We start from the raw sequence: 56734 nt of genomic DNA on the forward strand, positions 1-56734 counted from the left end.
GCTGTTCTCGCAGTACGTGGAGACGAAGTACGCCACGCGGCTGCTGGCCGAGGGCTCGGCGGGCGTCGGGTATCTGCTCAAGGAACGGGTGGCGAACGTCGCGGAGTTCACGGACGCGCTCACCCGGGTCGCGGCGGGCGGCACCGCGCTGGACCCGGAGGTGGTGACCCAGCTCGCCGGTGGGGGCCGGGCGACCGAGGAGCTGAGCTCGCTCACGGAGCGGGAGCGGGACGTGCTGGAGCTGATGGCGGAGGGCCGGTCGAACGCGGCGATCGCCGAGTCGCTGCACGTGTCGGCGGGCACGGTGGAGAAGCACGTCGCGGCGGTCTTCGGGAAGCTGGGGCTGCCGGTGTCGGAGGATCACAATCGCCGTGTACTCGCGGTCATCCGCTTCCTGCACCGAGACTTGACGCATGGCTGACGGGACGAAGCGAACGAAGCGCAGCGCGGGCCTGCTTCTCTTCCGGCGCGCGTCGGGCGGGGTCGAGGTGCTGCTCGGGCACATGGGCGGCCCGTTCTGGGCGCGCAAGGACGCGGGCGCGTGGGGCGTGCCGAAGGGCGAGTACGAGCAGGGCGAGACGCCGTGGGACGCGGCGCGGCGCGAGTTCCAGGAGGAGCTGGGACTGCCGCCGCCGGAGGGGACCGCGCTGCCGCTGGGCGAGACGGTGCAGTCCGGCGGAAAGCACGTGACCGTGTGGGCGGTGGAGGCGGATCTGGATCCGGCGGACATGGTGCCGGGGACGTTCACGATGGAGTGGCCCCGGGGTTCCGGTCGCACGCAGGAGTTTCCCGAGCTGGACCGGGTGGCCTGGTTCGGCCTGGACCCGGCGCGGGATCGGATCGTGAAGGCGCAGGCGGTCTTCCTCGACCGGCTCGCGGCTCAGCTTTCCTGAGCCGCGAGCCGACGGCCTACCTTCGTCGGCGCCGAGTCGCCGAGCCGCTGGGTCGCTGAGTCGCTGAGTCGCTGAGTCGCCGGATCCTCAGGCGTCCGCCGCCGTTGCGATGTCGTCGATCAGCGCGCGGACGCGTTGTTCGATCTCGTCGCGGATGGGGCGCACGGCGTCGACGCCCTGGCCTGCCGGGTCCGGGAGTTGCTAGTCCAGGTAGCGCTTGCCGGGGAAGACGGGGCAGGTGTCGCCGCAGCCCATGGTGATGACGACGTCGGAGGCCTGGACCGCGTCCACGGTGAGGACCTTGGGGACCTCGGCGGAGATGTCGATGCCGACCTCGGCGAGTGCTTCGACCACGGCCGCATTGACCGTCTCCGCCGGGGCCGAGCCCGCCGAGCGTACGTGGACGCGGTCGCCCGCAAGATGGGTGAGGAAGGCGGCCGCCATCTGTGAACGTCCGGCGTTGTGGACGCAGACGAACAGCACCGACGGCTGCTGCGGGGTGTCAGACACGGGTCGTCTCTTCCTGCGGTACGGCCGCGGCGGCAGCGGGGGCGGGGAAGTAGCGGCGCGCGTACAACGCGACGTAGACCAGACCGATCAGCACGGGCACCTCGATGAGCGGGCCGACGACGCCGGCGAGTGCCTGTCCGGAGGAGGCGCCGAAGGTCGCGATGGACACGGCGATCGCCAGCTCGAAGTTGTTGCCCGCGGCGGTGAAGGCGAGCGTGGTGGCACGCGGGTAGTCGAGCCCGACCGCCCTGCCCAGCAGCATCGATCCGGCCCACATGAGCGCGAAGTAGACGAGCAGCGGCAGTGCGATGCGGAGCACGTCCACGGGGCGGCTGGTGATGGCGTCGCCCTGGAGCGCGAAGAGGATGACGATGGTGAACAGCAGCCCGTACAGGGCGAACGGGCCGATGCGCGGGATCAGCTTCGCCTCGTACCAGGTGCGGCCCTTGACCTTCTCGCCGATGCGGCGGGTCAGGTATCCGGCCGCGAGCGGAATGCCCAGGAAGATGAGCACGCTGCGGGCGATCTCCCACACCGACACGTCCAGGCTCGTCTGTTCCAGGCCGAGCCAGCCGGGCAGCACCTGGAGGTAGAACCAGCCGAGCGCGGAGAACGCGATCACCTGGAAGACCGAGTTGAGGGCGACGAGCACGGCGGCGGCCTCGCGGTGCCCGCAGGCCAGGTCGTTCCAGATGATGACCATGGCGATGCAGCGCGCGAGCCCGACGATGATCAGGCCCGTGCGGTACTCGGGGAGGTCCGGCAGGAACAGCCAGGCCAGGGCGAACATGAGCGCCGGGCCGACGATCCAGTTCAGCAGCAGTGAGGGCAGCAGCATGCGCCGGTCGCGGGTCACGGTGTCGAGACGGTCGTACCGGACCTTGGCCAGCACCGGGTACATCATCACGAGCAGGCCCAGCGCGATCGGCAGGGACACCCCGCTGACGGTCACCGTGGCCAGCGCGTCCCCGAGGCCCGGGATCAGGCGCCCGAGGCCCAGGCCGACCGCCATCGCGGCGAGGATCCACAGGGCGAGGTAGCGGTCCAGGAACGACAGGCGTCCGGCCACGCCCTGTTCGGGTGCGTCCATGCTCACGAGGCGGCTCCGGCCGTCTCGTCGCTGCCGCGCACCGGCGCGCCGGCCGGGCGGGTCAGGATGCCGGCCAGGCGGTCGGTCATCTCCGGCAGCAGCCAGTAGTAGACCCAGGTGCCGCGCCGCTCGCAGTCGATCAGTCCGGCCTGCCGCAGCAGCTTGAGGTGGTGCGAGATGGTCGGCTGCGACAGGTCGAAGGCAGGCGTCAGATCGCAGACGCAGATGTCCCCGCCGTCCCGCGAAGCGATCATCGACAGCAGCCTCAGACGCACCGGGTCGCCCAGCGCCTTGAAGACTTTCGCCAGGTCAACGGCTTGTTCCTCATCCAACGGGGCGGTCAGCAACCCGGGACAGCACGCGTCGGCCGCGCCGTTCTGCCCCAACACCACAAGTTCTTGCTTCGACATACTTCTATATTGACAGCCGTCGATCCAAGGCGCAATGCTGCATCGACAGGCATCAATACAAGACGTCGATTCAAGCGAGTCGATTCAAGCGAATGGGGAGACCGCCATGTCCCGTGCTCAGCTCGCCCTGCAGGTCAGTGACCTGGAAGCGTCGATCACCTTCTACTCGAAGCTGTTCGGCACCGAACCGGCCAAGCGCCGCGAGGGCTACGCCAACTTCGCCATCACCGAGCCCCCGCTGAAGCTCGTCCTCATCGAGGGCGAGCCCGGGCAGGAGACCCGCCTCGACCACCTCGGCGTCGAGGTCGATTCCACCGACCAGGTCGGTGCGGCCACCGGCCGACTCAAGGACGCGGGCCTCGCGACCTTCGAGGAGAACGACACCTCCTGCTGTTACGCCCTCCAGGACAAGGTGTGGGTCCACGGCCCCGGCCAGGAGCCCTGGGAGGTGTACGTGGTCAAGGCCGACGCCGCCACGCTCGGCAAGAGCGCGCAGGCCGGGGCCGACGGCGGGGACGGCTGCTGCACGAGCCGGGCCGTCACCGCCGACACGGCCGCAGCGGAGTGCGCCTGCGGACAGTGATCCGACGGGCCGACGTCTGACGGACCTCCCCGCGGGTACCCGGCGATCGCCCCGCAGCCCGCGTTGCGCACGCCCGTGGCGCGCGGGAAGGTCGAAGGAACCGCGCAGAGGAGGTCGGCAGCATGCCCATCGCGACGGTCAACCCGGCGAACGGCGAGACCCTCAAGACGTACGAGGCCCTGTCCCCGGAGGAGATCGAACGCAGGCTCGCCCTCGCGGCGAGCGCCTTCGACTCGTACCGGACGACGACGTTCTTCGACCGGGCGAGGCTGCTGCAGCGGGCCGCCGACCTGCTGGAGGCGGACGCGCCGGACATCGCACGCGTGATGACGACCGAGATGGGCAAGCCGGTCGCGGCGGCCCGTGCCGAGGCGTTGAAGTGCGTGAAGACGATGCGCTGGTATGCGGAGCACGCGGCTGATCTGCTCGCGGACGAGCATCCCGCGGAGTCGGACGTGAAGGACTCGGGCGCGGTGCGGGCGCATGTGCGCTATCGGCCGCTCGGCCCGGTGCTCGCGGTGATGCCGTGGAACTTCCCGCTGTGGCAGGTCGTACGGTTCGCGGCGCCCGCCCTCATGGCCGGGAACGTGGGTCTGCTCAAGCACGCGTCGAACGTGCCGCAGACGGCCCTCTACCTGGAGGACCTCTTCCGCCGGGCCGGTTTCCCCGAGGGCTGCTTCCAGACGCTGCTCATCGGGTCGGGCGCGGTCGAGGGCATCCTGCGCGACGAGCGGGTGGAGGCGGCGACACTCACCGGCAGCGAACCGGCCGGACGTTCCGTGGCAGCGATCGCGGGCGACGAGGTGAAGAAGACGGTCCTGGAGCTGGGCGGCAGCGACCCGTATGTGGTGCTGCCGTCGGCGGACGTGGCGAAGGCGGCGAAGACGGCCGTCACGGCGCGCGTGCAGAACAACGGGCAGTCGTGCATCGCGGCCAAGCGGTTCATCGTGCACGAGTCGGTGTTCGAGGAGTTCCGGGACGCGTTCGTGGCCGGCATGCGGGAGCTGCGGGTGGGCGATCCGCTCGACGAGGACACGGACGTCGGACCGCTCTCCAGCGAGCAGGGGCGCAGCGACCTGGAGGAGCTGGTCGACGACGCCGTCGAGAGCGGCGCGAGTGTGCTGTGCGGTGGGCAGCGGCCCAAGGACTTCGCCGACCGCGGCTGGTTCTACGAGCCGACCGTCATCGCCGATGTGACCCCCGAGATGCGCATCCACAAGGAAGAGACGTTCGGACCGGTGGCGACCCTGTACCGGGTCGCGGACCTGGACGAGGCGGTCGCCGTCGCCAATGACACGCCCTTCGGCCTGAGTTCCAATCTGTGGACCCGCGACGAGGACGAGATCGAGCGCTTCGTGCGCGACAGTCAGGCGGGCGGCGTCTTCGTCAACGGCATGACGGCCTCGCACCCGGCCCTCCCCTTCGGCGGCGCGAAGCGTTCCGGCTACGGACGTGAGCTGTCGGACCACGGCATCAAGGAGTTCTGCAACATCACCACGGTGTGGTTCGGGGACTGACAGCAGCCGCGAGACCTTGGCGGTGCGAGGGCCGGTCGATCCGCGCCCCCGCGCACAGCCCGTGCAGCAGGTCGCTCCCGGAGCTGTGACCGACGGCCAACAGGTCGGCGACCGGTGCGGCGAGATCCGCGCCGGTCGCCGCCGCGTGCAGTACCGCCGCCACCTGTGGGATGCAGTGCCCGTCGGCGGCGTGCCGCAGGAGCGCGGCCGAGACCGGGGGCGTACGTGTCCCGGCCTGCTCTGCGGTGACTACGAGAGCGGGCAGCCAGGTGGGTGGCAGTGGGGACAGGCGGGCGGCGAGCAGCAGGCCGCACAGGAAGTCGTCGCCTGACGGGGTGGCTCCGGGGCCGAGCCCCAACAGGCCCTCAGCGGCGCGACGCCCCGCGCTCGGGGTTCCGTGCGCGAGGGCGCGGACGAGGGCGGTCGCGGCGGGGCGGGCCTCGGCCGCCAGTGGGCGCGGCGGACGCAGGCGCGCGAGCCGGTCGAGGGCCGGGCCGCTCGGGAGGTCCTGGACGCGGGGCGGCGCCCAGAACTCCCCGACGGCCAGGCGCAGGTGCCCGACCGCGATGCACCCGCCCCCGACCCGTCCCGCGCCCCCGACCGCCACGCCGTCGAACGGCCGCTCCCCCGCAGCATGCGGCAGAACCACGGCGGTCGGCACGCGCACGGCCTGCGGCACGACCACGGCGAGCGGGGTGCCACCGTCGCCCGGCAGCAGATACAGCGCCTGCCGCGCGACGGCCACGATCCGGGCGGGACGTGGGGGCCCGGCCAGTAGCGCTCGGGCCAAGGTGCTGACGGTGCACGGCAGTTGGGCGGGGCTCATGCCCTGAGGGCAGCAAAATCGTCGGGCGTCTCCGGAACCGCGAACGCCTCCAGCGCCTTCCGGAAACATTCCAGCGGTGCGTGGGCCAGGCCCGCTCCGATCTGTCCGATGCCGGGTTCGCGGTGGGCGATGCCCGTGGTGACGACGGGTTCGATGCCGGTGTCGAGGACGGCGCGCACGTCGATGCCGACCGGGGAGCCGATGCCGCCGAGGGCCGGCAGCCGGTAGGCCTCGTGCCGGGCCAGCGTGATGCGGGCCATGTCGCGGCTGGTGCGCAGCGCCTCCTGCACGGTGCCGCCGACGAAGCCGGTGATGGCGGGCGCGGCTGCGAGGGCGAAGCCGCCGAGGCCGTTGGTCTCGGTGATGGCGCTGTCGCCGATGTCGGGGTTGGCGTCCTCGGGCCCGTATCCGGCGAAGTACAGTCCCCGCACCTCGGCGGCGGGCGCCGTGAACCAGGCGTCGCCGAGGCCGCTGACACGGATGCCGACCTCGACGCCGTTACGGGCGAACGCCGTGACGAGCGTGGAGTGGGCGACACCGTGGGCGGCAGAGGTGGCGAGTTTGGCGGCCGCCATCGAGAAGTTGAGGAACCAGTAGTGGTTCTCGGCGAGGAACTCCAGGACTTCCGGGCCGTGTTGTACGCGGGCGAGCGGCGCGGCGAGTTCCCGCAGCAGCAGCGCGGAGGCGGCGGTGTTGCGGCTGTGGCACTCGTCGCCCATCTGGAGCGCCTGGGCGACGACGGACCGCAGGTCCACGCCGTCGGGCCGGTCGGCGAGGACCGCGCGCAGGGCGGGTGCCAGTACGTCCGCCATCCAGCGGAGCCGGTCCATCACATCGTCACCCAGGGCCCCGTAGCGCAGACAACGTCCCGCGCCCTCGTTGAGGTTGGCGTAGGCGCGGCGCCCGGTGGCCGGGTCCTCGACGACGAGCACGGGCATGGACGGGGAGGTGACGCCGCCCATGGGGCCGACGGCCTCGTGGTGGTGGCACGGCTCGAAGCGCAACACGCCCGAGTCCGCCAGGTGTTGGGCCTGTTCCGGGGTGTCGGCCCAGCCCTCGAGCAGCGCGGCACCGATGACACCCGCGCGCATCGGGCCGCACATGTCGGCCCAGTCGACGGGCGGTCCGGCGTGCAGCAGGACGCGTTCGCCGGTGGCCCGGTCGTCGAGCACCGGCAGGACGTCGCGGGCGGTGCGTACGTCGCGCCACACGGGTCGCACGGCGAGCAGCCGCTCGACGGCCGTGCGGTTCGCGGCCTCGACGGCTTCATGGCCGGTGAGTTCGGCCAGCTTCCAGCCGAGGTCGGGGTCGCCGCCCGCGGGCGGCCGCCAGTCGAGAGTGGTGACGTGGGCGCCTGCGGTGCGGGGCACATCGGCGAAGTCGGCCACGCCGACGGCGGCGATCCGCGGTGCGGCGTCGCCCGCGCCGAGCAGGTCGGGCACGAGGTGAGGGGTCATGTGCGGTCTCCTGAGCGGTGGTTGGGGTGGGCGGGTTCGACGTGTGCGTCGCGCCGGGCGGTGCGTGCCGACGCCTCCATGCGCCACGGATGCGGCATCACGGTCACCGCCCCGTCCTCCCCGTTGACATCAACTCACCGGAGTCCCGGCGGAGTTCACTTCCCCCGGTCACCAACGACACCGCCCACTCGGCCGCATCCGTACTGGTCGGGGCCAGCACGGCGCCCGCCTTCTCCAGGCGCGCCCGCACCGCGTCGACGTCCTGCGGGTCGCCGGCCGTGCCGACGACGAAGGCGATGACGGGCGCCCGCCCCCGCTCCCCCGCCCGCTCCAACTCGGTCGCGAGCGCCGCGGCCGGGTCGGCGCCCGCGCCGTGTCCAAGAACGACGTCCAGGACCACGGCTGCGGTGCCCGGGTCGGACAGTGCGGCGCGCAGATGGGCAGCGCGCACGGTGGGGTCGATCATCGGGTGGGGGCGGCCCGCGGTGTAGGCGTCGTCGCCGAGGTCGAGCACCAAATGGCGCTCTGGCAGGTCGATTTCACGTCCGGGAACGTAGGGGGCGACCGCCGTGACCGCCGTCGGCAGCAGTTGCCGTGCCTCGTACGCGAAGGTTCCGCCCGCGTACAGGGCACGGAGGTAACGGCCGGGTACCGCGTCCACCGCGGGCGGCGCCCAGGGGGGTGCAGGTACGCCACCGAGGGTGCGGACGACCGCGCGGGCCGCGTCGCGAAGTGTGCCGACGACGGTGACGGCGGTTACGGGGCCCGACACACCGGTCCGCTCGGCGCCCGCGAGGTCGCCGAGCTCGGCGGGCCTCTCGGTGCCGAGGAACGCGACCACGACAGGCTTGCCCGCACTCCCCGCACGGGCGATGACGCGTTCGGCCACCTCGGAGGCGGGCGGCTTCGACACCAGCACGATCAACTCGCAGCCGGGGTCGGCGGCGAGCAGGTCGAGCGCGTCGAGCGTGGTGCGCGCGCCGACCTCCGCGCTGAGGTCACGGCCGCCGGTCCCGATCATCTGCCGGACCCCTTCGCCGGCCGCGTCCAACAGGCACGACACCTGCTGAAGTCCCGTTCCGGAGGCGCCGATCAGGCCGATGCGGCCGGAGCGGAGCACATTGGCGAAGCCGAGCGGTACGCCGTCCAGGACGCCGGTTCCGCAGTCGGGTCCCATGGCGAGCAAGCCCCGGCGGTGGGCCTCCTCCTTGATGCGGATCTCCTGCTCGACGGAGACGTTGTCGCTGAAGACGAAGGCGTGCATGCCGCGGCGCAGCGCCTTGAGCGCTTCGGCCGCCGCGTACGGGCCGGGGGTGGAGATCAGGGCGAGCGCGGTCGCCGGGTCCGCCTCGCCGAGGGCGCGCGGCACCCATTCATCGGCCTCGGAGCTCTCCGAGGCGGCAGGCTGTTCGAGCAGCGCGGGCACCTCGGCCAGGGCGTGCTCGATGGCGTCGGCGGTCCCGCGCAGCGCGACGATCATGTCGGCGGGGCGTGCGGCGCGGCCCTCGTCGGTGAGGAGTCGGGCGTCGGCGAGCAGTCGCAGATTGGGTTCGGTCGCCATGACGAGGCTGGCGGCCGTGATGCCGGGCAGTTTGGTGAGGTGCTGGGCCGCGCGCATCAGGGCGACCGAGTCGGCGTAGGCGTCGCACCGCACGGAGTTCGACGTCAGGGTGTCCGGGGCGGGGTGGCCGTCGGTGGCGGGCGGGGTGGGCTCCATGGCATCGACGCTACGGCCGCACCCCGGGCGCGGTCTTCGGCGAGCGGTGCCAGCGCGCGGGTGTGGATCACCGGCAACGGCTGACAGTGACCGGGCCGCCGGGCGCACACCAGCATGATCGGGGACACCCGCGACCGTGCCCCGTCGGACCGCTCACCGACGCCGCCACCAATGCCGACACCGACGGCCACCGTCAGTGAGCGCGCGCGCTGAGCAACCGGTGGGCGTGAACGGCCAGTTCCGTCTGGAGCCGGCGCATCGGATCCTTATCGGGTGCGCCGGTGAGCCGTTCGATCTGCTTGAGGCGGTAGCGCAGCGTGTTGTAGTGCACGTGGAGTTCCTCGGCCGCCTCGACGCCGTTGCGGTCGTGCCGCAGATACACGGTGAGGCTGTGCACGAGACTGCCGTCGTGCCCGGCGTCGTACGTCAGCAGGGGGCCGAGGGCGTCGTCGACCAGCGCCTGGAGTTCACCCGCGGGCAGCTGGTCGAGGAGCCGGTACACCCCGCTCTCCTCGTGGAGCCGGACGAACGAGCGGGCGGGGCCCTCCAGTTCACGGCCCAGGGCGAGCGCGCTGAGCGCCTCGCTGTGGCTGAGGTGCAGTTCGGTGAAGTCGGCGCGGATCGTGCCCGCCGCGACGGCCACGGCGCGCCCCGGGCAGGCGGCGGCGACCGCGCGGCGCAACTCCTCGCAGCGGCTGCGCAGTTCGGAGCCGCCCGGCGCCACCAGCGCGGTGAGGCCACCGGGGGTGCCCCAGGCGGGTGTGTCGGCACCCAGTGCGGTGCGGGCGGCGGAGAGCAGGCGTTCCTCCGTGAGGCGGACGCCCGCACCCTCCGGGGTTGCCGCGGCCTCGACGACCACGGCGGCGTGCGGCCGCTCCAGGTCCCAGCCGAGGGCCGCGGCCCGGCGCGCCGACTCCGCACGGTCGCGCGGGGGGTGGGAGACGAGTTCGGTCAACAGCAGGGTGCGGTACCGGCGTTCGCGCTCGGCCAGTACGCGTTCCTGTACGGCGAGCATCCCGGCCAGGCTGGCCACGTGGTCGGCGGCGGTTCCCCACTCCTCGTCGGGTACGCAGCCGCGCCCCGCCCACAGGACGACCTCGCCGCCGCTGCGATGCCCGACGGTGATCGGCCGGGACACGGACGCGGGAACGCCGTCGGGCACGTCTCCCGCTGCCGCGAGCAGCCCCCCGTCCGGACCACGGATCGCGGCGGCGCAGCCGGTCTCCCCCGCCAGCAGGACGACGAGTTCGCCGTAGGAGCCGCCCCCGAGGACGGCCTGTGAGAGCCGGTCGCGCAGCGCCTGCGAGCGCTCCAGACTGAGCGCCTGCCGGTTGAGTACGGTGCCGATGACCTCGGAGAGGATGTCGTTGAGCATGACGTCGCCGGGCAACTCGACGATGGGGAAGCCCAGTTCGTCGGCGCGGCGCAGCATCGGGTCGGGCAGCCTCGGCAGATAGGGGCCGACCTTCACGCCGAGGGCCGCGAGGCCGCGGGCGGCGAGTTCGGGCACCAGGCCGGTGAGCGCCTCCTCGTCGTCGCGGACGGCGTAGGCGGTGGTGAGCAGGAACTCGCCGCCGCGCATCCAGCGGATGATGTCCGGCACTTCCATGATGTTGGCGACCCTGATGCCGCGGCGCGCGCCCGCCTCCCCGGCCGCCAGGCGGGCGCCCGCGAGCGCGGGCAGCTCCAGCGCCTGGGCCACGGTCAGGCCCACGGCGCCGGCGGGACGGGGTGCCGTCGCAGCGTGCGGAACAAGGGTCACGCCGCTCACTATGGGCGCCCTCGCGGGGGCTGTAAACGCTCGTGACACGAGGTTGTATACGATTCCTCGATACCGCGGCGGTGCCGTCGTCCGCCCCCACCCGGTCGCCCCCGAAGCACTGTCAGCGAGCGTCAACGCCCCCGCGCACACGCTGGCACCGGCTGCCCATGACCGCCGCGCCGGGCGTTCCTATCGTCCTGACATGCCTCCAGGAACCGCGCCCCCACCAGCCGCTTCCCCCGTGCGGCCACCGGCCGTGACGCGCCCCGTCGCCCCTGTCACCGTCCTCGCCATCGGTGGCAACGCACTCCTCAACGGCGGCCCGCGCGCCACCATCGCGGAACAGTTCGCCGCCGCCCGGCAGTTGGCGCGCCCGGTGGCGGAGCTGGTCCGTGCGGGGCACCGCGTGGTCGTCACGCACGGCAACGGTCCACAGGTCGGCTTCATCAAGCGGCGTTCCGACCTCGCGGCCGAGCTCGCCCCCGAACTCCCGCTCCTCGACCTCGACATGTGTGTCGCCGACTCGCAGGGAAGCATCGGCTACATCCTCGTACGAGGCCTGTCGGACGCCCTGCCGGCCGGGTCCCGGCCGGTCGCCCTGCTCACGCACACCGTCGTCGACCCGGCCGACCCGGCGTTCGCCCGGCCCACCAAGCCCATCGGCACCCACTACGAGCGCGCGGAGGCGGAGCGGCTCGCCGCCCGGCACGGGTGGACCGTCGCCGACGACGCGGGGCGCGGCTGGCGCCGCGTCGTCCCCTCACCGGCGCCGCACGCCATCGTCGAACTCGACGCCGTCGCCGCCCTGTTGGACGCCGGACACGTCGTGGTGGCGGGCGGGGGCGGCGGCATCCCCGTCACCCGCGGACCCGACGGGGCACTGTGCGGCGTGGAGGCGGTCGTCGACAAGGACGCGACCTCCGCACTGCTCGCCTCCGCGCTCGGCGCGGACGAGCTGATCGTGACGACCGGAGTCGAGCGGATCGCCCTCGACTGGGGCACCCCGCGCCACCGGGACCTCGACCGCATGGACGCGGCGCAGGCCCACCGGTATCTGGCGGAGGGGCAGTTCCCCGAGGGCAGCATGGGGCCGAAGGTGCGCTCGGCCCTGGACTTCCTCGCGTCCGGCGGCCACCGTGTGCTGATCACGTCACCGGGCGCGTTGAGCGAGGCGCTGCGCGGCGCGACGGGCACGCGCATCGTCCCGACCGCCCGAACTGTCCGGTCGGTCAACAGCGAGGGCAGTGGCAGTGGCAGTGGCAGTGACTTTGGTAATGGCAACACGACCGCTTCGGGGCCGTAACACGACGACATCAAGATCGTCCCTGCCGCCGACCCCCTCCTTGCCCCTCCCCGTCGCCTCCCCGCCCCCTCACGGTCGAAGGACCCCCTATGACGCTGACCTCCGCCGCCCCCTCCCCCGACGCCATGCCCGTCGACGGCCGCCACCACCTCTCCACCACGCCCGACACCGCCCGCTGGGGCGTACTCCCCCGCGCGGACAGCGCCCCGGTACTGAAGGTCGACGACGGTGACACGGTCACGTTCGATCTCGTCTCCCACGAGGGGATCCTGCCCGACCAGGGCCGCGACCCGGTGGAGTTCTTCGGCGGTTACGGAGTACCGGCCCACCAAGTGCCGCGCGACGCCCAGGAGATCGCGGCGTCCGACCTCGGGCGCGAGCCGGAGGGCCCGATCGGCCCGCACATCGTCACGGGCCCCGTCGCGGTGCGCGGCGCACGCCCCGGTGACCTGCTGTGCGTACGCACCCTGAGCCTGCACCGGCGCACGCACTACGGCATCGTCTCCAACCGGCACACCCGCGGCTCCCTGCCCGATGAACTCCCGGACCCTGCCGCCGATTTCACGAGCCCGGACACCAAGCGCGCCGCCGAGGGCACGGTCTCCTCCTTCTGCACGGTCGAACGCGATGGCGACGGCGCCGAGTTCGGCGTGCTGCGCTGCACGCCGACGCTGAGCGCACGCTTCCCGCTCGGCCCGTTCGTCGGGATCATGGGCGTGACGGACGACGGCGCGGACACGCGCAGTTCGGTGCCGCCGGGCCCCTTCGGCGGCAACCTCGACATCAAGCACCTGACCTGCGGCTCGACCCTGTACCTGCCGATACGTACCGACGGCGCGGGCTTCTACGCGGGTGACCCGCACTTCGCGCAGGGCAACGGGGAAGTGGCGCTCACCGCGCTGGAGGCGCCGCTTCGGGCGACGGTGCAGCTGTCCGTGGTGCGCGGCGCGGCGGCACGCCGGGTGACCGGGCTGCTCGCGGAGCCGTTCGCCGAGACACGTACGCACTGGATCGCGCTCGGACTCGACGCCGACCTCGACGAGGCGATGCGCCAGTGCGTGCGCTCCGCACTCGGCTTCCTCACGGCGCGCACCGGCATGGACCGGGCCACCGCGTACGCGTATCTCAGCGCGGCGGCCGACTTCGAGGTCTCACAGGTGGTCGACCAGATCAAGGGCGTCCACTGCCTGATCCGCAAGGCGGACTTCCCCGCCGAGACGTAACCCACCGATCCACCCCAGACGTAACCACCAATCCCCCCAGGTCGCGCCCGCACGCACCGCACCCGCACTTGCCCGTCACGCATCTCTCGACCGAAGGAGAACCACCGTGACCGCTCTGCTGCTGCGCCACGCGCGTGTGGAGGACTCGCCCGACCCGACCGACATCCGCATCCGTGGCGGACGGATCGAGGCCATCGGCCCCGGTCTCGCCGCGCCGGACGACATCGGCGCCGAGGTCCTCGACTGCGCGGGCCGCGTCGTCGTGCCCGGTCTGATCGAGGCCCATCTGCACCCGGACAAGGCACTGCTCGACGGGTTGACCCCGGAGGGCACCGGCTCACTCGCGGACGCCATCAGGATCACTGCGCTACTCAAGGCGGGATTCACGTACGACGAGGTACGCGCGCGTGCCGAGCAGGTGCTCCGGATGTGCGTCCTGAACGGCACCACCGCGATCCGCGCCCATCCCGACGTCGACCCGGTAGCGGGCCTGACCGGGCTCAACGTCCTATTGGAACTGCGCGAGAGGTGGGCGGCCCTGGTCACTCTCCAGGTCGTCGCGTTCCCCCAGGAGGGCATCTTCAAGGCGCCCGGCACGGAGAAGCTGCTCCGTGAGGCGCTCGACTCGGGCGCCGATGTCGTCGGGGGGTGCACCTACAACGAGGCCTCCCTCGCCGACTGTCACCGGCACGTGGAGCTGGTCCTCGATCTCGCCGCCGAGTACGGCGTCCCTGCCGATCTGCACGCGGACTTCGGCGACGACCACGGCGACAGCCGCTTCGCCCTCGCCGAGTTCATCGCCGCCCGCACCGCCGAGCGTGGCCTCCAGGGGCGGGTGACCCTCGGCCACGCCACCTCGCTCGCCGGGCGCCCGCCTGCCGAACGGCGTACGGTCCTCGCCGAACTCGCGGCCGCCGGGGTCGCGGTCGTGCCGCTGCCCGCCACGGATCTCTTCCTGGGCGGTCGCGGCGACGACACGGCGCCGCGCCGGGGCCTGGCCCCCGTGCGTGAACTCTGGGACGCGGACGTCCTCACCGCCTGCGCCACCAACAACATCCGCAACGCGTTCACCCCGTACGGCACCGGCGACGTCCTGGAGACCGCGCTGCTGCTCGCCCGGATCGCGCACCTGTCGGGCCCCGCCGATCTGCGACGGGTGCTGCGCATGGTGACGTACGACGCCGCTCGCGTGATCGGCATTCCGGAAGCGGACTACGGGGTGCGCGAGGGCGCGGTGGCGGACCTCGTCGTCCTGGACACCCGCGATTACGCCACGCTGCTCCTGGACCGGCCCGTGCGCACCGCGGTGGTCAAGTCGGGGCGGGTGGTGGCCCGTTCGGCGGTCTCCGCGGAACTCGACGGTTCTCTCGTCGCGGGCGGGGTGGTCTGACATGGCCGAGGCGACGACAGGGACGAGCACGGCCGCTCCGGTGACACCCGTGCTCCGGGAGCGGATTCCGCACGAGATCGTGGCGTCGGTGCTCGCCGCGACGACCGCCTTCGTGGGCGGGACCGCGCTGCATCTGCCACCTTGGGCGATCTTCATCTCGTGGGCGGGCATGTTCCTGATGGGCGGCCCGAACCTGGCCGGCGCGCGACGGCTGTGGTGCGCGATGCCGGTGGGTTCCACGTACGCACTGCTCATCGTGCTCCTGGAGACTCATGCGGGCACGGCGTTCGGCGAGAGCCAGTTGGCCCGGAACACGTTCGGGGCGCTGTGCATCCTCGTCCTGAACAGCGCTCTGATGTACACGGGCCGGGTCCGGTTCTTCTCGCTCATTCCCGGCATGTTCTTCGGTTTCGCCAGCTACTTCGCGACGTTCTTCGGCGGGTTCGGCTTCGAGGCGGGCAACCCGTGGGCGGCCTGGGTGTGCGTGGTCGCCATGAACGCGCTCGGCCCGGTGTACGCCTGGCTGTCGATGCGGCTGACCTTCCCGGTGGAGATCAAGTCGCCTTCCTGAGCGGCCCTGTTCACCCTGGCGTCACTCCGTGTTCGGGGCGGGGGCCGAGCGTGTGCGCTGTACACCTCGTCCGCGCCCCAGGAGGCCCCATGTCCCCGCTCGTCCCCGGCAAGCGCCGCACCCTCGGCCGTTCCGTCGCCGCGGGTGTGCCGCTCGCCGCCCTCGTGGCGCTCGGTGTGGCGCCGGCCGCGACGGGCGCACCCACCGGGTCTGCGGCGGCCGAGGTCACCGGGAGTGCGAGGCTCGGCGACGTACCCCTGGGCGAGTTCAGCAACGCCCTGCTGCCGGGCACGGTCGACGACGACCGGGGCGTGGACCTCGGCGGCATCGGCTCGGACCTCTACCCGGCGGGCCGCAAGGGCGAGTTCTGGACCGTGACCGACCGCGGCCCGAACGGCCAGATCAAGGTCGACGGCACGAAGCGCCGCACGTTCCCCGTGCCCGGCTTCGACCCGGCGATCGCGAAGATCCGCGTCACCGGCGACCAGGTGAAGGTGCTCGACGCGATCCCGCTCACCACGAAGTCCGGCAAGCCCGTCACCGGGCTGTCGAACCAGGAGGGCCGGGACGAGAAGCCGTACTCGTACGACGCCGAGTCCCCGCTCTCGTACAACCCGAACGGTCTCGACACCGAGGGCATCGTGCGCGCGGCGGACGGCAGTTTCTGGCTCGTCGACGAGTACGGCCCCTCGCTCGTGCACGTCTCCGCGGACGGCCGGGTCCTCGCCCGGCACGTGCCGAAGGGGCTGGACCTGAAGGGCGCCGACTACCCGGTCGTCGAGTCGCTGCCGTCCGTGCTGCTGCACCGCAAGGTCAACCGGGGCTTCGAGGGGCTCGCCCAACTGCCGGGCGGGGACCTGGTCCTGGCCGTGCAGAGCCCGCTGTCGCTGCCGGACGAGGACGCGGGTGACGCCTCGCGGACGACGCGCCTGCTGCGGTTCTCGCCGAAGAGCCAGGCGGTCACGGCGGAGTACGCGTACCGCTTCGACCCGGTGGACGTGGTGGACCCCGGCGAGGACGACCCCTCCGAGCTGAAGATCTCCTCCGTCGTCGCCGTCGGCGGCGACCGGCTGCTCGTCGAGGAGCGCACGGACAAGGCGGCCCGCCTTCAGGAGGTGCGGCTCACGCGCGGCGCCGACATCCTGGGCGGGCGCTGGGACGACGCCGGCACGTCCCCGTCCCTGGAGCAGCTCGACGACCCGGCGGCGAAGGGCGTGCCGGTCCTCGCCAAGCGTCTCGTGGTGGACCTCGACAAGGTCGACGGCATCCCGGACAAGATCGAGGGCATCGCCCTCGCGGGACGCGACACCCTCGCCCTGATCAACGACAACGACTTCGGGATGACCGACGGCGACGGGGCGTTCGACGCGGACGGACGGCTCGTGGACAGCGGCGTCGAGACGAAGGTGACACACGTGAAACTGCCGAAGGGCGCCCTGTAGGAGCACCTCGCGGCCGTCGGCGCGCCCTGTAGAAGCACCCAGCGGCCGTCGAGTCCGCGAATTCAGCCGCCCAGCTCGCTGGGCAACTCGCTCGGCAGCTCACTGGGGATGTCCGAGGGCAGTTCGCTCGGCAGCCCACTGGGGAGCTCGCTCGGCAGGTTGCTGGGCAGCGAGGACGGCAGCTTGCTCGGGATACGGGGCGACGACGAGCGCGTGGCCTGTTCGCTGCTCTCGTCCGGCGACTTCTTGTCCCCGTCGGAGGAGCTGCCGCGGGTCGTCAGAAGAACGACGGCGCCCACGATCACCACGAGGGCGACGAGCGTCGCGATCACCAGGGACTTGCGCCGGTCGGGGCGGCGCGGCCCGTCGGGCGGCGGCGCACCGAAGCCACCGGGCGGCGGCACGTTGTTCGGCGGCGGGGGCGGCTGCGGCGGCATCGGGGGTAAGGACACCCCTCCAGAATTGCCGCATCGGGCCCAACGCGCGAGCCCCTGAGGGAAGTTGACCGACCGGACGACGTACGTCCGGTCGGTCACGGCCCTTCCGTACTTCCGTACGGGGCTTCCGTACGGGCTACGTCAGGCGCGCACGCCCAGCAGGTGGTCCATCGCCAGCTGGTCGAGGTACTCGAACGCCATGCCGCGCTCGGCGGCCGCGTTCACGTCGAACTCCTCGAAGGCGCTCTTGTCGGCGAGCAGCGCGGACAGGCCGTCGGCGGCGGTCGGCTTGGCGAGCTCGTCCAGGCGGGAGGCGGTCAGGGCCGCCTGGACCTCGGGGTCGTCGCGGAAGGCGGCGGCCCGGTCCTTGAGGATCAGGTAGTTGCGCATGCAGCCGGCGGCCGAGGCCCACACGCCGTCGAAGTCCTCGGTCCGCGGCGGCTTGAAGTCGAAGTGCCGCGGGCCCTCGTAGCCGGCCTGCTCCAGCAGGTCGACGAGCCAGAACGCGGCGCGCAGGTCGCCGGCGCCGAAGCGCAGGTCCTGGTCGTACTTGATGCCGGACTGGCCGTTGAGGTCGATGTGGAAGAGCTTGCCCGCCCACAGGGCCTGGGCGATGCCGTGCGGGAAGTTGAGGCCCGCCATCTGCTCGTGGCCGACCTCGGGGTTCACGCCGTACATCTCGGGCCGCTCCAGGCGCTCGATGAACGCGAGGGCGTGGCCGACGGTGGGCAGCAGGATGTCGCCGCGCGGCTCGTTCGGCTTGGGCTCGATGGCGAACTTGAGGTCGTAGTCCTGCTCGATGACGTACTCGCCGAGGAGGTCGAAGGCCTCCTTCATGCGGTCGAGCGCGTCGCGGACGTCCTTGGCGCCACCGGACTCGGAGCCCTCGCGGCCGCCCCACGCGACATAGGTCTTGGCGCCGAGCTCGGCGGCGAGGTCGATGTTGCGGATGACCTTGCGCAGGGCGTAGCGGCGCACGTCGCGGTCGTTGGCGGTGAAGCCGCCGTCCTTGAAGACCGGGTGCGTGAACAGGTTCGTGGTGGCCATCGGGACGACCATGCCGGTGGCGTCGAGGGCCTGCCGGAAGCGCTTGATGTGCGACTCGCGCTCGGCCTCGGAGGCACCGAAGGGGATCAGGTCGTCGTCGTGGAAGGTCACACCGTGGGCGCCGAGTTCGGACAGGCGCTGCACGGACTCGACCGGGTCGAGTGCCGGACGGGTGGCGTCGCCGAACGGGTCGCGGCCCTGCCAGCCGACGGTCCACAGACCGAAGGTGAACTTGTCGTCAGGGGTGGGCTGGTACGTCATCTCGCGGCTCCCTAGCCGTTGCCCGGCGGCCGCGCACATGGAGTGCGGCCGCCTATTTCGTCATGGCACTTTACAAATTAGTATGCGGGAACGCCGCTGGGAAGAGCCGACCGTCCTACAGACACAGATTTCCCGAGATTTCAGGAGAGCCGCATGTCAGCTGCCGATGGACCCCTCGTCGTAGGGGTCGACAGTTCCACGCAGTCCACGAAGGTGTTGGTCGTCGATGTCGCGACCGGCGCGACCGTGGCGCGCGGGCAGGCACCGCACACCGTGACCTCGGGCGCTGGCCGCGAGAGCGACCCCGAGGAGTGGTACCGGGCGTTGCGCGACGCGCTGGCCCAGTGCGGCGACGCGGCCCGGCGCGCCTCGGCGGTGTCGGTCGGCGGGCAGCAGCACGGTCTGGTGACGCTGGACGCGCAGGGGCGTCCGGTGCGACCCGCGCTGCTGTGGAACGACGTGCGCTCCGCGCCGCAGGCCCGCCGCCTCGTGGACGAACTGGGCGGGGCGAAGGCGTGGGCGGAGCGGTTCGGCATCGTGCCGGCGGCTTCCTTCACCGTGTCGAAGTGGGCGTGGCTGGCCGAGCACGAGCCGGAGTCGGCGCGCGCCACGGCCGCGGTCCGGCTGCCGCACGACTACCTCACCGGCCGTCTTACCGGTGACGGCACGACGGACCGGGGCGACGCGTCCGGTACGGGGTGGTGGGCATCGTCGACCGAGGCGTACGACGAGGACGTGCTCGGGCGCGTGGGGCTCGACCCGGCGCTGCTGCCGCGGGTGGTGGCGCCCGGCGAGGTCGCGGGCACGGTACGCGCGGGAACCGATCTGCCCTTCGCGGAGGGCACGTTGGTGGCGCCCGGCACCGGTGACAACGCGGCCGCCGCGCTCGGCCTCGGCCTGCTGCCGGGGACTCCTGTGCTGAGCCTCGGCACATCGGGCACGGTCTACGCCGTGTCGCGGAACCGGCCGGCCGACCCCTCCGGCACCGTCGCCGGTTTCGCGGACGCGCGCGGCGACTGGCTGCCGCTGGCCTGCACGCTGAACTGCACACTCGCGGTGGACCGGATCGCGGCGCTGCTCGGCCTGGACCGGGAGGCCGTCGAGGCGGGCGGCACGGCGACGATCCTGCCGTACCTGGACGGCGAGCGGACCCCCAACCTGCCGGACGCCTCCGGCCTGTTGACGGGTCTGCGGCACGACACGACCGGCGGGCAGCTGCTGCAGGCGGCGTACGACGGGGCGGTGCACGCGCTGCTCGGAGCGCTCGACCGGGTCCTCGACGCGGACGCCGACCCCGCAGCTCCCCTGCTGCTCATCGGCGGCGGGGCGCGCGGGACGGCCTGGCAGGAGACGGTGCGGCGGCTTTCGGGGCGGGCGGTGCAGGTGCCCGAGGCCGGCGAACTGGTGGCGCTGGGAGCGGCGGCGCAGGCCGCGGGCGTGCTGACCGGCGAGGACGCGGGGGCGGTGGCCCGGCGCTGGGACACGGCGCGCGGTCCGCTGCTCGAACCGGTGGAGCGGCGGGACGAGGCGGCGCTGGAGCGGATTTCGGGGGTGCTCGGGGAGGCGGGGGCGCTTCTCGGGAACGAGTGAGGCCCACCCGATGAGCGGGCCCGGGCCCACCTCCGGAAGATCGCACCTCACCGTCCCTGGGAGCATGAGCGCATGACCGCACCACTGCACCGGCCGCGACCGGGCACGTCCGACACCCAGCAGGCCATGCGCCGCCGCAACCTGTCCCGCGCCATGCACGCCGTCGCCGCCGAGGGTCCGCTCTCGCGGGCCGCGGTGGCGCAGCACATCGGCCTGACCCGGGCCGCCGTGTCCACGCTGGTCGACGAGTTGATCCGGGCGGGGCTGCTGGAGGAGCTGGGGCCGCAGCGTCCGGGCGGCGTCGGGCGGCCGGGCTCGGCGCTCGCCGTGAGCGGTCGGGGTCCTGCCGGTCTCGGCGCCGAAGTGGGCGTCGACCATCTCGCGGTGTGCGCGGTGGACCTGCGGGGCGAGGTGCGGGCGCGGGCACGGCGCCGGGTGAGCAATCGGGAGCGCGCACCGAAGCCCGTACTGGACGAACTCGCGGAACTGGTACGGGAGGTGACCGACGAGGCGCAGGCGGCCGGGCTGCGGCCCGCCGGGCTCGCGATCGCCGTGCCGGGCCTGGTCGCACGCGGCACCACGACCGTCGTGCGCGCACCCAACCTCGACTGGCACGACACGGATGTCGCGTCCCTGCTCCCGGTCGATGTGCCGGTCACCGTCGAGAACGAGGCGAACTTCGGCGCCCTCGCCGAACTGTGGCTCGCCGAGGACTCCCCCGCCGACTTCCTCCATGTGTCGGCGGAGATCGGCATCGGCGCGGCGCTCGTCGTGGACGGTCACCTCCTGCGCGGGACACGGGGGTTCGCGGGGGAGCTGGGCCACGTGCCGGTGCGCCCGGAGGGACCCGCGTGTCCGTGCGGCGGGCGTGGGTGTCTCGAGCAGTACGCGGGTGAGGAGGCGGTGCTGCGCGCGGCGGGCATCGAGCCCGGCCCCGACCGGGTGTCGCTGCTCGCCGAGCGGGCCGCCGACGGTGACGTCTCGACGCGCCGGGCGCTGCGCTCGGCGGGCACCGCGCTCGGCATCGCGCTGACCGGCGCGGTCAACCTCGTGGACCCGCGTGCGGTGGTCCTCGGTGGCGCGCTGTCCCGACTCGCACCGTGGCTTCTGCCGTCGCTGGAGCGGGAGTTGACCCGCCGCACGGCGTCCCCGGAGGACGGCGTCATCACCTCCGGCCTGGGTTCGGACGGGCCGCTGCTGGGGGCGGCGCACTCGGTGGTGCGGGCGGTGCTCGACGATCCGATGGGGGCGGTCGCCGCCTGAGGGCGGTGCGGGCCCCACCATTGGCTGCCGCGTTGACGCCACCTGCCCCCACGCACCGTGGCGCCGCTCCCCCACACGCCACTGGTTCGGACCTCTGACATGCGGTTGTTCACATTGCGTGGGTTGTCCACAGATCTTCCGCGCCCCCTTCCGCCCCAACCTGTGGGCCCCGTACCGTAATTCACGCGAGGCGCCGCACTCCCGTCCGTCCGACGGGTGGTGGCGTGCGCACGGGAAAGGGGGATTCCTGTGTCGGGGGATGTCACGGAGAGCGTCGAGCCGCCATCGGGGCGGGGCCAGGTCTACGCGTGTTCCGTCGTGGGCATATCGCTGGTGCTCGGCGTCGTCGGCGTCCCTACGCCCGTCATCCACTGCCCACAGAGCGGAGCGCAGTCCTCATGAGCGATCTCCGGATGCTGACCGTCCGGCCGGGGCCCGGCGAGTACGCCTGGACGTTCGGCGGTGCGCCGCCCGTCGCGCGCATCGCTCCGGGCACGGCGCTCGACCTGTTCACGGAGGACTGCTTCGCCGGCCGGGTCCGCTCCGAGAAGGACCTGGTCTCGGAAGTCTGCAAGTTCCCTTTCCTCAACCCGCAGACCGGCCCGTTCCACATCGAGGGTGCCGAGCCGGGCGACACCGTGGCGGTGCACTTCGTGTCGGTGGAGCCCGCGCGCGACTGGGCGGCGTCCACGACGGTGCCGCTGTTCGGGGCGCTGACGTCGACGCACGCGACCGCGACGCTGCAGCCGCCACTCCCCGAGACCGTCTGGATATGGCAGCTCGACCGGGCGCGCCGCACCGCCCTGTTCGCGGCGCGGGACAGCGATTTCATCGCCGAGCTGCCGATGGACCCGATGCACGGCACGGTCGGTGTCGCGCCCGCGAATCTGGAGGTCCGTTCGGCGCTCGTGCCGGACGCGCACGGCGGGAACATGGACACGCCGGAGATGCGGGCGGGCGTCACCTGCTACCTCGGCGTGAACGTGGAGGGCGCGCTCCTGAGCCTCGGCGACGGGCACGCGCGGCAGGGCGAGGGCGAGACCTGCGGCGTGGCCGTGGAGTGCGCCATGCGGACCGTCGTCATCGTCGAGCTCCTCAAGGGCGTGGCGACGCCGTGGCCGCGCATCGAGTCGGACACGCACATCGTCTCGACGGGTTCGGCCCGCCCGTTGGAGGACGCCTTCCGGATATCCCAGCTCGACCTGGTGCAGTGGCTCGTACGGGACTACGGCTTCAGCGAGTTGGACGCGTACCAGTTCGTGACGCAGACCGTGGAGTCGCCGCTGGCGAACGTCTGCGACACCAACTACACGTGCGTCGCCAAGCTCCGCAAGGAATGGCTGCCTGCACGCGAGACGCACCGCGGGCTGCACACACGGCTCCGCGAAAGCGCGGCGAGCCTGCCGCGCCCCGAACTCTGAGCCCCCGCCCCAACCGATCCCCCACCCCTCCACTCCCCCACTCCCCCACTCACCCCCACAGCACCGCACCCGCCCCACTGAGTTCCGCCCCACCGGTGACCCGAGAGGCAGGATTGACATGGACCGAGCAAAAGAATCATTCCCGAGCCGCCGCCGACTGCTCCAACTCGGCGCGCTCGCCGCGGCGCCCACCGCACTGCTGGCCACGGGCCGGGCCGACGCCCTGCCGCTGGCGACGGTGGACTACCCGAAGGCCCAGTCCGTTCCGGCGAGCAAGTCCAACTACACGGAGTCCGGGCGCCCGTTGTCGTACCCGGTCGAGTTCGTGATCGTCCACGTGACGCAGGAGTCGTACGCGACGACGCTCGACATCTTCAAGAACCCGGCCAAGCAGGTCTCCGCGCACTACGTCGTCCGCTCTTCCGACGGGCACATCGCCCAGATGGTGCGCGAGAAGAACGTCGCCTGGCACGCGGGGAACTGGGACTACAACACGCGCAGCATCGGCATCGAACACGAAGGGTGGGTCGACAAACCGGAGTACTTCACCGCCGCGATGTACCGGGAGTCGGCGGCGCTGACCGCGTCGATCTGCACGCGCTACGGCATCCCGAAGACCCGCGAGCGGATCATCGGCCACGTGGAGGTGCCCGGCGCGGATCACACGGACCCGGGCCCGAACTGGGACTGGGACCGGTACATGCGGCTGGTCGCCGCCTCCTGATCCCGGCGGGCGCGGCCGTCTCCACACCCGTGAGTGGCATGTGCCGAATCGCCCGATCCGTGTTCCGCTTCTTGTCGGCCCGCGTCCCCGGGGTGACGATGGTCGCGCCACCGCACCGTCGCGAAGGATCCCGCCTGGAGGCCGCGTTGACCGAACAGTGGGTCGCCCTGGAGCCGGGCACCGATCCGTCCGAGCGGGTCCGGGCGCTGCGCCGCGCGCACGACCGGTTCACCGCGGCCGGCACCGTGGCCCGCCCTGTGCGCCCCGTCGTCGCCGCGTCCTGGCGCCGCTCGGCGGGCGCGCACGTCAGCCCGGACGCCTCGGCGTCGGTGGAGATGCCGGAGGGCGATCTCGACAGCTACCGGGCGGAGCATCCGCTGGCCCGTGTGATGCCGCTGTTCCGCGAGTTGATGGGCACGTTCGCCGCGGACGGCGAGCATCTGCTCGCGGTGTGCGACGCGCACGGCAGGCTGCTGTGGGTGGAGGGGCACGCGCGTACGCGGCAGGCGGCGGACCGAATGAACTTCGTGCCGGGCGCCCGCTGGTCGGAGTCGGCGATGGGGACGAACGCGCCGGGCACGGCCGTCGCCGTCGACCGCCCGGTACAGGTGTTCGCGGCCGAGCACTTCATCCGCAAGGTGCAGCCGTGGACCTGTGCGGCGGCCCCCGTGCACGACCCGCACACCGGACGACTGCTCGGCGCCATCGACATCACGGGCGGCGACCGCCTCGCGCACCCGCACAGCCTGGCGTTCGTGCAGGCGGTGGCGCGCGCGGCGGAGTCCCAACTCGCCCTCCTGGCACCGCCACCGGCGGCCGAGCCGGCCCTGCGCCTGACGGTGCTCGGCCGCGACGAGGCCCTCCTCCTCACGCCGGACGGCCACAAGCTGCGCCTCAGCCGCCGCCACAGCGAGCTCCTCGTCCTGCTCTCCCGCCACCCGGAGGGCCTGACCGGCGACGAACTCCTCTGCTTCCTGTACGAGGACGAGTCCGTGACCCCGGTGACGCTGCGCGCCGAACTGGCCCGGCTGCGCCGGGTACTGGGCCCCGACGTGCTGCGCTCGCGCCCCTACCGGCTGTCGACGCCGGTCGACTCGGACCTCACCACGGTCGAGCGCCGCCTCGCCTCGGGAGCGGTCACGGCGGCGGCCTCGGCGTACACCGGCCCGCTCCTCCCCTTGTCGCAGGCGCCCGCCGTGGCCCGGATCCGGCACCGCCTCGTCGACGAACTCCGGGCCGCGCTCATCGCCCGCGCCGACCCCGACCTGCTGGCCGACTGGGTGCACGCACCGTGGGGCGAGGACGACCTGGACGTCTGGCGCGCGCTCGCGGCGATCCGCCCGACGCCGCCGGTGCTTGCCCGCCTCGCCGCGCTCGACGACGAACTGCGCTCCCCGGCCCCGTACGCAACGTAACTGCAACGTCCGGACTCCTAGCCTCCCTTGCGAACGCTGCCCAAAGGCGGGCAGCCGCACAGGAGGCCACTCACCATGACCCGCTACGCAGCGCCCGGCACGCAGGGCTCCGTCGTCTCCTACCAGGCCCGCTACGACCACTTCATCGGCGGCGAGTACGCGCCGCCCGCCCGCGGCCAGTACTTCGAGAACCCGAGCCCCGTCAACGGACAGCCGTTCACCGAGATCGCCCGCGGCACGGCCGAGGACGTCGAGCGCGCCCTCGACGCCGCGCACGCCGCCGCGCCCTCCTGGGGTCGCACGGCGCCCGGGGCCCGCGCGGACATCCTCCTCAAGATCGCCGACCGCATGGAGCAGAACCTCGAACTCCTCGCCGTCGCCGAGAGCTGGGAGAACGGCAAACCGATCCGCGAGACCCTCGCGGCCGACATCCCCCTCGCGATCGACCACTTCCGCTACTTCGCGGGCGCGGTCCGCGCGCAGGAGGGCTCCCTCTCCGAGATCGACGACGACACGGTCGCGTACCACTTCCACGAGCCGCTCGGCGTCGTCGCGCAGATCATCCCGTGGAACTTCCCGATCCTAATGGCGACGTGGAAGCTGGCTCCGGCGCTCGCGGCCGGCAACGCGGTGGTCATCAAGCCGGCCGAGCAGACCCCGGCGTCGATCCACGTCTGGCTGGACCTGGTCAAGGACCTGATTCCGCCGGGCGTGGTCAACGTCGTCAACGGCTTCGGCGTGGAGGCGGGCAAGCCCCTGGCCTCGTCGTCCCGCGTGGCGAAGGTCGCGTTCACCGGCGAGACCACGACGGGCCGCCTGATCATGCAGTACGCCTCGGAGAACATCAAGCCGGTCACGCTCGAACTCGGCGGCAAGTCCCCGAACATCTTCTTCGACGACGTCTGGGCGAAGGACGACGACTTCCGCGACAAGGCCCTCGAGGGCTTCACGATGTTCGCCCTGAACCAGGGCGAGGTCTGCACCTGCCCGTCCCGCGCGCTCATCCAGCAGGGCCACTACAGCGAGTTCATCGAGGCGGCCATCGCCCGCACCGAGGCCATCAAGCCCGGCCACCCCCTGGACACCGACACGATGATCGGCGCCCAGGCCTCCAACGACCAGCTCCAGAAGATCCTTTCCTACCTGGACATCGGCCAGCAGGAGGGCGCGAAGGTCCTCACGGGCGGCCAACGCATCGAGTACGACGGCGAGTTGGCGGGAGGCTATTACGTCCAGCCCACCATCTTCGAGGGCCAGAACCGCATGCGGATCTTCCAGGAGGAGATCTTCGGCCCGGTCGTCTCGGTGGCCTCCTTCGCCGACTACGACGACGCCATCAAGATCGCCAACGACACGCTGTACGGCCTCGGGGCCGGGGTGTGGACCCGCGACGTCAACACGGCGTACCGGGCGGGCCGTTCGATCCAGGCGGGCCGCGTCTGGACCAACTGCTACCACGCATACCCGGCACACGCAGCGTTCGGCGGCTACAAGCAGTCCGGCATCGGCCGCGAGAACCACAAGATGATGCTGGACCACTACCAGCAGACGAAGAACCTTCTGGTGAGCTACTCGGCACAGAAGCTCGGGTTCTTCTAGGAGCACGAAAAGGGCGCCTGACCTGGTGTTACTCCGGCCAGGCGCCCACCCTCGAACGTGCACCAGGGTGCGAGCGATATAAGCCCTAACTCCCGATTCCTCCCACCCATATCCCACCTCTGACCAGCTGTTCCGGGGCATTTCCGGGCCAAGCTCGGGTTCCTAGTTGTTGCTGGCCAGGATGCTCATGACGGTTGTGGCCTTCACGTCCCTGGGTCAATCAAGCCGAGAAGGTGCGTCGGTAGGCGGTTGGTGTCAGGCCCGTTTGGGTGGCCAGGCGGTCGCGAAGATTGGCAGCCGTCCCAAGGCCGGATTGGTGTGCGATCTGGCCGATGGCGAGGTCGGTCTGTTCGAGGAGTCGGCGCGCGTGCTCGACGCGAACCGCGGTCAGCCATTGGTTCGGGGTGCAGCCCAGCTCGTTGCGGAAGCGTCGGTGCAGGGTCGCCGGGCTCATCGCGGCCCGCGAGGCGATCTCGGCGACCGTGATTGGCCTAGTCGCTTGCTGCTCGGCCCAGAAGAGCGCCGCGGCAAGAGGGCTCTCCTTCTCCTTGGGGAGAGGGCGTTCGATGAACTGCCGTTGCCCACCGGGACGGTGCCCTGGGAAGACGAGCCTGCGGGCGACGGTCGCCCCGATCTCAGCGCCGTGGTCGCGGCGTACCACGTGGAGCGCGAGGTCGAGGGCGGCAGCGCTGCCGGCCGAGGTGAGGATGTCGCCGTCGTCGACGAACAGGACGGCATCATCGACACGGACGCGCGGGTATCGAGCTCGAAACTCTTCAGTCCACTGCCAGTGCACGGTGACTCGACGCCCGTCCAGTACGCCTGCCTCAGCGAGGGTGAACGCCCCGCTGCACATCCCGATCATTCGTGCTCCGCGTTTGTAGGCCCGCGCGATCGCATCAAGCACGTCAGGGTGATGGGGCGCGGCCGTGTTGGGACGGTTAGGGACGATGACAGTGTTCGCCTGTTCCAGGGCCGACAGGCCGGCGATATCGGTCATCGCGAAGAAGCTCTGTCGCATCGACACCTTCGGCTTCCGTGCGCATAGCTGAAACTCGTAGAGCAGCCCGCCAGCCTCAGGCCGATCGATCCCAAGAACTTCGGTCAGGCACGCCAACTCGAACGGGTTCGAGCCGTCGTCAACCAGTGCGACGATGGAGTGCAGGTGCGAGGAATCTTTCGACATGTGCTATTCCTTGCACTGTTAGGGCGAGGGGTGCAAGTTCGAAGATCGACGCGTGACGAACACGAGCACCAACATCGACACCGTCCTGGCATCGTTCCAGGAGCGCTGGAGTCCACGGATCCTCACCCGAGTCAACGACTACGACGTCCGCCTGGCCAAGGTCGAGGGCACCTTCGTCTGGCACTCCCCAGCCAGCTCGTCGGACTGCACGCATGGGCAGAGCGCTGGGCCGCCGAACTGGAAGCGCCTGCCCCCACGGACTGAAAGCGGCACGACCCCGAACGACAGCCCGGCTAACCGTTCCTGGCCTACTCAGGACCCGACTTGGCCGGCAGTGCACCCGAAGCGAGGACTCATGGAATTCCCCCTTTTAGCAGCGCGTCAGGCAGTCAGCCGGGCGCTCGCGGAAGATCACGCGCACGACGACATCACCACCCGCTGGAGCGTGCCTGCGCAACTGCACGAAGAAGCCGAGATCATCGCCAAACAGAGCGGCGAGGCCTGCGGCCTGCCCGTCGTGTCCGAGGTCTTTCACCAGATAGATCCCGACATCGACGTGAAGGAACTCATCCCCGAGGGCAGCCTCGTCCGCCCGGGCCAGGCCGTGATCCACCTCAGCGGCCGCACACGCAGCCTGCTCACGGGAGAACGCACCGCCCTGAACTTTCTGCAACGTATGTGCGGCATAGCAACCCTCACCCGGCGCCATGTCGACCTGGTCGCCGACCTCGGCGTGCAAGTGCTCGACACCCGCAAGACGGCCCCCGGGCTGCGCGCTCTCGACAAGTACGCGGTCGCGGCAGGAGGGGGCAGCAGCCACCGCCTCGACCTGTCCGCCATGGTCCTGCTCAAGGAGAACCACGTGGCGGCCGCCGGAGGCATCACCGCGGCAATCACCGCGGTGCACACCGCCATGGCGGCCGAGGGCCACGTCACCCTCGTCGATGTCGAGGTCGAGAACGTGGCGCAGGCAGTGGAAGCACTGCACGCGGGAGCGTCCTGGATCATGCTCGACGACATGACGGTCCCGGAGATCGAACAGGTCGTCCAGGCCAGGGAAGAAATCGCCCCCGGCCGCACCGTCGTTCTGGAGGCATCCGGAGGCATCACCCTCGAACTGCTGCGGTCGATAGCGGAGACCGGCGTGGACAAGATCTCCGTCGGAGCTCTGACGCACAGTGCCCCAGCACTCGACCTGAGCATGCTTTTGACCAGGACGACAGACGCATGACCGCCCGGCCACTGCCGCCCTACGGCGACCGATGAGGAGTCAACGCGTGCCCGCCCACCGCCCGTCCCTCACGACGCCCCTGTGTCGCCGGTTCGGCGTCGAGTTACCCCTCGTCCAGGCACCGATTGGTTCCGCGGCCTCCCCTGAACTGGTCGCTGCCGTATCCAACGCAGGCGGCCTGGGCATGCTGGCGCTCACCTGGACGCCTGTGAAGGAGATCGCCCCGACCATCGACCGGGTCCGCGAGCTGACTCAGCGCCCCTTCGGCGCCAACCTGGTGCTCGACTTCCCCGTTGCCGAACGACTGGACGCCTGCCTGGAGCACGGAGTACCGATCATCTCCACCTTCTGGGGCGACCCGGCCACATGCACTGCGACCATTCACGCGGCAGGCGCCGTCCATGTGCACACTGTTGGCTCTGTGGACGAGGCACGGCACGCCGCCGACACGGGGGTCGATGCCGTGGTGGCACAGGGCTGGGAGGCCGGTGGGCACGTGCGGGGTCTCACGGCGACGCTGCCACTGGTGCCGTCCGTCGTCGATGCCATCTCCCCGCTTCCTGTGATCGCTGCAGGGGGCATCGCCGACGGCCGGGGCCTGGCAGCGGCACTGGCGCTCGGAGCGCAGGCCGTATGGATGGGTACACGGTTCCTCGCCGCCACCGAAGCCCGAACACACGACAGGTACCGCCACCGGATCCTTTGCGCCCGAACTGAAGAGGCGCAATACACCCGATGCTTCGACGGCGGCTGGCCGAACGCCCCCCACCGCTCGCTGCGCAACCGCACGCTGGACATCTGGGAACGCGCCGGATCGCCGCCGCCGCCCCGGCCAGGGGAGGACGACATCGTTGTCGTAGACGGCGAAGGAACTCCATATGTGCGCTACCAAGACGCCGTACCGCTGGTGGGCATGAGAGGCGAAGTGGACTCCATGGCCCTGTACGCCGGGCAATCCGTTGGGCTGGTCCACGAGGTCCTGCCGGCGGCAACGATCGCCGCCCGGCTGGTAGTCGAGGCACAGCGTGTGATGCTGCCGGGGTTCTGAGCCGCGGTCGGGTCTGGGCCCAAGCTCGGATCCGACTCCTGAGATCTCGCCTGCAGAGCACAACAGCACCGTCCGGCAGCGAGAGCGAGAGAAGAGGAGGAGAGGCATTCATGCGCGCGATGGCATACGAGCGCTTCGGCGGCCCGGAAGTCCTTGCGGAAACGGAGGTGGCGGATCCGGAGGCAGGGCCGGGGCAGACACTGGTCCACGTGGAAGCCGCAGGAGTCAACTTCGGTGACATCAAACAGATCGCGGGCGCACACGCCGACGGCCCCTACGCCCCCAGCGGCCCTTTCCCGCGGATCCCGGGCATGGAAGTCGTCGGACGCACCACAGCGGGCCGACGAGTCCTCGGCTACGTTTCGCAGGGCGGTTACGCTGCGAAGACGGTTGTGGCCGACCGCGATCTGATCGCCCTGCCCGATGCGGTGAGCGCGGGCGAAGCGCTGGCTGTTCTCGTACAGGGGCTGACGGCATGGCATCTCCTACGATCGGTCGCACGCATCAGGCCCGGTGAGACCGTGGTGGTCCATGCCGCCGCGGGCGGCACGGGCAGTCTCCTCGTTCAGTTGGCCCGGCAATTCGGCGCAGGACGGGTCATCGCCACCGCATCGTCTGAGGACAAGCGCGCCCTTGCCCTTGGACTGGGGGCGGACGCTGCGACCGACGGCGACCCGGAGGGATACCGTGAGCGCGTGCTCGACGCCAATCAGGGACGCCCGGTCGACATCATCCTGGATGCCACCGGCGGCCCCGTCCTCGACTCCGCACTGAATACACTCGGATATCTGGGCCGACTGGTGACCTACGGCACCTCGTCCGGACAACCCGCCGCCGCGATTGCGCCGAGTCGGCTTGCGGTGGACACCATCACTGTTGCGGGCTTCTGGCTCATCCCACTCATCGCCCGGCACGGAGCCACCGGCACAGCGCTGAAGGAACTGCTCGACCTCACAGCACACCATCACTTGCGGCCACTGATCGGCGCACAGTACGACCTGGGGCGAGCCTGCGACGCGCATGAGGACCTGCTCGGCCGCCGCACACAGGGGAAACTGATCTTGCGCCCTTGACGTGCCACTAACCGGCGCGACCTCCGCGGCATGACTACACAGCCCCCGGCCGCCGGCACCTACCCATCAGCGCATGTCGAGTTGGTCGAGGTCGTGGCGTCGTCGATCGGTGAGTTTGTCCGCTCTGCGGTGGGTGTTGGCGAGGAACATGCCCAGCGCGGCCACACCGTCCGCTTACTGCTCGGCCCCAGGCGCGCCGCGGCCACACGGCCGTGGGCGGAGTGGCCACGAGCAGCATCCAAAATCCTTGCGGGCACGTCCTGCTGGAGCAGTTCGCAGGCGAGGACGAGACCGACAGGCTCCGCACCGACGACAACAACGGGTTCTGGCACGAACGTTGCTCATCTTCGCTGAAACCGCAGGAACTTTTCTGAACGTGTTCTGCTCGGGCGGTAGTCGAATTTCGAAGAGGCGGTCACTGGTGTTCCGAGCGAACACCTCGGCACACCCGACGAGTTTGACTGCGTCTCTTTCGGAACATCCTTCGTGCCTCTCTTGCAATATTTCGAATCAGCGGCGATATGCGTAGCTTCATCATGACCGTCCGCGAGGGAGAAAGAAAGAAATGAAAGAGACATCCGCAAGGAAACCGAAAGCAAGAAAAACGAATCCCGTCGTAGGCCTCATCATCGTGGTCGTTGCGTCGCTTCTGCTTCCGGTGACGCTGACCGGTTCGTCGATCGCCATGCCAGGCGTGGCCGCCGACTTCCACAACTCGCTGGCGGCAGGTCAGTGGATCGTCAACGCCTACGACCTCACCTTCGCCAGCTTCATGCTGGCCAGCGGTTCCTTCGCGGACCGGTTCGGCCGCCGACGAATCTTCCTCATCGGCAGCATCGGCTTCGCGCTCTCTTCGTACGCATCCGCAATCTGCGGCAACATCGCACTTCTGGACGTGACACGGGCCGCAGCCGGTCTCGCGGCAGCGATGGTGCTGACCTCCGGCAGCGCTCTCCTCGCCCAGATCTTCGAAGGACCCGCGCGCACCAAGGCGTTCGGCGTCTTCGGCACGGCGATCGGCGTGGGCCTGGCCTTCGGCCCGTTCGTCGCGGGCTCACTGTCCACGGCCTTCGGCTGGCGCGCCATCTTCCTGGTCCCGGCGATCGTCTCCACCCTCGTGGTCGCACTGATCGGCTTCCTGCCCGAGTCCTCCGACCCCAACGCGACCAAGGTCGACTGGAGCGGCTCGCTCACCTTCAGTGGAGCGCTCGCAGCCCTCATCTTCGCGCTGCTGCAAGGGCCGGAATTCGGCTGGACCGCGCCGGTGATCGTCGCGTCCTACCTCTCCTGCGTGGCACTACTGGTGGCGTTCGTGATTGTCGAACAGCGCCAAGAGCGGCCCATGTTCGACCTCAGCCTTTTCAAGCAGCCGACGTTCGTCTCCCTGTGCGTAGCCGTGGTCGCGATCGTGCTCGGCTCCACCCCACTCCTGGTGTACCTGCCCAGCTACCTGACCGCGGTCAACAGCCAGTCCACGATGCACGCGGGCATAGACCTGATGATGCTCACCGTTCCCACGGTCGTCTTCCCCCTGGTCACCGGCTACTTGCTGCGCTGGATCCCCATGCGCCACATGGTCACCGCATCGATCGCGTTCATCGCCGCCGGCATTGCATGGCTGACCATCCTGCACCCCGGCATCAGCAACTGGGCAGCGCTGGGGCCCTATGCGCTGGTGGGCATCGGAGTCGGTGTCTCCTTCGGTGTCATGGACGGCGCCGCCGTCTCCAGCGTCGAGCCGGAGCGAGCGGGCATGGCGGCCGGCATGTTCAACACCATGCGCCTGGCCGGCGAGGCCATCTCCATCGCCGTCGTGGGAAGCCTGCTCGTCACCTTCACCCGCGCGCAGCTGGACGGAAAACTCGACACGTTCCCCGGCCCCTACGGCCACCAACCGGAAGCCCTCGCTAACGCCCTGAACCAGGGCCAGTTGGACAGCCCGGCGAGCACCGTCCCGGAGTCCTCGCGCGCTGCCTTCCGGCAGATCGCCGCCGACGGCTTCACCGACGGACTGCACAACGCACTGTGGGTGATGGCGGCGTTCGTCGCGACCGCCACCGTCCTGGTGGCCGCCGTCAACGCCCGTCACCACGCACGACAGAAACCGGCGGCCACGGCGGCCAAGAAGACAACGCCGGACCTCGCTCCCGCGGACGTCATCGAGGCCGGCACCGTGGAGGACCACCACCTGATCGTGGAAGTCCCAGAAACCGCCTCTACTGTGCAAGGCCCCCGCGCCCACGGCGAGTGAAGCAACGACTGCCCACAGCCTCGCCGGCATGCGACGCACGCGTCCGACTCCCGCAAGGGGAGCTGCCCTGTCCGTCCGCAACCGGCGAGCAAGGGTCTGAGGACCGACTTCCCTCAAATCGCGAGCCGCACAAGCACGGAGCAGGGCCCCGCCCGATGAATCTCAGCTCGTTCTTTAGCCTTCGAGGCTGGCGCGCTCGATGAGGCTTTCGGGTCGCCTGCTCGTCTTCCCGACGTCAGAAGCTGTGTCACCTCCTCGCCGTGAGTAGCTCTGAATGGCCAGGAGGTCTGTAAGAGACCGAAATCCCAGAAGCGTGGTCCGCTCGACCCCAGGGCGGGAGGGTCGAGCGGACCACGTCTGCCAATCAGGCCTGCAGCACACGATCGATCTCGGTGAGCTCGCCCGCCGACAGTGGTCCGAACTCCATCGCCCCGGCGTTCTCCTCCGCCTGGGCAACCGTCCGGAATCCGGGGATCGGTACCGTGCGCGGACTGCGCGCCCACAACCAAGCCAGCGCCCCCTGAGCGAGAGTACGGCCGCGACTCGTGAGGACGGACCGCGCCGCCTCCACACGCGCCAACCACTCCGGATCGACGCCGCCACCCACCGCGAACCCCGGCAGCCAGGCGGGCGGAGCGCTGCGGATGTCCGTGGTCGCGAGCGTGTTGCCCGGCGTGAACTTTCCCGTCAGCAGGCCCATCGCGAGCGGGCTGCGGTTGATGCTCGCGAGGTCGAACTCCTCGCACAGGGCGAGCATTTCGGGCGCATCCTGCAAGACGTTGCAGCGGTGCTGCACGGCCGCGCAGTGGGGGCCCGCGGCGAAGACGGCCGCGCGCTCCGGGTCATCGGTGCTCCATGCGTACGCACGGATCAGCCCCTCCCCTACGAGGCCCTCGCAGGCGTCCCGCAGCAGCGCGGCCCGCTCGGGGTCAGCGTCCGACAGATGCAGCTGGTACAGATCCACGTAATCGGTACCCAGCCGGGCCAGCGACGCGGTCAACGCCTGCCGCACGTACGCCGGTGAGTCGTCGCCGCCCGTGCGGACCCTGCTCTCCTCGTCGAAGAGGTTGCCCCACTTGGTGGCCACGACGACGTCCGCCCGTCGCTTGCCCAGCGCCCGCCCCAGCACGCGCTCGCTGTGCCCGGTCCCGTACGCGTCGGCGGTGTCGAAGAAGGTCACGCCGAGATCCAGCGCACGGCGCACGGCACGCACGGACTCCTCATCATCGACCTCGCCCCAGCCGAGCGGCTCCCCGCCAAGCCCCTGCCAGGGCCCGCGAACGCTAGGAGTTGAAGTGCACGCGAAGGCAACCCCACACACAGCCGACTCGACGGTAGCGTGATCGACATGACGGGTGAGGGCGAGACAGCAGAAGGCGAATCCTTGGTCGGCGGCATGGTGAACGCGGGCGCGGTCTTCCGTCACGGTGCCCTGGTGGAACGCCCGGCGCCGTCGACCGCGCGCGCCCTCCATGCCCATCTCCTCGCGCTCGAAGAGCACGGGTTCGACGCGGCTCCACGTCCGGTCAGTCTCGCTGCGAACGGCCGCGAACAGCTAACCTTCCCCCGGGCAAAGTCGCTCTACCACCGTTTCCGCGCTGGGTGATGACCGAGAGTGCGCTTAGTGGCTGTTGTCGTTCCGAACCTGAGGGCGGTGTTTTGGCTGGTCAGGCATAGGGGTGGTGGTGTTGTGGGAGTGGTGGCCTGTCGTGCTCATCGCCCCTGGGGAGGTCTCGGATGCCGTCGGTCGTGGGGTTGCTGGAACAGCGTGAGCTTGCTGCGCGTCGTCGGGTGGACGAGCTGCGGGAAGACGTCGACCGCGTGCAGGCCGAGTTGGCGGTGGCCGGACGGGACTGGAAGGAGTGGGCCATTGCCCGGTCACGGGTGGGCGAGGTGCTGGACCCGTCCGAAGAGGCCGACGATTCCGAGCAGGCCGAGGTGACTTCGCCGGCGGCGGCGAAGTCGCAGGTGCCGGTCTGGCGCGAGGGCCTGGGCTGGCCGGTGCTGTCGGTGGACTACCAGCGCATCCTGCAGGTCCTCGCGGACCGGTGCCGTCTCCATCAAGGTCCGTTGACCTGCCAGGAGATGGCCGCCTTGTTCAGCCTGGATGCGGCGCCGGCGAAGGTGGAGGCACTGCGCTCGAAAGCGAAGCGTCTGGTGGCACGGGGCTGGCTGGCCGAGCGGCAGCCGGGCCGGTTCACCCTCGCCGCGGGGGTTGCCGGGCCAGACGGCGGGTCATGAGCATCGTCATCGACCAGTAGATCATCGCCTCGGCACTGGTAGTGGAGCGTTCGAAGTCGCGGACCAGGCGGCGGCTTCGCATCAGGTGGGCGAAGAACCGCTCGACGATCCACCGCTTGGGCAGCACCACGAAGCCCCGTAGGTTGTCCATGCGTCCGACGATCGCCAGGACGAAACCGAGCACGGTCAGGCAGTACTCGATCAAGGACTACATAGGCAAGGCCGGAAGCTTCTCTCGCGTGGCCCGCTATCGCACTTGACCAAGGACGACTCACCCGGCACTTCGGATGTGCCAGAATCTCATCTACGGGGTCGAGAACAGCGTCAGATGACTCGTCGTGGGGTGGGCGGCTTTTCCTGGTTGAGGTGAGCGCGAGCGGCAGCCGTGAACTCGTCGATCACCTCGAGCATGAGCAGCCGCGGACGGGGTCCAGGGGGCAGCTCCAGCCCTCTGTTCAGACGTTCGAGGAAGTTGGGCCCCACTGGTTCTCGCCCCGCGTTACGGGCATGGTCCTTCGCTCTTTGTGCAAGTTCGGAGATCTCTCTTGGGCCCTCAAGATCTATGACAGCGGCCGCGGAACGGACCGGCTCGAGAGGGACAGCAGCTCGGATCTGTGATGCTCGCCGGTAAACCCGTTCACGACTGGCATCATCCTCCTCCTCGAACAGGCCCGGTCCGACCTGACGCCAGGCAACGTCCTGGCAGGCCCCGATCTCGGTTTGGTCTGCGTAGTCCCGGATTGCGGAGGGGAACCCAGCGTAGGCATCTCGTTGGTGTTGCCGGCGTACCGCATCGACAGCTCCGCGGTAGGCGCTGCGACCCTGGACGCGACCTGCCGCGTAAGCGGCGCCAGCGGCCAGCAGAGCAACGGGAGTTGGGATGATTGCGGCGAGCACGGCAGCGTCCATGAGGTGCTCCCTTGCCACACCTCACACGCGGATAAACCGATATGGCCAACGGCAGCTCTATCTGAGCATGACGGATAGATGGGCCGTGGCCGTGTCACCGGGCCGGAAGAGGGCGAATGCCTCGCCGACTTCTTACTCCTCGCCGACTGAAGGCCGTCATGGCTTCGGGAGCGAATCTCGGCCCCACCTACCGACGAGCACCGGCCCCACCGCCGTTTCGCGGGAGGCGGTTCCAGCGAGTTCTGGCTCCACCCGGCGACCAGGCCAGCCAGCTCCCAGCGCTCGTATGACAGGTTGCGGGAATCCCCGTCGCGCGGGTTCATGTTTCCCTACGTCCTCCCCTGGGAGCGGGCGATCCCGTCCAGGGGGTGAAAGCCCCAGAGCCGGGCCGAGTTGGGAGGAGCCAGAACATCCCCCCGTATTACCGTGAAACAACCCCAAACCCCCCGCTAGCCTAACGGTCTCGGCAAGGGTAAGACCGCCACCACTCTGCAGCAGGGTTCGGGCAATGACGACCTTGCCCTCCACCACCTCGGAGGAGGGCAACCACCTTGGCCAAGCACTGGCGGCTGGCACCACCACCGCGGGCAAGCCCTACCTCGTCATCGGCGTCCCGAGAACCAGGGCGACATCGTGGACGCAGGCGCCGGCCACCACCTGCGCGGCGACAACGTCGAGGTCCTCAACCTGCCTACACCCCCGAACAAGCCGCAACGACAGGCTAGTTGACGCGATCAGGCGTTACGAAAGATCGAGGTGAAGGCCCGTCGGGTAGCAGCATCGGAGCTCGACGGCTCTGGTGCACGTTCCGATGAAACTGTCAGTGGTACCAGTCATAATCACCGGCGCGCATCGTTCGTCGGTCATCGCTCGCTCGGGATGGCATGCATCGGAAGTGCCGAATGGGAGCGCCTTGATCGACGGCGCCGTCGCCGTCGCGGAGGATGTCCGGAGCGCCAGTACGACGGCGAGTTCCTGTGCGGTGCGAGGGCGGCGCCTCGGACGTGCGGGGCGCCGCCCGTGAACGTCACATCGGGTCGCCCAGCGGCCACCAGGTGCCGGGGGTCCAGTCGTGGTCCGCCCACAACCGGCCGTAGAGCGGGTTCCCGGCATCCGGCACGATCCGGGAAGGCACGTCCAACAGGAGGGTGGCACGGTCGGTGCGGTCGTACGCGGGCCAGTCGGGCAGTTGCCGGGAGGAAGGTGGGTCGCCAAGGCCGAAGGTGGCGAACGCCTCTCGAAATCCCTGTGCCACCGCGGCCGTCGCCGGATCGGCGAACTGGGCGAGGCCGAACGCGTACGCCATGTCCGAGCCGTGGGTGTACCAGTCCTGTTCAGGTGCTCCGGGTGTCGGGGCGTGGAAGCGGTAGTGCCAGACGGGCGCGTGCCGCGCCTGGGCGTCGAGCAGCCGTAGCGTGGGAGCCCCGTAGCGCTCGTCGGACATGAAGGCGCCCAGCCATCGGTCCCGACCGCCGTCCGGGTACTGCGCGGCATACGTGTCGAACGCCTGCTGATCCCGGCCCGGGAACACGTCTCGCAGTACCGCTTCGGCCTGGCCCAGGGCGCTGGGCTCGTTCGCGGTGTACGTGCCGCTCTCGTTGTCGGCGACGCCCGCGACCAGCGGAATTCCTGCCGCCCGACCCGCGGCGAGTGCCTGTGTGGGCCGCAGCGGCAGGACGGGGTCACCCACGGTGGGGCGCCAGATCCAGGTGGCCCGCAGGCCCTCACCGAGTGCGTACTGCGCCTCGGTGATTTCCTTGGTCGGGGCGTCCCGGATTCGTCGGAGGTCTCCTCCGGGCAGGTCGAGCTGCTCAATGAACCGTCGGGCCAAGGCGGTTGTGGCCTGCGGGGAGGCCGTGTGGTCGCCGCCGGAGTGGCTGATGCCCCGCCGGAACAGGCCCTCGGCGGCCGGGGAGGCCATCAGGTTGATGACACTCTTGCCGCCCGCCGAAACTCCCTGGACGGTGACGTTGTCCGGATCGCCGCCGAAGGCCGCTATGTTCTCCCGCACCCAGCGCAGTGCGGCGATCTGGTCCAGCAGAGCACAGTTGGCCGCGTCCGCGAAGCCGGCACCGAGCAGGCCGCCCAGGTTGAGGAACCCGAGAGCACCGAGACGGTAGTTGAGGGTGACCATGACGACACCGTTGCGGACGACGGACGCGCAGTCGCCGACGAACCCGGCCCCGGAGCCGAGATGGAAGCCTCCGCCGTGGATCCAGACCCGCACCGGAAGCGGTTCCTCGGCGTCGGCCGGGGCGGACACGTTGAGGTAGAGGCAGTCCTCGGAGGTGGGCAGGTCGTCGTCGGTGAACGGGGCGCCGAACGGCCCCGGCGGCAGTTCGACCGCCGCCTGTGGGGCTCGTCCGCCCCACTGGGAGGCGTCGCGGACCCCGCTCCACGGCTCCTCGGCGCGCGGCGCGGCCCAGCGCAGCGGTCCGACCGGCGGACGCGCGTAGGGGATGCCGCGCCAGGCGCGGATGTCGTCGTACTCGATGCCGCGGACGGCGCCGGACCTGGTCTGCACGACTGTCGTGACGGTCATGGGCTTCTTTCGGTCGGGAGTTCGCACGGGGGTTCATACGGGGAGTTCGTACGGGAGTGGCCTCAGAGGCGGAGGTCGGCCCCGGTCGGCAGGCAGGTCTGCCTGCTCCACAGGTCCGCGACGACGGTCGACCGGGCGCGGCCCTGGCTGTCGAGCAGCCGGGCGCTGTGCTTGACCGGGCGGAGTGTCACCGCGCGGTCCATCACCGTGAGTTCCGGCGCCCGATGGGCGATCTCCGCCTCCAGATGGCCGAGTTCGTGCAGCGAGGGGAGCCAGGCGACGCAGATCACGTTGCTGGAGCCTGCCACCGCGACCGCGAGGCGGGTCCGCGGAAGGCGGGAGAGGGCCTGACCGGCAGCCGCCAGATGCTGGGGCGAAGTGGCCGCCCACAGCGTCACGGTCACCGGTAGGCCGACCGCGGCTCGGGACACCTCGCAGCGCAGTTGCACGGTCCGGGTGGCGAGCAGGCGGCGCAGCCGCCGGGCGGCCGTGGTGATGCCGACGCCGAGCAGTTTGGAGAGTTCGGTCGCGCTCACCCGCCCGTCCCGGCTGAGTTCCATCATGATGTGGCGGTCCAACTCGTCGCGCAGGCTCGGGGGTTCCGCCGAATGCGCGGTGTCCGCGCCCAACTCCCGCTGGGCCGCCGCATCCAGCGCGCCGAGCCGCCAGCCGGCGCCGTCGGTGAAGCCGTCGGTGAAGATGCTCGTCCGGGTCGCCCGGACGCCCGGCAGCAGCCGCAGCCGACCGGAGATGTAGCCGGCCAGCGCGGCCAGGTCGGGAGCGCTGACGGTGAGCAGCAGGTCCCGGCCGCCCGCCGTCTCCTCGACGGTAAAGGCCTCCGGGTCCTGCGCGATCGCGGCCGCGACCTCCTGTGTCCGGGCGGCGTCGCAGTCGATCTCCACCAGGGCGCCGGCCAGTTGGTCCAGTGCCCCCGACGGATAGCCGGTGACCCAGCCCAGGCCCTCGTCGGCCAGCCGTCGCCAGCGCCGGGTCGCGGTGGCCGCGTCGGTGCCGAGCGCCTTGCCCACCGCCGCCCACGGGGCGCGCGGGCTGACCTGAAGGGCGTTCAAGAGGGCGAGGTCCGTTTCGTCCAGGTCGGCAGAGACCGGCAACTGAGGCTCCTAAATAGCAAGATCCCGCGGAATTGAGGCGATGGAACAGCGGATTGCTAGCTTCTGTCAATCTCGACGACCGAAGTTCGCGATCGGAGTCCGTCATGTCCCGTACCGGGTCCAGTTCCGTCAGCGCTCCTCCATCCGCCCCATCCGCTCCGGGCGCCGCGGGTTCACTCCGGGTGGTGGGCCTCCTCGTCCTCATCGAACTCGTCAGCGGCATCGTGCAGGGAATGATGGGCACCCTCACGCCAGCCATCGGCGCCCACTTCCAGGTCAGTGCCTCCGCGCTGACCTGGGCGAACACCGTCTTCTTCGTCAGCGCGGCGATCTGGGTCCCGCTGCTCAGCCGACTCGGCGACATCCACGGTCACCGCAAACTGCTGCGCGTCGCCCTCTCACTCTTCGCGGTGGGTGCCATCGTGATCGCCGCCGCGCCGAACTTCTCCGTACTGCTCGTCGGCCGCGTGCTGGAGGCGGGACTGCTGGCGCTGCTCCCTCTCGACATGGCGCTGGTACGCGACCGGGTCGAGGCGGGCCGGGCGCGCGCCGGCATCGGTCTCCTGATCGGCGTGCTGACCGGCGGCGTCTCGCTGGGGCTTGTGCTCGGATCAGTGCTGTCCAGCGCGTTGGGTTCGCTGACGGCGGTGCTGTGGGTGCCCGCCGTGGCGACCGTCCTGTGTCTGGTGGTCCCGTTCTTCCTGATCCCGGAGTCCGTGCGGCGGGCCCAGGCGCGCATCGACTGGACGGGCACGGCCGGGCTGTGCCTCTTTCTGGTCACTCTGCTGCTCGGTGTCGGCGAGGGCCCTTCGTGGGGTTGGGGCTCCGCGCTCACCATCGGCATGCTGGTGCTGTCCGCCGTGCTGCTGATCGGCTTCGTCGTGGTCGAGCGGGGCACCGCGGAGCCGGCGGTCGACGTCCGGCGACTCGGCCGACCGCGGATGCTGGTGCTCTTCCTCGCCGCCTGGCTGGTCGGCGGCGCCTCTTTCGGCTCGCAGACGGCGCTGGCCACCTTCCTGTCCGCGCAGCCCGACCGGTTCGGGTACGGACTCGGAATCGGCACCACCTCGCTGGGCTGGTTCATGCTGCCCATGGGCCTGGCCGCGGTGGTCGGCGCCTCGGTGGTCAACCGGGCCGGAACCGTGGTCGGCCACCGCGCCTCGCTGTGCGTCTCGCTCGCGGTCATGGGGCTCGGCTTCGGCGGAATGGCGATGTGGCACGCGAGCCGGGGCGAGTTCATGGCCCTGTCTATCGTGATGGGCTTCGGTAACGGGGCCGCGATCGCCGCGCTTCCGGCGGCCATCCTCGAGCGCTCCACCGAGACCGAGAGCGGCATCAATGCCGGCCTCTACAACACGCTGCGGACGGTGGGCGGTTCGGTCACCGGCGCGATATTCGGCGCGGTGCTCTCCTCGCTCCTCATCCCGCACACCTCCGTTCCCCGGGCCGCCGCGTACACCACCGTCCTGTGGCTCGCCGCCGCGGCCTGCGGACTCGCCGCGCTGCTCACCCTGGCCGCCCGCCGGGTCACCACGGCCGCCGCGGACCAGCCCGCCACCGCCGCCCCCGAGTCACTGACCACCGCCTGAGCCCAGGCCGACCGAAACACCGACACCGTAAAGACGAGCACAGACGAGAAGGACGCACCATGACCACCACCACTCCGCCCCGGACCGCCCCCGACGCCGAACTGGCCGCCCGGCTCAAGGAGTTGGCCTGCGCCGAGATCGACCGGCAGGCCGAGCGGATCGTCGCGGTGAGCGACGACATCATGCGCCACCCCGAGACCGGCTACCGCGAGACCCGCACCGCCGACGTCGTCGCCGAGCAATTCCGCGCCATGGGCCTGGAGCCGGCCACCGGCCTCGCACGGACCGGTGTCAAGGCCCGGATGCACGGTCGCACGTCCGGCCCGACCGCCGCGGTACTCGGCGAACTCGACGGGCTGCTGATACCGGGCCACCCGCACGGCGATCCAGAGACCGACGCGGCCCACGCGTGCGGGCACAACGCACAGATCGCCTCGATGATCGGCGCCGGCCTCGGACTGCAGGCGGTGATGGACCAACTGGACGGAGACGTGGTGCTGTTCGCCGTTCCGGCCGAGGAGTGCGTCGAGGTGCAGTGGCGCCTGGACCTGGTCGACACGGGCGAGATCCACCACACCGCAGGCAAGGCCGAACTGATCCGACGCGGCGAGTTCGAGGACGTCGACATGGCGCTACTGACCCACGCCGCCGCCTCCTCGCCCGCGCTGGGCGTCGGCGGGGACGGCAACGGCTCGCTGGTCAAGCGCGTCCGCTTCACCGGGAAGTCCGCACACGCCGGCAGCACTCCCTGGATGGGGGTCAGCTCCTACAAGGCGGCCACCGTCGCCATCTCGGCGATCGACGCACACCGGGAGTTCTTCAAGGACGAGGACAACGTCCGGGTCCACCACCTGATCACCCGGTCCGGCGACTCCGTGAGCGCGATCCCCGCCCGCACCGAGATGGAGATGCTGATCCGCGCCCGGTCCATCGAGGCGATGCGGGACGCCTCCGAGCGCGTCGACCGGGCGCTGCGCGCCGGCGCCCTGGCGATGGGCGCCGACGTGGAGATCACCACCGCGGTCGCCTTCCTGCCGTTCAGCAGCGACGCGCCGCTCGCCGAGCTGGCGTACGCCAACGGATGCGAGCTGGTCGGCGAGGACGAGTGCAAGTCCGTCAGCGGCAACTTCGGCGGCTCGACCGACATGGGTGACCTCGGCCATGTGATGCCGGTGGTCCAGCCGTTCTCCGCCTGTGGCACCGACGGCGCCCCGCACGGCCCCGAGTACTTCACCTCCGACCACCACGCCGCCGCGGTACTCCCCGCCAAGATGATGGCCATGACCGTTGTCGACCTCCTCGTCGACGGTGCCGCGCAGGCCCACCGCGTCATCGAGGAGAGCGGCCCGAAGCTGGACCGCGAGGCCTTCGTCGCGCTCCACGACTCCCTCAGCGGTACCCGGCGGCACGCCGCTCCCACCGGCAAGGACTGACCGGGACCGGGGGCGATCCGGAACATCCCGGCAGGCTCGCCCACCCCTGGGGAGAATCGACTGCGTAGGACCGCACGACCCTGAAAACCCCAGGGAGACACTTGAGCGCAGGTCAGGCCACCAGGACGATACAAAAGACCTGGTCAGTGGGCTGCGGTAGACGACTTCATGACGGATCCTGCCGCGCTTCTTGTCGCAGTCGAGGATCTCCAGTCTGGTCCGGTTCGCCTGGATCGTTGGGCCGACGAGCAACGGCTGAACTTCGCTTCCATGTCCCGTCCTTGACACCTGTGGCCCAATGAGCCGCCGCAGGATGTCCCCCACTAGTGTCCGACGCCCTGATCTCGCCCAGCAAGATCCGGACCAGGTGCGGGCCAACTCCGCCAGCCGCCGACCGCTCTTGACCGTATGCGCAGTTCAGAGCCCCTTGAGGTCGCGTACCACCAGCAGACTAAGAACCTCCTTGGTGAGCTACTCGGCGCAGAAGCTCGGGTTCTTCTAGAGGGCACAAGAAGGGCGCCTGACCTGGGCTTGTCCATGTCAGGCGCCTACCATGGGCGCCCTTCGCTTAAGCGGCGCGCTGCTTACACAACCCTGCCTGTACCCATCCCGCCAACCCGCTGCAAATGTGGGCGCGTGGCGGAACCCGGCAACGGACTCTCACCGCTCTGCTCGCGGCCGACGCCGCCGGCGATCTGGACTGGGGCGTCGCCGTCGACGCCACGATCGTGCGCGCTCATCAACAGGCCGCCGGGGCCCGGCAAAAGGGGTCCCGGCCCGCGAGCCGGACCATCCTGCGCTCGGACGGTCCCGCGGCGGACCGACCACGAAGATCTACTGTCGCCCCGGTCTTGGACCGTCCGCGAGCGCCCAGGCCAACCGGTTGCCCCAGAACCACCCCCGTTTGTTCGCACCGCACAGACCGGACCAGACCGGACCGGAGCACAGCGGGCTGAGACGAGCGTTTCAGTCGTCTGCAAGTCCGGCGTGGCATCGTCCTTACGTCGGCCGCGGAGGCCGGCGAGGAGAGATACCCATAGCGGCCCAATGGGGGCCGGAACCCGTTTCCGGTCAGGGGTGCCAAGCCCCGCGCAGGTTCGAATCCTGCTCTCTCCGCTCAGCGCGGCGGCGGCCGATCCGATGCAGACGATGCGGACAAGGAAGCAGCGCATGAGCCACTGGGCACGCAATGCGGTGATCGTGGCGAACGAACGGGCGGGGGGCGCCGTTTCGGTCCCGGTCGCGGATGTCGCTGAGGCGTGTCAGAGGCTCGTCGGAGAGGTCGGCGTGGTGCGGACCGCGTACCCCGGGCACGCCCGGACACTGGCCGCGAAGGCCGTACGGGACGGTGTGGACGCCGTGGTCGCGGTCGGCGGCGACGGCACCGTCGGCGAAGTGGCGGGCGGCATCGTGACAGCCGGGGAGGGCACGGAGGTCGTGGCGGCCCGGCCGGGGCTCGTCGGCCCGGCCCTGTTCTGCGTTCCGGCCGGCACCGGCAACTCTTTCTACAAAGAGGTCTGGCACGACCGGCCGTGGCGCGAGGCGCTCGCCGCCGCCTTCACGGGAGCGCGTCCGCGGCTTCGGCGGCTGGACCTGGCGCGCGTGGCGCAGACGCGGGACATCGTGCTGCTGGGCGCCTGCTCCGGTCTCGTCGCCGAGGCGCTGGAGACGGCGGCCGGGCTCACCAGGATCAGCGGTCGGGCCCGCTACCAGCAAGCGGTGGCCGCGACCCTGCGCGACTTCGCGCCGCACCCGGCCAGGGTCGTGGTGGACGGCGAGGTGGTCCATGACGGCAGCGTGGTCCTCGCGGCCGTCGGTGGCGGCCGCTACCGGGGCGGCGGATTCCTCCTGCTGCCCCACTCCGTTCTGGACGACGCTCTGCTCGACGTCTGTGTGGTGACCGGCGATCTCGATCCTCTGGAGCTGCCCGGTCTCACCCGGGAGGGACGGCATCTCGAACGGCCCGAGGTGCTGTACCGGCGCGGTCGCCGCGTCGAGATCGAACGCACCGACGGCGCCCCCCTCACCTTCGAGTGGGACGGCGAGGTCAAGCGCGGGCGCACGCGCTACGCGCTCGACATCCTTCCCGCGGCGCTGCCGGTGCTGGCCCCGACCGCCGAGTCCGTATGACCGCAGGCCGGCCGCGGGTCGACAACCATCCGTACCACGCAAGGGACTTGCTCATGAGTGATAGCGCCCATATCCCGAACACCGACACCGGCGCCGCCTGGTCGTTTCCGATGCAGGGGCGAAACACCTTCACCTGGGAGTACGACACGGATCGAGAGCGGCTGCTGAGCCTCTATCAGAAGGGCAAGGACAAGCAGTGGGACAGCACGAAGCGGATCGACTGGTCCCTGGACGTGGACCCCTGTGATGTCCTCGGCACTCCGGAGAACGCCCTCGCGCTGTACGGCTCCCGGCAGTACTCCCGCCTGAACGGGCGGGAGAAGCAGGAGCTGCGAAGGCACATGGCAGCCTGGGAGTTCAGTCAGTTCCTGCACGGGGAGCAGGGCGCCATGATCTGCTCCGCCCGGATCGTCGAGTCGGTGCCGGACATCGACTCCAAGTTCTATGCCGCGACCCAGGTCATGGACGAGGCGCGGCACGCGGAGCTGTTCACGCGCTTTGTGCGCGACAAGATCGGCATGAGCTATCCGATCAGCCCGCATCTGAAGTCCCTGCTGGGCGAGGCTTTGAACGACTCCCGCTGGGACATGCCGTATCTGGGAATGCAGGTGCTCATCGAGGGCCTGGCCCTCGCGGCCTTCGGCATCCTGCGCGACCGTACGGACAAGCCGCTGCCCAAGCAGATTCTCTCCTACATCATGCAGGACGAGGCCCGGCACGTGGCCTTCGGGCGCATCGCGCTGCGGGACTACTACAAGGAGCTGACCAGCAAGGAGATCGCGGAACGCGAGGACTTCATCGTCGAGGGCTGCTATCTGATGCGCGATCGGCTGCGGATGCAGGAGGTGTGGGAGACGCTCGGCTTCGACATGAAGGAATGCATGGAGTACATGAACCGGGGCCCGCGCATGCGTGCCTTCCGGTCACGGCTCTTCACCCGGATCGTGCCCTGCGTCAAGGACATCGGGCTGTGGGGGCCCAGGGTCCAGCAGGCATACGCGGACATGGGCGTGCTGGACATGGCGGACCGCGACCTGCTGAAGCTCATGGCGGCGGACGAGGCCCAGGCGGAGGCGCTGGACGCGGAGCGACACGAGCTCAAGGCGCGGCAGGGCGAGGTCCACCGCGCGATTGCGGAGGGGCGGCTCACCGCCGCCGGCGACGACGGCTGAACGGCCCCGCTGCCGACCCAGCAGGCTGCGCCGGACCCGGTCAAGGGGTCCGGCGCAGCCTGCTGGGCCGGCAGCGGCATTCATCAGGGGCGGGTCAGCAGCACCACGGCGTTCTGGCCGCCGAAGCCGAAGGAATTGCTGACGGCGACCTCCACGTCGGCAGGGCGGGCCTCCTTGGCGACAACGTCCAGATCGATCCGAGGGTCCTGGCTGTCCAGGTTCGCGGTCGGCGGGATCAGTTGCTGCTCCATGGTGAGGGCGGCGACGGCCACTTCGACGGCTCCGGAAGCCCCCAGCGAGTGGCCCGTCACGCCCTTGACCGAGGTCACCGCGGGCCGGCCCCCGAGGACCCGGCGGATCAGCCGGGCCTCCATCAGGTCGTTCAGGGGTGTCGCGGTGCCATGAGCGTTGACATGGTCCACCGCGTGCGGGGCCACTCCCGCGTCCTTCAGGGCCGCGCGCAGAGCCAACTCCGCGCCGGCGCCCCGGGGTTCCGGCGCGGTGGCGTTGTAGGCATCCGCCGAGGCCCCGTATCCGCTGATGTGGGCGCGGATGCGCGCTCCGCGGGCCCGGGCGCTCTCCGGGCGCTCGAGGACCAGGACGGCGGCGCCCTCGGCCGGCACGAAGCCGTCGCGGTCGACGTCGAACGGGCGGGAGGCCGCCGTGGGGTCGTCGCGGCGCCCGGACAGCGCGCCCATCTGCTGAAAGCCCGAGATGATGGAGGGCACGAGACACGCCTCGGTGCCGCCCGTGAGCACCACGTCGCAGTGCCCGCCACGCAGCAGTTCGCGCGCCGCGCCCACGGCGGTGGCGCCCGACGCGCAGGCGGTGGCCGTCACGAAGTTGGGCCCGCGGGCACCGATCTCCATGGCGATATGGCCCGCCGGCATGTTGATCGCGAGCATGGGGATCAGCATGGCGGACACCTTCCCCGGCCCCTGATCCAGCAGCACGCCGTGCTGCTTCTCCCAGGTCCCGGCGCCGCCGATGCCGCTGCCCAGCACCACGCCCACCCGCGCGCCCGCGTCGCCCTCCCAGTCCGCCGGACGGAGGCCCGCGTCCGCGAGAGCTTCGGCCGCGGCGGCGACCGCGAACTGGCTGCTGCGGTCCAGGCGCCACGCCTTGCGTGCGCCGATCACGGCGGCCGGATCGAAGTCGGGTATCCAGCAGCCGATGTCGGCGGGGATTCCCGCGAGCGCGGGCACCCGCCCCGCGGCGGTGCCGGACGCGGCCTTGATGCGGTCCCAGGACGCGGCGGTGTCGAGGCCGGCGGCGGTCACCATGCCGATGCCCGTGACCGCCGCGTCGTACCCGCCGGCGGCCGCGGTCATCGGACCGCCACCAGCTTGGAGTCGAGTGTCCCCGCCGCCTCCGTCATGGTGCTCGTCGCGTGCAGCTCGTCTTCGGTGAGGGTGATGCCGAATTCCTCCTGCGCGGCGAGGGTCAGCTCCACGAGGGCCAGTGAGTCCAGCTCCAGATCCGCGAAGGTGCTCTCCGGTGAGACCTCGTCGGCCTCGACGCCGAAGCCCTTGGTCAGCAGGCCCACGAAGCGGTCGTAAGTGGTGGTGGCGGTCATGTCGTTCTCCTTGATGAGCTTGATGAGCTTGATGAGTGGGTGCGGATGTGCTCAAGCGGGGGTGAGGGCCGGCCAACGGAGGGTGCAGGCGCCCCAGGTGAGGCCGCCACCGAAGGCCGTGAGTACGGTGCGGTGACCGGGGGCCAGCGTGCCGGTGGCCACGGCGTGCGCGAGGGCCAGTGGGATGGAGGCGGCCGCGGTGTTGCCGACCTGGTCGAGATGGACCGGGCAGCGGTGCCGCGGGAGCCGCATCCGGTCCGCCACCGCGTGCAGGATCCGTAGGTTGGCCTGGTGCGCGACGAGCCGGTCGATGTCGTCCGTGGTCCAGCCGGCCCGACGCGCCGCGGTCAGCGCGGCATCGGCCATGCGCTCCACGGCGCTGCGGAAGACGGCCTTGCCCGCCATCCGGAAGTACGGGTCCGCGGGACCACCCGTGCCGGTGTCCGCACCGGACGTACCCGACGTACCGAACGTGTGCAGCGGCTCGCGGGAGCCTCCCGAGCGGACGGTGATGAGCTCGCTGCCCGTGCCGTCACTTCCGAGCACCGCCGTGCCGAGCGCACCGGGCTCCGTCGCGCCACCGGACCGCAGCACCACCGCTCCGGCGCCGTCGCCGAAGATGGCACGCGTGGAGCGGTCGGCGGGGTCGAGGATGCGGGAGTACGTATCCGCGCCGATGACCAGCACGCTGCCCACCGTTCCCGCGGCGATCAGCCCGGCACCGGTGGCCAGGGCGTACAGGAATCCGGTGCAGACCGCGCCCACGTCGAAGGCGGCCACGGTGCCGAGGCCCAGCCGGGCCGCCACCAGCGGGGCGGTGGCCGGGCAAGGGTGGTCCGGGGTGGTGGTGGCAAGGACCACCCCGTCCACGGCATCGCGGCCCGCGGATTTCAGCGCCCGCCGGCCCGCCTCCACCGCGAGATCGGAGGTGGCGACGGTCGGGGCGGCGACGAAGCGGGTCCCGATCCCGGTACGGCTGCGGATCCAGTCGTCGGACGTGTCCAGTTCCCTGGCCAGGTCGTCGTTGGTGACCGCCTGGGGCGGAAGCCAGGTGCCGAGGCCGCACAGCACCGCCGCCGCGGCGTTCACCGAGCTTCCCGGGGCGACGAGGCGCGGTCGGGACCGGCCGCGGCCCGGCTGACCGTACCGAGGTGGTCGGCGACCATGAGGTAGGAGCGCAGCAGCCGCTCCTCGGCGTACGGCAGGCCGCCACGCACCAGGTAGTCCTTCACCAGCGGCTGGGCGCGGCGCAGATTCCTGCGCGGCATGGACGGGAACAGGTGGTGCTCGATCTGGTAGTTGAGCCCGCCGTAGAAGAAGTCCGTGATCCGGTGGGGTGCCAGATTGCGCGAGGTGATCACCTGCCGGGTGAGCCAGTCGAGTTCCTCCTCCGTACCGTCGCGTACGGGCTGGCCCTTGTGGTTGGGGGCGAAGAGCAGGCCCATGTAGAAGCCGAAGAGCGCCTGGTGGACGACGATGAAGGCCACGGCGAGGACCGCCGGGAGGACCATGAGGACCGCGGTCAGATAGGCCGCCAGATGGAGTGTCAGCAGGGCCAGGTCGAGGGCGACATGACGCTTCAGTGCGCCCTTGCGTGCCGCCACGTACCCGGAGGCGTGCAGGCGCAGTCCTTCCATGAGGATGAGCACGTAGAACATCCACGCCTGGTGCCGCACGATGTACCGGCCGACGGCTCCGGTGCGTTTTGCGCTGTCCTTGGCGTCGAAGATCACCTGTCGGCGGAGGATGTCCGGGTCCAGCGAGAGGTGGTTGGGGTAGTTGTGGTGCTTGGTGTGGTGGGCGACCCACCAGCCGAAGCTCACGCCGGTGAGCAGATTGCCGTGGGTGTACCCGATCACCTCGCCGGCCCGCCGGGTCCGGAAGATCTGGCGGTGTCCCGCGTCGTGCCCGATGAGGTCGGTCTGGCCCCAGCACGCCGCGAGGAAGGCCGCCACGGCCAGTTGCCACCAGCTGTCGCCGAGCAACGCGAAGCAGGTCCAGCCGGCGGCGAGGAGCAACAGGTTCGCGGTGATCTTTAAGGCGTAGTAGCCGGGTTGGGAGTCCAGGAGGCCGGCTTCCCGCACCAGGCGGGTGATCTCCGGCATGTTCGGGGTGCCTTCCGGCGCCGCGGCCAGGGGGCGGGGGGTGCCGTCCAGGGAGCTCATATCGCCTCCTGGAGACCCATGTGGGCCAGCCGCGTCCGCTGCAGGTGCGCGGCCCATGCGTGGGCGGTTTCGAGGCGTTCGCGCGCGGTGGTGTCCGCCAGGCGGCGGCCGGGCCAGATCTCGTAGTCGCCCAGGAGGTCGGCGTGCCGCTCGATGCCCTGCTGGAAGAGCTCCTCGCGGCGCGCCAGCATCTCGGTGGTCGGCAGCTTGTCCCACAGGGCGTAGCCCTCCTGGATCAACTCCAGGAGCCGCGCCTTGTCGTGCGGGTGTGCGCGGAGGTGGTCGCGGACGATGGTGCTGCCGACCGTGAGATGCCTGATCTCGTCGATGCCTGCGCCCCGCTCGATGTCGGCTGCCGCCGGGTCGAAGATCCGCCACTTGCGCTCGCTGAGCTCGGCGGCCGGCGCCAGCACGCCCTCGACCAGGACCGTCAGGACCAGTACGCCGCCGATGAAGTCGCGCTCGTCGCGCAGTACACGCAGCCCGAAGTCCTCCAGGGGGGCGAGGATCTGCTCCTCGTCGGCGGCCGCGAGGCGGGCCACGGTGGCCCGCAGCTCCGCACGGGACACGCCGAGGTCGAGCAGGTGGCTGCGGAAGACCATGGCGTGCCGGGCCTCGTCGAGCAGCTGGGTGGCGTAGAACTCCATGCTGTCGGTGTCGGGCGCGAGCGCCGTCAGATAGCCGATGGCCCGGGTGGCCTTCTCCTCTGCGATGGAGCGGTAGGCGAGCTCCTGGGTGAGTGCGCTGTTGAGCGGTCCTGCCGCACTGACCGCGGCCAGTGGCCGTACGTTCGCGTCGTGGCCCGAGACGTTGCCGCGCAAGGTGCCGTGCGGCACGGCGCTGAGCCAGTACCGCAAGTTGCAGACGGCCGGGGTGAGTTCGAGGCGTTCCGCGCCGTCCAGGAGCGAGGGAGCCGTGTTCCAGTCGGCCTCGGAGGGGATGGCCGCCGGTACGGTCCCCGGTGCCGGTGCCGGTGCCGTGGTCGGTGGCGTGGTCGGTGTCGTGGTCGGTGGCGTGGTCGGTGTCGTGGTCGGTGGCGTGGTCGGTGTCGTGGTCGGTGGCGTCATGAGGAATCCCTTTCGGTCTGTCGCGGGACAGGGGTGGAGGTTCCGGGGGCGGAGGGGGCTACGGGGCCGGGGTGCAGGTCGTAGGCGAAGTTGACGAGCGGGGTGGCTCCGGTGTGGACCGCCGATACGACCTGGGCGACCACCAGTTCGTGGTCGCTGAGCGGGATGGTGAGCTTCGGCCGGCACTCCAGCCACGCCACCGCTCCGCTGAGCCGGGGCACGTCGTCGCCCGGGTCGCCGAGCCAGGCGTCCGGCGGCAGTTGGCCCAGGCCGCGGGGCCGGCCGCGGCGGGCGAAGTGCCGGGCGAGGGGCTCCTGCGTCGCCGCCAGCGCATTGGCGACGAATACCGGGCTGTTGGCCAGGGCGCGCAGTCCCCGGCTGCCGCGGCGCAGCGCCACACAGGCCATCGGGGGGTCGCCGGGGACGGTGCTGAACGTGCTGACCGTGACCCCCTCGGCCGCCTCCCCCACCCCGCAGATGAGGACCGTCACGCCGGTGACGAAGTGGCGCATCGCGGTGAGGACGGCGGTGTCGCCGGCCGCGCGGGCCGTCGCGGAGGAGCGTCGGGTGGCTACGGCCATGGCAGCGGGCCCTGGCTCGTGGCGTCGCTGCCGGTGGCCACCGCGTCCGCCGCCGCGAACTCGCTGCGGAAGCGGCGGTACGCCTGGTGCGTGACGGGCTCGAAGCGCAGAGCGAACGGCTTGAGGTAGTTGCCGCACAGCGCCCTGTCGCCGCACAGATGGATGGGCAGCGCGAGCAGCGCCCACTCGAAGCCCCACAGCCAGATCCACCCCAGCGCCAGCAGCCCCTGCGTGACCATGGAGTGCATGAGGTTGTAGGCGACGTAGTAGCCCTTGCCGACCCGGCCCTCGCGGCGCCGGTACCGGATGGCTCCTGGGAGGTATCCGATCAGATCGATATAGGCGAAGAGCACCAGGGCCGGCAGCCATCGCACCTGATCGAGGTGGACGAAGAACAAGACCGTGGCGACGACAAGCCCGAGCCCGTACTCCGCCCGTATCAGCCGCGCGGTCACCGGCGTCATGAACAGGTTCTTGGTGTCCATCAGCCGGCCTGCCACGACTGGGCGGGAGCAAGCGACGCGGCCGGAGCGCCGCCCACGGTGCGGGCCAGCGCCCGGTCGCCGAGCACCGCGCCCGAGGGGAACAGGCCGAGCACCACCTGGGCGATGGTCTCCTTGAAGACCCGCTCGGCCACCGGCTCCAGGATGCCCGCCAGGCTGGGGATGCCGAAGTCGAAGGCCGCGCGGAAGGCGACCCGTACCTCGCTGCCCTCTGCGGCGACCCGCCACGTGCCTTCGAACACCTCGAAGTCACCGTCGAGTTGGGTGAAGGTGATGGTGAGCGTCGGCCGGTCGAAGTGGTCGGACTCGGTCCAGCGCAGGATGCCGTTGCGGAAGTACACCTCCCAGGCGCTGGTCTCCTCCGTCTCGCTGAGGTCGTGGACGGTGACCGACAGGACCACCGGGGTGAGTTCGGGATAGCGGGCGAATTCCGCGACCCGGTCGTACACCGCTTCCGCGGCGATACCGGGGACGCCGATGGTCACATCAACGCTGCGCATGGGCGACGCCACCTTCGTGAGTCTGGATGTCGGGGACATAGCGGGCTGCCTGCACGCGGCAGGCACGTTCGAACGCCGCGAGGAGGAACTGCACCTCCGACGGGCCGAGGACGGCGGGCGGGGTGAAGCGCAGCACCAGGTGGGAGTTGAGCGAATGGTTCGCCACCACGCCCTGCCGGATCAGCTCGACCAGCAGGTCGCCGGCCGGACCCGGCTCGGCGAACTCGACGCCGATGAGCAGCCCCCGGCCGCGCACCTCCCGTACGAGATCGCCGAAGCACTCCCGCGCGATCCGGTCGATCCCGGCCAGGAGTACGCGGCCCAGCTCGCGGGCGCGGGTCACCAGGTCCTCCTCTTCGATGGCCCGCAGCGCGCCACGCACGGCGGCCATCGCCAGCGGCATGCCGGAGAAGGTGGAGGTGTGCAGATACGGGTCCCGGTCGAAGGCGCCGAACACGTCCGCCGCCGCGATGACCGCAGAGACAGGCATGATGCCGCCGCCAAGACCCTTGCCGGCCAGCAGCAGGTCCGGGGTGAGCCCTTCCTCGTCCGCTCCCCACCAGGAGCCGAGACGGCCGAGTCCGGTCTGGATCTCGTCCAGGACGAAGAGCGCGTCATGGGCGCGGCACAGCTCCTGGACCGTGCGCAGATAGCCGGGTGGCGGCAGCACCACGCCCGCCTCGCCCTGGACCGGCTCGATCACCACGCAGGCGCGGCCGGATGCCGCATCGAGCCGCTCGGCCAGCGCTTCGGCGTCGCCGTACGGTACATGGCAGGTGCCGGGGAGCAGGGGGCGGAACGGGTCCTTGAACAGGTCCTTGCCGGTGAGGCTGAGCGCGCCCATGGTCTTGCCGTGGTAGCCGCCGTGCGTGGCGATGAGCCGGTCCTTGCCCCGGGTGCGGGCGATCTTGATGGCGGTCTCCACGGCCTCCGCGCCGGAGCACGCGAAGTGCACCCGGTCGAGACCCGCCGGCGCCTTGGCCACCAGCGCGTCGGCGGCCAGCGCCGCCTGGGGTTCGAGAAGGACGCGGGTGGCCACCGGGTTGCGGTGCAGCTGCTCGGTGACATGGGCTACGACGACGGGGTGCCGGGCGCCCATCAGGAGGACGCCGTAGCCGCCGCAGTTGAGCAGCCGCCGTCCGGTCGCGGTGGTCACCCAGGCGCCCTGCGACTCCATCTCCAGCTCGCCGCCGAGGAGTTCGCCGAGGGTGGCGCGGCCCTTGCTCAGGCGGGTCCGGTACAGCCGGCCGATCTCTTCGCGGCCCGGCGGCTGCGCGGGCGTGACGGTCGTGGTCATGGCGCTCCTCATGCCAGTCGTAGTGGATGGCCGGCGGCGTGCTCGAGCCAGGGGTCGGCGAAGCTGGAGCGGGACGGCGGGTGGAAGGACAGGCCGTGCGAGGCGGCCGCCAGGGTGGCGATGTCGGGCGAGCCGATGAAGGCCATCCCGCCGAGCAGCTCCACGGCGCGGGCCACGACCTCACGGATCAGGTCCTGCGCGGCGTAGCGCGCGACCAGGGCCCGGGCGAGTCCCTCGTCGCCCACCGCCTTGTCCTCGATCATGCGGGCGGTGCCCTCGGTGAGCAGCGTCGCCGTCTCGCAGCGGGTGAGCAGCTCGGCCCGTTCGGTGTTCGTGCCGCGGCCGCTGGTCAGGACGCGTTCGACCAGGGCGCCGGCCATTCCGGCGTAAGAGGCGGTGATGAGCAGTTCGAACCAGATGAGGCCGATGGTCTGGAGCTCGTCCAGCTCGCCCGCCGCGCCGGTCTCGGTGCGCATCAACTGCTGCTCGTCGACGAAGACTTCGTGCAACCGCACCTCGTCGCTCTCCGCGCCGGCCAGTGCCCAGCTCGACCAGAACGGCTCCACGGTCAGCCCCTCCGCCTGCCGCGGTACGAGCACCACCGCCAAGTCGCTGGTGCCGTCCGCGTTCGGCAGCGCGGCGCTCGCGGTGAGCAGGTCCATGGAGCGGGAGAGGCTGCAGGGCTTCTTCGACCCGCTGATGCGGTAGCCCTTTCCGTCCGGCCGTGCCAGGACCGTGGGGCTGAGGATGCCTCGGCCGGGGCGTCCCTCGGCGAATCCCGAGGCGACCAGGAGCCTTTGTTCGACGATCCCTTCCAGCAGCGCCCACTCGACGCCGTCGCTCTGCGGGCTGTCGGCGAGCGCGAACAGGGTGGCCACGGAGAAGTGGTGCATGGTGGTGGCCACCGCGAGGGACGGGGCGACGGCGGCCAGCGCCCTGGTGACGTCCACGGCCTGCAGCGGCGTGGCGCCGCTTCCCGAGTAGGTCCGGGGAATGACGAGACCTGGACCGCCGTGCGCGCGAAAGAGGCCGATGGCCGGGCTGCCCGGCCGCTCCAGATCGGTCAGCGGAATTTCGTCGAGTGCGGCCAGCAGGCCGGGCAGGAACTCCTCGCAGGTGCGGCGAGCGGTGTTCATCGAGCGCATGGCGTCGTCTCCTTGTGGGCATCCGGCTGCGAGCGGCTGCCGTTGCCGAGGCGCTCGTCGATCAGGTTCTGCCAGGCGCCGAAGACCGCGTCCCGGGGCCGAGAACCCGGGCTGATGCTCACGCCCTGGAGGTGCGAGGTCCGCAGGATCGGGTAGTTGGCCTCGCCAAAGACGCCTCCGGTCAGCCCGGTGCCGCCGTGTGTGGGCATATACGGCAGGAAGCCGATGTGCGAGTCGTTCACCTTGAACAGGCCGCCGGTGTGGACGCGGGCGATGAACTCGTCGATGACGGCCGGGTCCTTGGCCCACAGCGAGTTGCGCAAGCCGTAGCGGTTGGAGTTCACGAATCCGATGAAGGTGGCCATCAACTCGGTGTCCGGCGCGGAGTCGGCGACGATCACGGGAAGCAGCGGAAAGAACGTCTCGTGCCGCACGGCGTGGAGCTCGCGTGCACCTTCGACGCCGCGCACCAGAATCACGGTCGGCTCCAGGAAAATGCCGCCCGGGTCGCGGACTTCGTCGAGCTGCATCGGGTGGCCGCCGCAGACCACCTTGGCGCCCTTGTCGCGGGCGTCCTTCAAGCAGCTGAAGAACTTCTCGTTGCGCAGCACCGGCGTCAGCAGCACGTCGGGTTCCCATGGGTAGCCCGGCCGGATGTGGCCGATCTGCCGTACCAGGGACGCCACGAGCGCGTCCGCGACATCGGGGTGCACCAGCACCTGGTTGGGAATCATGCACAGCTGCCCGGAGCCGTAGAAGCTCTCGGTGAGGGCCTCGGCCGCGAGGTCGATGTCGGCGTCTTTCCATACGGTGACGACGTCGTTGCCCGCCAGTTCCAGGATCGGCTTCTTACCCGCGGCGATGCAGCGTGCCTCGAACTTCAACCCCGCGTCGCTGCTGCCGAAATAGATGATGTCGTTCACCGCGGGATGCGCCAGCCAGCAGCTCAGCATCGGCGCCGGATCGCCGCAGACGACGTTCAGCGTGCCCGGCGGAGCGCCGCACTCCGCGAGGACGGGGGCCACGATCTCCTGCATGACGTACATGACGCCCAGCGGCGCGCTGCGCGGGGCCCGCACCACCAGCGCATTGCCGGCCATCAGCGCCGTCACGCCGAGAAGGGCGCTGGACAGGGGCGCGTTCTGCGGGGGGTTGAGACAGACCACACCGTCGGGCTGCCGACGCACCTGGAGGCGACGCTCGCCTCGATGGAACTCCTGCAGCATCTGGGACCGGTAGAAACTCACCGACTCCGGGCCGAAGCACTCCAGCATGCCGGAGACCTGCCACCGCGCCAGTGCCAGGGGGTGCCCTTCCTCGACCAGGACGGCGGCGATGTCCTCGGCGTGGTCGGCGAGGCGGGCGTGCAGCATGCGGCCCACGGTCTCCATGCGGATGTGCGGCGAAACGGCGCTCCAGGCGGGGGCGGCCGCGGCCGCGGCTTCGACGGCGCGCTGGACCGTGGCGCGATCGGCCTTCGCGACGCGTCCGACGACGGTCGACGGGAGGTCGTGCGGTGGAATGCGACCCTG

The 56734-nt window shown here is 70.8% G+C and carries 48 protein-coding genes and 3 pseudogenes (2 of these 51 running past the window's edge); 26 read left to right on the plus strand and 25 right to left on the minus strand.

Going from position 1 to position 56734, the window contains the following annotated elements; genetic code table 11:
• Positions 1–421 carry the 3' portion of a response regulator transcription factor gene (locus OHA73_RS01375; RefSeq protein ID WP_266718174.1) on the plus strand. It extends 239 nt beyond the left edge of the window, so only the last 421 of its 660 coding nucleotides appear in the window; its start codon lies off the left edge, out of view; it ends in the stop codon at positions 419–421.
• The gene (locus OHA73_RS01380) at positions 414–893 is read left to right on the plus strand and encodes an NUDIX domain-containing protein (RefSeq protein ID WP_327653856.1); all 480 of its coding nucleotides are present in this window, start codon (positions 414–416) and stop codon (positions 891–893) included. The genes OHA73_RS01375 and OHA73_RS01380 overlap by 8 nt, the downstream gene beginning before the upstream one ends.
• An 87-nt stretch (positions 894–980) precedes the next feature.
• On the opposite strand, the pseudogene OHA73_RS01385 reads toward OHA73_RS01380, so the two are convergent.
• The 3 genes and pseudogenes from OHA73_RS01385 to OHA73_RS01395 form a co-directional block, all read right to left on the minus strand.
• Positions 981–1403 (minus strand): annotated as a pseudogene (locus OHA73_RS01385) (arsenate reductase ArsC).
• Entirely contained in the window at positions 1396–2493 is a 1098-nt protein-coding gene (gene arsB / locus OHA73_RS01390) for an ACR3 family arsenite efflux transporter (protein ID WP_267073035.1), read from the minus strand. The pseudogene OHA73_RS01385 and the gene arsB overlap by 8 nt, the downstream one beginning before the upstream one ends.
• A gap of 2 nt (positions 2494–2495) precedes the next feature.
• A complete protein-coding gene (locus OHA73_RS01395) occupies positions 2496–2903 on the minus strand; it encodes an ArsR/SmtB family transcription factor (protein ID WP_327653857.1) in 408 nt (135 codons plus the stop codon).
• A 106-nt stretch (positions 2904–3009) separates the two neighbouring features.
• Between OHA73_RS01395 and OHA73_RS01400 the strand changes: the two genes are divergently transcribed.
• Positions 3010–3486 carry an ArsI/CadI family heavy metal resistance metalloenzyme gene (locus tag OHA73_RS01400; RefSeq protein ID WP_327653858.1) on the plus strand — a complete coding sequence of 159 codons (477 nt, stop codon included), beginning with the start codon at positions 3010–3012 and terminating at the stop codon, positions 3484–3486.
• A 122-nt stretch (positions 3487–3608) separates the two neighbouring features.
• Positions 3609–5003, plus strand: coding sequence for an NADP-dependent succinic semialdehyde dehydrogenase (locus tag OHA73_RS01405; RefSeq protein WP_327653859.1), 1395 nt, complete (start codon positions 3609–3611; stop codon positions 5001–5003).
• Here OHA73_RS01405 and OHA73_RS01410 read toward each other — a convergent pair.
• The 4 genes from OHA73_RS01410 to OHA73_RS01425 all read right to left on the minus strand — a co-directional run bounded on the left by OHA73_RS01410 (position 4978) and on the right by OHA73_RS01425 (position 10765).
• A complete protein-coding gene (locus tag OHA73_RS01410; protein ID WP_327653860.1) occupies positions 4978–5829 on the minus strand; it encodes a DUF2877 domain-containing protein in 852 nt (283 codons plus the stop codon). The genes OHA73_RS01405 and OHA73_RS01410 overlap by 26 nt on opposite strands.
• On the minus strand, positions 5826–7286 hold the full coding sequence (locus OHA73_RS01415) for a DUF1116 domain-containing protein (protein ID WP_327653861.1): 1461 nt from the start codon (positions 7284–7286) through the stop codon (positions 5826–5828). Before OHA73_RS01415 ends, OHA73_RS01410 begins: the two co-directional genes overlap by 4 nt.
• 103 nt (positions 7287–7389) lie before the next feature.
• A complete protein-coding gene (locus tag OHA73_RS01420) occupies positions 7390–9003 on the minus strand; it encodes a transcriptional regulator (protein WP_327653862.1) in 1614 nt (537 codons plus the stop codon).
• A 193-nt stretch (positions 9004–9196) separates the two neighbouring features.
• Complete coding sequence (locus OHA73_RS01425) at positions 9197–10765, minus strand: PucR family transcriptional regulator (RefSeq protein WP_266718160.1); 1569 nt, start codon at positions 10763–10765, stop codon at positions 9197–9199.
• Between the two features lie 202 nt (positions 10766–10967).
• On the opposite strand from OHA73_RS01425, the gene OHA73_RS01430 reads away from it, so the two are divergent.
• From OHA73_RS01430 to OHA73_RS01450, 5 genes are all read left to right on the plus strand, one after another.
• Complete coding sequence (locus tag OHA73_RS01430) at positions 10968–12068, plus strand: carbamate kinase (protein ID WP_327653863.1); 1101 nt, start codon at positions 10968–10970, stop codon at positions 12066–12068.
• An 89-nt stretch (positions 12069–12157) separates the two neighbouring features.
• Positions 12158–13291, plus strand: a complete 1134-nt coding sequence (locus OHA73_RS01435; protein WP_327653864.1) for an acetamidase/formamidase family protein — start codon at positions 12158–12160, stop codon at positions 13289–13291.
• Between the two features lie 106 nt (positions 13292–13397).
• Positions 13398–14681, plus strand: coding sequence for an amidohydrolase family protein (locus tag OHA73_RS01440; RefSeq protein WP_327653865.1), 1284 nt, complete (start codon positions 13398–13400; stop codon positions 14679–14681).
• A 1-nt stretch (position 14682) separates the two neighbouring features.
• On the plus strand, positions 14683–15252 hold the full coding sequence (locus OHA73_RS01445) for a DUF1097 domain-containing protein (RefSeq protein WP_327653866.1): 570 nt from the start codon (positions 14683–14685) through the stop codon (positions 15250–15252).
• Between the two features lie 89 nt (positions 15253–15341).
• A complete protein-coding gene (locus OHA73_RS01450) occupies positions 15342–16694 on the plus strand; it encodes an esterase-like activity of phytase family protein (protein ID WP_327653867.1) in 1353 nt (450 codons plus the stop codon).
• A gap of 62 nt (positions 16695–16756) precedes the next feature.
• Here OHA73_RS01450 and OHA73_RS01455 read toward each other — a convergent pair whose 3' ends face one another.
• The gene (locus OHA73_RS01455; protein WP_327653868.1) at positions 16757–17146 is read right to left on the minus strand and encodes a hypothetical protein; all 390 of its coding nucleotides are present in this window, start codon (positions 17144–17146) and stop codon (positions 16757–16759) included.
• A gap of 126 nt (positions 17147–17272) precedes the next feature.
• Entirely contained in the window at positions 17273–18439 is a 1167-nt protein-coding gene (gene xylA / locus OHA73_RS01460) for a xylose isomerase (RefSeq protein ID WP_327653869.1), read from the minus strand.
• A 153-nt stretch (positions 18440–18592) separates the two neighbouring features.
• Here xylA and xylB point away from each other — a divergent pair, with 153 nt between their 5' ends.
• The 6 genes from xylB (at position 18593) to exaC (ending at position 26451) form a co-directional block, all read left to right on the plus strand.
• Positions 18593–20029 carry a xylulokinase gene (gene xylB, locus OHA73_RS01465; protein WP_327653870.1) on the plus strand — a complete coding sequence of 479 codons (1437 nt, stop codon included), beginning with the start codon at positions 18593–18595 and terminating at the stop codon, positions 20027–20029.
• A gap of 72 nt (positions 20030–20101) precedes the next feature.
• Complete coding sequence (locus tag OHA73_RS01470) at positions 20102–21292, plus strand: ROK family transcriptional regulator (RefSeq protein ID WP_327653871.1); 1191 nt, start codon at positions 20102–20104, stop codon at positions 21290–21292.
• Between the two features lie 398 nt (positions 21293–21690).
• Positions 21691–22713, plus strand: coding sequence for an acetamidase/formamidase family protein (locus OHA73_RS01475; RefSeq protein WP_327653872.1), 1023 nt, complete (start codon positions 21691–21693; stop codon positions 22711–22713).
• Positions 22714–22831: 118 nt separating this feature from the next.
• Positions 22832–23437 (plus strand): N-acetylmuramoyl-L-alanine amidase, encoded by a 606-nt coding sequence (locus tag OHA73_RS01480; protein WP_267072479.1) that lies wholly within the window; start codon positions 22832–22834, stop codon positions 23435–23437.
• A gap of 146 nt (positions 23438–23583) precedes the next feature.
• The gene (locus OHA73_RS01485; RefSeq protein ID WP_327658378.1) at positions 23584–24852 is read left to right on the plus strand and encodes a GAF domain-containing protein; all 1269 of its coding nucleotides are present in this window, start codon (positions 23584–23586) and stop codon (positions 24850–24852) included.
• 75 nt (positions 24853–24927) lie between these two features.
• The gene (gene exaC / locus OHA73_RS01490) at positions 24928–26451 is read left to right on the plus strand and encodes an acetaldehyde dehydrogenase ExaC (RefSeq protein WP_327653873.1); all 1524 of its coding nucleotides are present in this window, start codon (positions 24928–24930) and stop codon (positions 26449–26451) included.
• Positions 26452–26671: 220 nt separating this feature from the next.
• Here the strand turns inward: exaC and OHA73_RS01495 are convergent, their stop codons facing one another.
• Positions 26672–27637: a GlxA family transcriptional regulator gene (locus OHA73_RS01495; protein WP_327653874.1), complete on the minus strand. Its 966-nt coding sequence runs from the start codon at positions 27635–27637 to the stop codon at positions 26672–26674.
• A gap of 52 nt (positions 27638–27689) precedes the next feature.
• Between OHA73_RS01495 and nadC the strand changes: the two genes are divergently transcribed.
• The 4 genes from nadC (at position 27690) to OHA73_RS01515 (ending at position 33240) form a co-directional block, all read left to right on the plus strand.
• Positions 27690–28868, plus strand: a complete 1179-nt coding sequence (gene nadC, locus OHA73_RS01500; RefSeq protein ID WP_327653875.1) for a carboxylating nicotinate-nucleotide diphosphorylase — start codon at positions 27690–27692, stop codon at positions 28866–28868.
• 46 nt (positions 28869–28914) lie between these two features.
• Entirely contained in the window at positions 28915–29916 is a 1002-nt protein-coding gene (locus OHA73_RS01505; RefSeq protein ID WP_327653876.1) for an NAD(P)H-dependent flavin oxidoreductase, read from the plus strand.
• Positions 29917–30026: 110 nt separating this feature from the next.
• Positions 30027–30989: a quinone oxidoreductase family protein gene (locus OHA73_RS01510; protein WP_327653877.1), complete on the plus strand. Its 963-nt coding sequence runs from the start codon at positions 30027–30029 to the stop codon at positions 30987–30989.
• Positions 30990–31620: 631 nt separating this feature from the next.
• On the plus strand, positions 31621–33240 hold the full coding sequence (locus OHA73_RS01515) for an MFS transporter (RefSeq protein ID WP_327653878.1): 1620 nt from the start codon (positions 31621–31623) through the stop codon (positions 33238–33240).
• A 364-nt stretch (positions 33241–33604) separates the two neighbouring features.
• Here the strand turns inward: OHA73_RS01515 and OHA73_RS01520 are convergent, their stop codons facing one another.
• Positions 33605–34561 (minus strand): aldo/keto reductase, encoded by a 957-nt coding sequence (locus OHA73_RS01520; RefSeq protein WP_443063015.1) that lies wholly within the window; start codon positions 34559–34561, stop codon positions 33605–33607.
• Positions 34562–34588: 27 nt separating this feature from the next.
• On the opposite strand from OHA73_RS01520, the pseudogene OHA73_RS01525 reads away from it, so the two are divergent.
• Positions 34589–34866 (plus strand): annotated as a pseudogene (locus OHA73_RS01525) (aminoglycoside phosphotransferase family protein); the annotation flags it as partial.
• A gap of 111 nt (positions 34867–34977) precedes the next feature.
• Complete coding sequence (locus OHA73_RS01530; protein ID WP_327653879.1) at positions 34978–35481, plus strand: hypothetical protein; 504 nt, start codon at positions 34978–34980, stop codon at positions 35479–35481.
• Here the strand turns inward: OHA73_RS01530 and OHA73_RS01535 are convergent.
• The 3 genes from OHA73_RS01535 to OHA73_RS01545 all read right to left on the minus strand — a co-directional run bounded on the left by OHA73_RS01535 (position 35438) and on the right by OHA73_RS01545 (position 40044).
• Entirely contained in the window at positions 35438–35686 is a 249-nt protein-coding gene (locus OHA73_RS01535; protein WP_327653880.1) for a hypothetical protein, read from the minus strand. The two genes, OHA73_RS01530 and OHA73_RS01535, sit on opposite strands and share 44 nt — an antisense overlap.
• Positions 35687–37417: 1731 nt before the next feature.
• On the minus strand, positions 37418–38932 hold the full coding sequence (locus OHA73_RS01540) for a carboxylesterase/lipase family protein (RefSeq protein WP_327653881.1): 1515 nt from the start codon (positions 38930–38932) through the stop codon (positions 37418–37420).
• A 62-nt stretch (positions 38933–38994) separates the two neighbouring features.
• Positions 38995–40044 carry an Lrp/AsnC family transcriptional regulator gene (locus tag OHA73_RS01545; protein ID WP_327653882.1) on the minus strand — a complete coding sequence of 350 codons (1050 nt, stop codon included), beginning with the start codon at positions 40042–40044 and terminating at the stop codon, positions 38995–38997.
• Positions 40045–40229: 185 nt separating this feature from the next.
• On the opposite strand from OHA73_RS01545, the gene OHA73_RS01550 reads away from it, so the two are divergent.
• The 5 genes and pseudogenes from OHA73_RS01550 to OHA73_RS01575 all read left to right on the plus strand — a co-directional run bounded on the left by OHA73_RS01550 (position 40230) and on the right by OHA73_RS01575 (position 46368).
• A complete protein-coding gene (locus tag OHA73_RS01550) occupies positions 40230–41633 on the plus strand; it encodes an MFS transporter (RefSeq protein ID WP_327653883.1) in 1404 nt (467 codons plus the stop codon).
• A 59-nt stretch (positions 41634–41692) separates the two neighbouring features.
• Positions 41693–43066, plus strand: a complete 1374-nt coding sequence (locus tag OHA73_RS01555) for an amidohydrolase (RefSeq protein WP_327653884.1) — start codon at positions 41693–41695, stop codon at positions 43064–43066.
• A 1024-nt stretch (positions 43067–44090) separates the two neighbouring features.
• Positions 44091–44182 (plus strand): annotated as a pseudogene (locus OHA73_RS01565).
• A gap of 54 nt (positions 44183–44236) precedes the next feature.
• Entirely contained in the window at positions 44237–45196 is a 960-nt protein-coding gene (locus tag OHA73_RS01570; protein ID WP_327653885.1) for a diacylglycerol/lipid kinase family protein, read from the plus strand.
• A 53-nt stretch (positions 45197–45249) separates the two neighbouring features.
• Positions 45250–46368, plus strand: coding sequence for a ferritin-like domain-containing protein (locus OHA73_RS01575; RefSeq protein WP_443063016.1), 1119 nt, complete (start codon positions 45250–45252; stop codon positions 46366–46368).
• Positions 46369–46451: 83 nt separating this feature from the next.
• Here the strand turns inward: OHA73_RS01575 and OHA73_RS01580 are convergent, their stop codons facing one another.
• The 11 genes in view from OHA73_RS01580 to OHA73_RS01630 are tightly spaced (at most 51 nt apart) and all read right to left on the minus strand, a layout consistent with a single transcriptional unit that may run on beyond the window.
• Positions 46452–47699 carry a beta-ketoacyl-[acyl-carrier-protein] synthase family protein gene (locus tag OHA73_RS01580; protein WP_327653886.1) on the minus strand — a complete coding sequence of 416 codons (1248 nt, stop codon included), beginning with the start codon at positions 47697–47699 and terminating at the stop codon, positions 46452–46454.
• Positions 47696–47944: an acyl carrier protein gene (locus OHA73_RS01585; RefSeq protein WP_327653887.1), complete on the minus strand. Its 249-nt coding sequence runs from the start codon at positions 47942–47944 to the stop codon at positions 47696–47698. The genes OHA73_RS01580 and OHA73_RS01585 overlap by 4 nt, the downstream gene beginning before the upstream one ends.
• A 51-nt stretch (positions 47945–47995) precedes the next feature.
• A complete protein-coding gene (locus OHA73_RS01590; RefSeq protein WP_327653888.1) occupies positions 47996–49033 on the minus strand; it encodes a beta-ketoacyl-ACP synthase III in 1038 nt (345 codons plus the stop codon).
• On the minus strand, positions 49030–50109 hold the full coding sequence (locus tag OHA73_RS01595; RefSeq protein WP_327653889.1) for a fatty acid desaturase family protein: 1080 nt from the start codon (positions 50107–50109) through the stop codon (positions 49030–49032). The genes OHA73_RS01590 and OHA73_RS01595 overlap by 4 nt, the downstream gene beginning before the upstream one ends.
• Positions 50106–51176 carry a VlmB-like protein gene (locus tag OHA73_RS01600; protein WP_327653890.1) on the minus strand — a complete coding sequence of 357 codons (1071 nt, stop codon included), beginning with the start codon at positions 51174–51176 and terminating at the stop codon, positions 50106–50108. The genes OHA73_RS01595 and OHA73_RS01600 overlap by 4 nt, the downstream gene beginning before the upstream one ends.
• The gene (locus OHA73_RS01605) at positions 51173–51757 is read right to left on the minus strand and encodes a flavin reductase family protein (RefSeq protein WP_327653891.1); all 585 of its coding nucleotides are present in this window, start codon (positions 51755–51757) and stop codon (positions 51173–51175) included. Before OHA73_RS01605 ends, OHA73_RS01600 begins: the two co-directional genes overlap by 4 nt.
• A complete protein-coding gene (locus OHA73_RS01610) occupies positions 51748–52242 on the minus strand; it encodes a hypothetical protein (protein WP_327653892.1) in 495 nt (164 codons plus the stop codon). The genes OHA73_RS01605 and OHA73_RS01610 overlap by 10 nt, the downstream gene beginning before the upstream one ends.
• Positions 52242–52760, minus strand: a complete 519-nt coding sequence (locus tag OHA73_RS01615; protein ID WP_327653893.1) for a type II toxin-antitoxin system RatA family toxin — start codon at positions 52758–52760, stop codon at positions 52242–52244. The genes OHA73_RS01610 and OHA73_RS01615 overlap by 1 nt, the downstream gene beginning before the upstream one ends.
• Positions 52747–54057, minus strand: a complete 1311-nt coding sequence (locus OHA73_RS01620; protein WP_327653894.1) for an aspartate aminotransferase family protein — start codon at positions 54055–54057, stop codon at positions 52747–52749. The genes OHA73_RS01615 and OHA73_RS01620 overlap by 14 nt, the downstream gene beginning before the upstream one ends.
• An 8-nt stretch (positions 54058–54065) precedes the next feature.
• On the minus strand, positions 54066–55202 hold the full coding sequence (locus OHA73_RS01625; protein WP_327653895.1) for an acyl-CoA dehydrogenase family protein: 1137 nt from the start codon (positions 55200–55202) through the stop codon (positions 54066–54068).
• Positions 55190–56734, minus strand: partial view of an aldehyde dehydrogenase family protein gene (locus tag OHA73_RS01630; RefSeq protein ID WP_327653896.1) — the 3' portion only. Its footprint extends 129 nt past the window's final position; 1545 of the gene's 1674 nt are visible here — the last part of the coding sequence; its start codon lies off the right edge, out of view; the stop codon is at positions 55190–55192. Before OHA73_RS01630 ends, OHA73_RS01625 begins: the two co-directional genes overlap by 13 nt.

This window comes from Streptomyces sp. NBC_00483, assembly GCF_036013745.1.
Lineage (GTDB): Bacteria > Actinomycetota > Actinomycetes > Streptomycetales > Streptomycetaceae > Streptomyces.

Excerpts from the sequence above, each read along its gene's own strand:
- OHA73_RS01620 (WP_327653894.1), bottom strand. The coding sequence starts at position 54,057 with ATGACCACGACCGTCACGCCCGCGCAGCCGCCGGGCCGCGAAGAGATC.
- OHA73_RS01395 (WP_327653857.1), bottom strand. The coding sequence starts at position 2,903 with ATGTCGAAGCAAGAACTTGTGGTGTTGGGGCAGAACGGCGCGGCCGAC.
- OHA73_RS01495 (WP_327653874.1), bottom strand. The coding sequence starts at position 27,637 with ATGTCGAAAGATTCCTCGCACCTGCACTCCATCGTCGCACTGGTTGAC.
- OHA73_RS01480 (WP_267072479.1), top strand. The coding sequence starts at position 22,832 with ATGGACCGAGCAAAAGAATCATTCCCGAGCCGCCGCCGACTGCTCCAA.
- OHA73_RS01420 (WP_327653862.1), bottom strand. The coding sequence starts at position 9,003 with ATGGAGCCCACCCCGCCCGCCACCGACGGCCACCCCGCCCCGGACACC.
- OHA73_RS01410 (WP_327653860.1), bottom strand. The coding sequence starts at position 5,829 with ATGAGCCCCGCCCAACTGCCGTGCACCGTCAGCACCTTGGCCCGAGCG.
- OHA73_RS01625 (WP_327653895.1), bottom strand. The coding sequence starts at position 55,202 with ATGCGCTCGATGAACACCGCTCGCCGCACCTGCGAGGAGTTCCTGCCC.
- OHA73_RS01605 (WP_327653891.1), bottom strand. The coding sequence starts at position 51,757 with ATGGCCGTAGCCACCCGACGCTCCTCCGCGACGGCCCGCGCGGCCGGC.
- OHA73_RS01585 (WP_327653887.1), bottom strand. The coding sequence starts at position 47,944 with ATGACCGCCACCACCACTTACGACCGCTTCGTGGGCCTGCTGACCAAG.
- OHA73_RS01580 (WP_327653886.1), bottom strand. The coding sequence starts at position 47,699 with ATGACCGCGGCCGCCGGCGGGTACGACGCGGCGGTCACGGGCATCGGC.
- xylB (WP_327653870.1), top strand. The coding sequence starts at position 18,593 with ATGTCAGCTGCCGATGGACCCCTCGTCGTAGGGGTCGACAGTTCCACG.
- OHA73_RS01450 (WP_327653867.1), top strand. The coding sequence starts at position 15,342 with ATGTCCCCGCTCGTCCCCGGCAAGCGCCGCACCCTCGGCCGTTCCGTC.
- arsB (WP_267073035.1), bottom strand. The coding sequence starts at position 2,493 with ATGGACGCACCCGAACAGGGCGTGGCCGGACGCCTGTCGTTCCTGGAC.
- OHA73_RS01540 (WP_327653881.1), bottom strand. The coding sequence starts at position 38,932 with ATGACCGTCACGACAGTCGTGCAGACCAGGTCCGGCGCCGTCCGCGGC.
- xylA (WP_327653869.1), bottom strand. The coding sequence starts at position 18,439 with ATGACGTACCAGCCCACCCCTGACGACAAGTTCACCTTCGGTCTGTGG.
- OHA73_RS01555 (WP_327653884.1), top strand. The coding sequence starts at position 41,693 with ATGACCACCACCACTCCGCCCCGGACCGCCCCCGACGCCGAACTGGCC.
- OHA73_RS01380 (WP_327653856.1), top strand. The coding sequence starts at position 414 with ATGGCTGACGGGACGAAGCGAACGAAGCGCAGCGCGGGCCTGCTTCTC.
- OHA73_RS01530 (WP_327653879.1), top strand. The coding sequence starts at position 34,978 with ATGCCGTCGGTCGTGGGGTTGCTGGAACAGCGTGAGCTTGCTGCGCGT.
- OHA73_RS01615 (WP_327653893.1), bottom strand. The coding sequence starts at position 52,760 with ATGCGCAGCGTTGATGTGACCATCGGCGTCCCCGGTATCGCCGCGGAA.
- OHA73_RS01610 (WP_327653892.1), bottom strand. The coding sequence starts at position 52,242 with ATGGACACCAAGAACCTGTTCATGACGCCGGTGACCGCGCGGCTGATA.
- OHA73_RS01430 (WP_327653863.1), top strand. The coding sequence starts at position 10,968 with ATGCCTCCAGGAACCGCGCCCCCACCAGCCGCTTCCCCCGTGCGGCCA.
- OHA73_RS01595 (WP_327653889.1), bottom strand. The coding sequence starts at position 50,109 with ATGAGCTCCCTGGACGGCACCCCCCGCCCCCTGGCCGCGGCGCCGGAA.
- OHA73_RS01470 (WP_327653871.1), top strand. The coding sequence starts at position 20,102 with ATGACCGCACCACTGCACCGGCCGCGACCGGGCACGTCCGACACCCAG.
- OHA73_RS01445 (WP_327653866.1), top strand. The coding sequence starts at position 14,683 with ATGGCCGAGGCGACGACAGGGACGAGCACGGCCGCTCCGGTGACACCC.
- OHA73_RS01570 (WP_327653885.1), top strand. The coding sequence starts at position 44,237 with ATGAGCCACTGGGCACGCAATGCGGTGATCGTGGCGAACGAACGGGCG.
- OHA73_RS01510 (WP_327653877.1), top strand. The coding sequence starts at position 30,027 with ATGCGCGCGATGGCATACGAGCGCTTCGGCGGCCCGGAAGTCCTTGCG.
- exaC (WP_327653873.1), top strand. The coding sequence starts at position 24,928 with ATGACCCGCTACGCAGCGCCCGGCACGCAGGGCTCCGTCGTCTCCTAC.
- OHA73_RS01405 (WP_327653859.1), top strand. The coding sequence starts at position 3,609 with ATGCCCATCGCGACGGTCAACCCGGCGAACGGCGAGACCCTCAAGACG.
- OHA73_RS01575 (WP_443063016.1), top strand. The coding sequence starts at position 45,250 with ATGAGTGATAGCGCCCATATCCCGAACACCGACACCGGCGCCGCCTGG.
- OHA73_RS01475 (WP_327653872.1), top strand. The coding sequence starts at position 21,691 with ATGAGCGATCTCCGGATGCTGACCGTCCGGCCGGGGCCCGGCGAGTAC.
- OHA73_RS01415 (WP_327653861.1), bottom strand. The coding sequence starts at position 7,286 with ATGACCCCTCACCTCGTGCCCGACCTGCTCGGCGCGGGCGACGCCGCA.
- OHA73_RS01435 (WP_327653864.1), top strand. The coding sequence starts at position 12,158 with ATGACGCTGACCTCCGCCGCCCCCTCCCCCGACGCCATGCCCGTCGAC.
- OHA73_RS01400 (WP_327653858.1), top strand. The coding sequence starts at position 3,010 with ATGTCCCGTGCTCAGCTCGCCCTGCAGGTCAGTGACCTGGAAGCGTCG.
- OHA73_RS01600 (WP_327653890.1), bottom strand. The coding sequence starts at position 51,176 with ATGACGCCACCGACCACGACACCGACCACGCCACCGACCACGACACCG.